We start from the raw sequence: 57,671 nt of genomic DNA, 5'->3' as shown, positions 1-57,671 counted from the left end.
GGCCTCGCCGCCGACCGCGAGCGTGCGCAGTTCGGGCAGGCGCCCGGTCACGTCGGGCAGCAGCATCGCGGCGGACGGCGGCAGGAACACGTACGTGATGCGCGAGTCCCGCAGCCGGGCGAACAGCGCGTCGCCGAGCCGTTCGTCGTCCCCCGCGACGTGCAGCTCGGCGCCCGCGACCCAGGGGAAGAACAGGTCGGAGACGGCGACGTCGAAGCCGAACGACACGAACTGCAGCACGCGGTCGTCGGCGGTGACGGGGAACGCGGGACGCACGGCCATGGTCAGGTTGGCCAGCGCGCGGTGCTCGACGGCGACGCCCTTGGGCACACCGGTGGAGCCCGAGGTGAACAGGACGTACGCGAGGTCCTCGGGGGACGGCGCGGGGGCCGGGCCCGGCTCGGCGGCCGGGTGCTCCCCCGGCTCCTCCGGGCCGCCCGCCGGCTCGTCCGCGCGCAGGCACGGCAGGTCCAGCGCCGCCCCCTGCGCCGCGGTCTCCGCAGCCGTCAGGAGCAGCCGCGTACCGGAGGCCTCGACCATGTGCGCGAGGCGGGCGTGCGGGTGGGCCTGGTCCAGGGGGACGTACGCGCCGCCCGCGCGGAGCACCGCGAGGGCCGCGACGCCCATCTCGGCCGAGCGGGGCAGCAGCAGGCCGACCCGGACGCCGGGACGCACTCCGCGGGCCCGCAGCCGGGCCGCCAACCGGTCGGCGGCGGCGAGGAGTTCGCGGTAGGTGTAGCGCACGTCGCCGCAGACGAGGGCGGTGGCGTCGGGCCGTGCGGCGGCGACGTCCGCGATGATGTCGGGCACCAGACGGTCCGTGGGCGCGGCCTCCGCGGTGCGGTCGGCGGCCGCGACGGCGCGGGCGCGGTCGGCGGCCGGGACGGCGTCCAGGGTCGAGAGCGGGGCGTCGGGGCGGGCGAGTGCCGCGTCGAGGAACGTCTCGAAGGAGCGCACCCAGGCGCGGACGGTGGCCGCCTCGAAGAGGTCGCTGCGGTAGATGAACTGCGCGGCGAGGTCTCCGCCGTCGCCGAGGCCGCCGTCGGCCGGGCCGCCTTCGCCCAAGTGGCCCGCGCCCGCCCGGCTTTCGCCCGACCGGCCCGCGCCCGAGCCGCCTTCACCCGAGCCGCCCGCGCCCGGGCCGCCTTCGCGGACCCCTTCGGTCGGCCCCCAGCGCTCGACGTGCAGATGGAAGTCGAACTTGGCGGTGTCCAGGGCGAGTTCGACGCGCTCGACGCGGGCGTCCGCGAGCCCGAGCGTCAGCTCCGTGTCGTCGTCGTACGCGAAGATCACCTGGACCACCGGGTCGTGGCTGGTCTCCCGGGACGGGGCCAGCGCGTCCACGACGGCCTCGAACGGGGCGTCCTGGTACGGCTGTCCGGCGAGCAGGGCGGAGCGGATCCGGCCGATCAGCTCGCCGTAGGAGGGGTCGCCGGAGAGGTCGACGCGCAGCGCCAGGGTGTTGGTCAGCATGCCGACCATCTCCTGGAGCTCGGGCCTGTCGCGCCCGGACACCGGGTAGCCGACGACCAGGTCGTCGCGGCCGCTGAGGCGTCCGAGGAACGCGGCGTACGCGGCGAACAGCGCCATGAACGGTGTCCCGGCCCGCGCGCGGGCGGCCTCGGCCAGGCGTGCGCGGACGCCGCCGCGCAGCAGGAACCGCTCGCTGCCGCCCGCGGCCGTGCGCACCGCGGGGCGCGGCCGGTCCAGGGGCGGCGAGAGGACCTCGGGCGCCCCGCGCAGCTGTCCGACCCAGTGCGCGACGTGTTCGGCATAGCCGCCCTCGGCCTGGCGCTCGCGCTGCCAGACCGCGAAGTCGGGGTACTGGAGCGGGAGTTCCGGGGCTTCGTGGGCCACTCCCCTGGACTCGGCGGCGTACGCGGCGGACAGGTCGCGCAGGATGATGCCGAGGGACCAGCCGTCGCAGATCAGGTGGTGGGCGACGAGCAGCACACGGTGACTGCCGTCGTCCACGGCGTACACCGCGCACCGCAGCAGCGGTCCCGACGCCGGGTCGAAGGGGACGGCGGCGTCGGCGCGCAGCCGCGCCTCCGCCTCCCGCGCCGGTACGTCCTTCTCCACGACGAGGTGCGCGCGGCCGGACGCGGCGACGATCTGCGTCTGCGTGCCGTCGGGCGCGGTGCGGAAGACGGTGCGCAGCGACTCGTGGCGGGCCACGAGGGCGTCGAGCGCGCGCGTGAACGCGCCGAGGTCGAAGGGGCCGTGCACGGCGAAGGCGGCGGGCACGTTGTACTGGGCGGTGCCGGGGTTCAACCGGTCGAGGACCAGGAGCCGGCTCTGGGCGTCGGAGACGGGGAACTCGTACTCCTCGACGGCCGCCTGGGCCGCCGGGTCCAGCGTGTCGTCCACTGGTTCACTCTCCCTGGAGGATCTGTTCGAGAACCGCGCCGATGCGGGCCGCCGGTTCCGGGTCGAGCACCTCGACGTGCGCACAGGGCAGTTCGTGCGCGTCGACGGCTTCGGCGGCGCGCCGCCAGGCCTCCGCCTTGGTCTCGGTGGGGATGGCTTCCGGGTCGCGGGTGGCGGCGAAGAGGGTCACGGTGCCGTCGTAGCGGCGGGAGGGGATCCACTTCCGGCCGAGGACCACGTGGTGGGCGACGGCCCGGGTCAGGGCGGCGATGCGGTGTTCGCCGACGCCGTCCAGGACGCCGCCCTCCTCGCGGAGGATCTGCCGGGCCACGTCGCCGGCGACGGCGGGGTCCAGCGGGGTGCGGGCGGTCTCGGGCGGCTTGGGCATGGCGTCCACCACGGCGAGCAGCGCGACCTCCTCGCCCGCCGCGCGCAGCAGGACCGCCATCTCGTGGGCGACGAGGCCTCCGAAGGACCTGCCGAGCAGGAGGTAGGGGCCGTGCGGCCGGACGGCACGGACGCGCTCGACGTACTCCGCCGCCATCTCCCGCAATCCGGCGTGGAGTCGGGGGTCCTCCTCGGTCAGGGCCGGTGTCTGCAGGGCGTGGACCGGGCGTCCCGGGGCGAGGTGGGGCAGCAGCGCGGCGAAGGCCCAGCCGACGCCGAGCCCCGGGTGCACGCAGAACAGCGGCGTGGCGTCGCCCTCCGCGCGCAGGGTGATCAGCGGGGCGAGGCCGTCGGCGGTGTCCGGCAGCGGCGCGTCGATGCGGGCGATGAGGGCGGCGGGCGTGGGCGCGGCGAAGACCGATGCCACGGGGACCTTCTCGCCCCAGGCCTTCTCGATCGCCCCGACGAGGCGCAGCGCGGTCAGCGAGTGCCCGCCGGCGGCGAAGAAGTCGGTGTCGGGCCCGACGTCCGCGAGGCCGAGCACCTCGCCGAACAGCGCGCACAGCTCCTTCTCGCGCACGGTGCGCGGCGCCCGGGAGGACACCGCGCCGGCGGAGGGTTCGGGCAGGGCGGCCGTGTCGACCTTGCCGTGCGGGGTGAGCGGCACGGCGTCGATACGGGCCCAGGCGGTGGGGAGGAGGTGCGCGGGCAGGATGCGGGCGGCGGCCTCGCGGACGGGGGCCAGGGGGTCGGGCTCCCGCGGAGCCGCGTCACGCTCCGGCGGCGCGGAGTGGCCCTCCCCCGCCACCACCCACGCCACCAGCCGCCTGCCCCCGTCCGGGGCGGGCCGCGCGGCGACCACCGCTCGGGCCACCCCGGGGCAGGTCGCGAGGGCCGCCTCGACCTCGGACGGTTCGACGCGGAAGCCGCGGATCTTCAGCTGGGCGTCGGCGCGGCCCGCGAACTCCAGGGCGCCGTCGGCGGTCCGGCGGGCCAGGTCGCCCGTGCGGTACATGCGGGAGCCCGGCGCGCCGTACGGGTCGGCGACGAAGCGTTCCGCGGTGGCGCCGGGGCGGCCCAGGTAGCCGTGGGCGAGCCCCGCCCCCGCGACGTACACCTCGCCCACGCCGCCGTCGGGGACGGGCCGCAGCCGGGCGTCGAGGACCTGGACGCGGGTGCCGTCGAGGGGCGTGCCGATCGGCACCGGCGCACCGGTCGGCACCGGCCCCGCGGCGAGGGGCTCCGTGACGCGGTGGGCCGTGGCGAACACCGTCGTCTCGGTCGGCCCGTAGCCGTTCACGACGGTCGTGCCCGCGCAGTGCTCGCGCACGCGGCGCACCGCCTCGGGGTCCACGACGTCGCCGCCGGTCCACACCTCGTCGGGACCGCGCAGCGCGCCGGGCGCCAACTCCGCGACCGTACGGAACAGTTCGGCGGTGAGCCACAGCGCGGTGACGCGCCGCTCCGGCAGGACCCGCGCCAGCAGGGCGGGCGTGACGCGCTCGTCGGGGCAGACCACGACCGTGCCGCCGGTCAGGAGCGGTGCCCACACCTCGTAGGTGGCGGCGTCGAAGGTGTGCGGGCTGTGCAGCAGCACGCGGCGGTGCGCCGCGCCCTCGAAGCGGTGGTCGGCGGCGAGTTCGACGACGGCCCGCTGCGGGACGACGACGCCCTTCGGCTCGCCGCTCGATCCGGAGGTGTAAAGCACGCAGGCGGCGGACTCGGGGTGCGAGGGGTCACCGAAGGGCGCCTCCGGCGACACGCCTCGTACGTCCAAAGAGCGTGTACCGGACGGCAGTTGCACGAGGGGTTCGCCGTCCGTCAGGACCAGATCCGCCGACGCCCCGCCGATCAGTCGGGCCAGTCGCTCCGGCGGCTGGGACGCGTCCAGCGGCAGCCAGCACGCCCCGGCCTTGACCACCGCGAGCTGGGCGACGACCAGGGAGGCCGAGCGGCGCAGCAGCAGGCCCACCGTGGCGCCGGGGACCGCTCCCGCCCCGGCGAGGCGGCGGGCCAGGCGGTCGGACTCCGCGTCGAGGCGCGCGTACGTGAGGGTCTGGCCGTCGGCCTCGACGGCGGGGGCGTCCGGTGTGCGGGCCGCCTGCGCGGCGAACCGGCCGGTCATGGTGGCCGGTTCGGCCGCGCGGCCCGGCGACGCGCCGGCGGACCGCGCGAGCAGGGCGCGGTGCTCCGCTTCGGGAAGCACGTCGATCTCACCGACCGGCGTCTCGAGGTCGCCCGTCAGCCGCTCGAGGGCCCGCACCATGCGGGCGGCGACCGCGTCGGCACGGATGCCGTGGCGGCAGCCCACGGCGAGGAGCATCCGCTCGCCCGCGACGACGGCGAGCGTCACGGGGTAGTGGGTCGCGTCCCGCACGTCGAGGACGCGCACCGTGTCCGGCCCGTCCCGGTCCTCGTCGGCGCCGCGCGGGAAGTTCTCGAACGCGAGGAGGGAGTCGAAGAGTTCACCCGTCCCGGCCCCCGCGGCCCGCTGCACCTCGGCGAGGCGCGCGTGGTGGTACGCGCCGAGGCGGGACTGCTCGTCCTGGATGCGGGCGAGCAGCTCCGCGACGCTCTCCTCGTCGCGCAGCGTGACCCGCACGGGCAGCGAGTTGATGAACATGCCGACCATCTCGCCGACCCCGGGCAGGTCGTGCGGGCGGCCCGCCACGACCCCGCCGTACACCACGTCGCGCGCGCCGGTCATCCGGGAGAGCACCAGGGCCCACGCGGCCTGGGTCAGGGTGTTGAGGGTGACACCGGCCTCCGCGGCGCGGCGCACCAGGGCGGCGGTCAGCCCGGCGGTCAGGTGCAGCCGGAGCGTGTCGGGCTCCGCCGTGCCGTCCGCGGCGCGGGCGGGCACGAGCGGCGCGGGGCGTTCGAGCCCCGCGAGGGCTTCGCGCCAGGCCTCCCGCGCGAGGCCCTGGTCCTGGCGGCTCAGCCACAGCGCGTACTGCCGGTAGGGCACGGCGGGCGGCAGGGGCGCACCGATCACGAGCGCCGCCAGGTCGCGCTCCAGGATCGGCACCGACCAGCCGTCGATCAGGATGTGGTGGCAGGACAGGACGAGTTCCTGCCCGGTGTCGTGCCGCAGGAGCGCGGCGCGGACCAGCGGCGGGCGCGCCGTGTCGAAGCGACGCCCGCGGTCCCCGGCGAGGAACTCCGCGGCTCCCGCGCGCACGTGGTCCGGAGCGCGCCCCGTCAGGTCGACCTCCGTCCACGGCACCTGGACCGCGGTCGGGATCACCTGCACGGGGCGGTCCAGCCGCTCGTACCGGAAGCAGGCGCGCAGGTTGGGGTGGCGCTCCATGAGGGCGGCGAGCGCCCCGCGCACCGTGTCCGCGGTGACCGCGGGGCCGATGGCGAGGCGGATCTGGACCAGATAGGGGTCGGGTCCCTCGGTGTCGCGCACGGCGTGGAAGAGCATGCCTTCCTGGCCGGGGGTGAGCGGCAGGACGTCCGCGATGCGCGCGCTCACCGGCCGTCCCCCGCGCCGGGGCCGGCGTCGAGGAAGTCCATGTCGCCCTCCAGCATGGCCAGTTGGTCGGGGGACAGGTCCACCAGCGGGAAGTCGGACGGGGTCGCGCCGACCGGTCCGCCCTTCGCCGTCTCGTCCGCGAGGGCGGCGAGCGCCTCGCGCCACAGCCGGGCGAGCTCGCGCACCTCGTCCTTGGCGACGACCCCTTGCGCGTACGAGAAGGTCGCCTCCAGGACCAGTCCGTCGGCGCCCTCCCTGGCGAGGGCGTCGATCTCGACGGCGTGGCCGAGCGGCACGGCGCCGGGGCCCGCGTCGAGCAGTTCGCCGCCCGCGGCGTCGTCGGAGGTGAGCCGGCCCAGGTAGTTGAACCGGACGTCCGGCACGGGCAGTTCGGCGAGTTCCCGGGCCGTGTGCGGGTTGAGGTGGCGCAGGAGGCCCCAGCCGATGCCGCCGCCCGGCACCGTGCGCAGCCGCTCCTTGACGGCCTTGAGCGCCTCGCCCGCACCGCCGTCGCCCGCACCGCCGTCCGTCGCCCCGCCGTGGTCCTGCCGCCCGATGTCGAGCAGCACGGGGTACTGCGTCGTGAACCAGCCGACGGTGCGGGACACGTCCGCGGGGCGGGACAGCGCCTCCCTGCCGTGGCCCTCCAGGTGGACGAGGAGGCCGGTGCCGGAGCCCCTCTGGCGTACGGCCGCGACGGTCAGCGCGCTGAGCAGGACCGCGTCGGGACCGCAGTTGAAGGCCGCGGGCAGCGTGCCGAGCGCGGCCTTGGTGAGGTCGGCGGGCAGGTCGACGGTGAGGGTCGCGCGGCGGGCACCCGCGCCCTTCCCCGCGGCGACACGGGCGTTGGCCGCGTCCTTGAGCTGGCTCCGCCACCAGGGCAGTTCGGACTCGACCAGCTCGGCCCTGCCGGCTTCCTCGGCGAGCAGCACGGCCCACCGGCGGAAGGAGGCTCCCGGGCGCGGCGGCGTGCCGGTGTCCCCCGCGAGGGCGGCCGCGAGCTCCGGCCCGATCACCCGCCACGAGACGCCGTCGACCGCCAGGTGGTGCAGGGTCAGGAGCAGCAGGCCCCGCCGCCCCGGACCGGCGTCGAGCCAGACGGCACGCAGCATCTCGCCGTCCTCCGGGGCAAGGCGCGTGGAGGCCGCCAACCGCCGGGCGCGCGCCAGGGCTTCGGGCTCACCGTCGACGCCGACGCGCACCACCGCGGCCCCTGCCGGAACCTCCTCGGCGACCTCGGCCGACAGCTCCTCCCGCAGCAGCCGCATCCGCAGCGCTCCGTGCCGCTCGGCGAGTCCGCGTACGGCGGCCTCGACGCGCCGCCCGTCCGTGCCGGGCGGCACGGGGAACACCATCGACTGGGTGAACGCCCAGGGGTCGCCGCCCTGGTCGAGCCACCACCGCATCACCGGGGTGAGCGGGAAGCGGCCCGCCTCGGGCACCTCCGCCCCGTCCACGTCATCGGCCGACGACCGTGCGTGCAGCGCCAGTTGGGCGGGCGTGCGGAGGGTGAACAGGTCGCGCGGGGCGAGGACGATCCCGGCCGCCGAGGCCTGGCCCGCCAGCTGGATGGCCATGATGCTGTCGCCGCCGAGCCGGAAGAAGTCGTCGTCGGCACCGGCCTCGTCGACGCCGAGGATCCGCGCGAAGAGGTCGCACAGCTCCTTCTCGCGGGCGGAGGCGGGCGCCCGCGTCGCGGTGGCGGCGCGGGGCGCGGGCAGGGCGGCGCGGTCGAGCTTTCCGCTGCGGGTCAGGGGCAGTTCGGGCAGCTCCACGACGTCCGCGGGCACCATGTGCGCGGGCAGCCGGGTGGCGGCGTACGCGAGGAGGGCGTTCGGGTCGACGGCGCGGCCGGGGGCGGGCACCGCGTAGCCGATGAGCTGCGGCCTGCCCGCGGTGTCGTCGCGGACGACAGCGGCGGCCCGGGCCACCTCGGGGTGGTCGGCCAGGACGGCCGCGACCTCGCCGGGCTCGATGCGCAGGCCGCGCAGCTTGACCTGTTCGTCGGTGCGGCCCAGGTAGTGGAGGGTGCCGTCGTCGTCGCGGTACGCCAGGTCGCCCGTGCGGTACATGCGGGAGCCCGGCGCGCCGTACGGGTCGGCGACGAAGCGTTCGGCGGTCGCGGCGGGGCGGCCCAGGTAGCCGCGAGCCAGGCCCGCCGACGACAGGTACAGCTCGCCCGCGACTCCGGTGGGCACCGGGCGCAGCCGGGCGTCCAGGACGTGGACGGCGGTGCCCGCGACCGGGGTGCCGATGGGCGGGGCCGTGCCGTCGCCGGTCAGCGGGCCGGAGAGGGTGGCGGCGACGGTGGCCTCGGTGGGGCCGTACGCGTTGTGGAAGCGGCGGCCGCCGACGGCCCAGCGCGCGACCAGGGCGGGCGGGCAGGCCTCCGCGCCGACCGCGAGGGCCCGCAGGTGCGGGTAGGGCGCTTCGGGCACCGTCGCGAGGACCGAGGGCGGCACCATCGCGCAGGTGATGCGCCGCTCGGCGATGACGGCGCCGAGCGCGTCGCCCGCGAGCGGCCCCCGCGGCGGTACGACGAGGGTGCCGCCGGGCCCGAAGGCCATGCACATCTCGGCGACGGAGATGTCGAACGCCGGTGAACCGAGCTGCAGCACACGGGAGTTCGCGTCCAGCGCGAAGCGGTCCACGAGGCTGCGGGTGAGCGCGGCGACGCCGGCGTGGGTGACCACGACGCCCTTGGGTGTGCCGGTGGAACCCGAGGTGTGGATGACGTAGGCGGGCCGTGCGGGTTCCAGGGCGGTGGCGGGCAGGGCCTCGCCGTCGTACACGTGCTCGTCCAGGAGGAGCACCGGCAGCTCCGTCTCGGGCAGCACGCCCGCTTCGGCGGTGCGCGCGTCGGTGACGAGCAGCACCGGCGCGGCGTCGTCGAGGGTGCGGCGGATGCGCTCCGCCGGGTAGTCGGGGTCGATGGGCAGATAGGCGGCGCCCGCCCGCTGCACGGCGAGCGCGGCCACCGGCAGGTCCGCGCCACGGCCGAGGGCGAGCGCGACGGTCCGCTCGGGCCCCGCGCCGTGCCGCGCGAGGAGCCCCGCCAACCGGTCGACGCGGTCGGCCAGTTGGGCGTACGTCAAGGTGGTGCCGTCCCCCTCGACGGCGAGCGCTTCGGGGGTACGGGCGGCGTGCCGGGCCACGGTGTCCGGCAGCGTCCCGGGCTCCGGCGCCGCGGGCCCCGCCGCCAGGGCGAGGACGCGGCGGCGCTCGTCGGCGGGCAGTACGTCGAGGTCCCGCAGGAGCGCGGTCGGGGCGGCGGTGACCCGCTTCAGGAGTGTGAGATAGCTGTCCGCCCAGCGGGTCACGGCCTCGGGGGTGAACAGCTCGGTGCGGATCTCGAAGCTGCCGTCCATGCCGTCGCCGCTGTCCCGCACGACGCCGACGAGGTCGTGCTCGCCGCCGGTGTGGATGCGCTCGGGCTCGGCGAACTCCCGTACGGCGGAGACGCTCGGCTGCTCCGTCAGATGCATGAACACCCACTGGAACAGCGGGGAGCGGCCCGCGCTGCGCTCCGGCGCGACGGCCGAGACGATGCGGCCCACCGGCAGGTCGGCGGCCGCCATCAGCGCGGGGAAGTCCGTGCCGAAGCGGGCCAGGACGTCCGCGAAGGAGTCCTCGTCGGCGATGCGCCAGCGGGTCGGCACGGCGTTCATCACGTACCCGATGACCTGGTCGAGGCCCTTGGTCGAGCGGTTGGCGACGGGCGTGCCGAGCACCAGGTCGTCGGCGCCGGACACACGGTGCGCGAGGATCGCGAAGGCCGTCATGAGGACGACGTACACGGAGGCGCCGCGCTCGCGGGCCAGCGTGCGGACGGCCCGCGCGGTGGGCGCGTCCACGCGGAAGCGGATCTGGACGATGCCGTCCTCGCCGGCGTCCGGGCTGCCGTGGCCGGGGACCGTCAGCGGGCCCGGCGGCTCGGCCAGGTAGCGGCGCCAGAAGTCCAGGCGCCGGCCGAAGACCCCGGAATCCGCCAACTCGGCCTGCCAGGAGGCGAAGTCGGCGTACTGGATCGCGGGCCGGGTCAGCTTCGGCTCGGTGCCCTCGCGCACGGCGCGGTACGCCTCGGCGAACTCGCTCTGCAGGACGTCGAAGGACCACCAGTCGGCGATGATGTGATGGACGCTCAGCATCAGCGTCGTACGGGTGTCGTCGACGCGTACGAAGCGGCCGCGGATCAGCCGCTCGCCGCCCTCGCCGCTCCCGCCCGCGAGGTCGAACGGGCGGCGGCGGAAGGCGCGGAAGGCCTCCTCGATGGTCGTGCCGGTACCGCGCAGGTCCTCGCGCTCCAGGACGAAGGGGCCCTCGTCGGGGAAGTCGACGCGCGGGTCGTCCGCGGTGCCGGAGATTCGGGTGCGCAGGATGTCGTGGTGGCGCTGGACGAGGGTGAGCGCGGCCTCCAGATGGGCCGGATCGACGGGCCCGTCCTGCCCGTCGAAGTGGTAGGCGCAGCAGAGGTTGAGGTCCGGGGTGCCGGGATACAGCGACTCGTACACCCACAGGTCACGCTGGGCGGGGCTGAGCGGGACCGGGCCCTCGGCGTCGCGGGGCGGCACGACCGCGGGGATCTCGTGGGCGCGGCCCGCCTCGACGAGGCGGCGCATCAGCCGGATCCGCTGCTCACCGCTGAGCGCGCTGAACCGGTCGGCCATGGAAGGGGTGTTCGTGCTCACTGCGCGGCCTCTCTCAGTTCGGCGAGGCGGTGCAGCCCCGCGAGGACCTCGTCCCGGCCGATGCCGAAGTCGATGAAGCAGGCCACCTCGTCGCAGCCCAGGTCGCGCAGGTCGGCGAGCATCTTGGCGCAGGTGCCCGGCGAGCCGAGCAGGCTGCCCCAGTTCAGGTAGCGCTGGAAGGCGAACTCGGTGAGCATGGCCGTCTGTTCGTCGCTCAGCGGCTCGCCCTCGCGGCCCTGTGCCGCACGGTTGGCCGCGGTCTGGCGCAGATACGAGGCGAGGTACGTCTTCAGGGGCGCGGCGGCCAGGCGGCGCACCTGCGCGTCGTCCTCGCCGACGTAGGTGTGCGCCATGAGTGTCACGCGGCCGTGCGCGTCGGTGCCGCCCTGCTCGGGGGCGGCGGCGCAGGCCGCGCGGTAGCGGGCGATCTTCTCGGCGAGCTCGTCCCTGCTCTGCCCGACGGTCGCGCCGAGCACTCCGGCGCGCAGGCTACCTGCCGCCTCCCAGGTCTCCGGGTTGCCGGAGGTGGTGATCCACAGCGGCAACTCGGCCTGGACGGGCCGTGGTTGGGGCACGACGGCGACGGGCTGCCCGGTGCCGTCGGGGTACTCCACCGCCTCGCCCGCCCACAGCCTGCGCAGTTCGGGGACGGTCTGCAGGGTCCGCTCCCTGCGGCCCTCGTAGTTGGCGGGGGCCAGGGTGAAGTCGGCGGAGTGCCAGCCGGTGGCGACGGAGAGGCCGACGCGGCCGTGCGAGAGGTTGTCGACGACCGCCCAGTCCTCCGCGACCTTCAGCGGGTGGTGCAGGGGCAGCACGACGCTGCCCGCGCGGATGCCGATGCGCTCGGTGGCGACGGCGAGCGCGGCGCTGAGCACGGGCGGGCTGGGGAAGACCTGGCCCACCTGCTGGAAGTGGCGCTCGGGCGTCCACACGGCGTGGAAGCCGAGGCGGTCGGCGGTGCGGGCGACGGTCAGGATGTCGTCGTACGTGTCCGAGTGCCGGGCACCTGTTCCCGGCGCGGCGGTGCTGCCGTCCGCGCCGAAGAACATCACGCTGAGGTCCACGGCCTCTCCTTCTGTGTCGTGCCGCTCGGTTCTGTGCCGCTCGGTTCTTCGCTGCTCGGCTTCTTCGTGCCGATGCGGCTCTGCTGGTCCTGCTGGCGGGGCACGCGTGGCCGCCGTCTGATGGGGGCCAGGGCGGGCCCGGCCGGGGCGGGTGTCCGCTCCATCGCGGAGGCGAGGGCGGCGACGGTGGGCGTCTCGAAGAGCTGGGCCGCCGTCACGGGCCGCGCGTCGGTGGTGAGGCGGGCGGCGACCCGCACCGCGCGCAGCGAGTTCCCGCCGAGGGCGAAGAAGTCGTCGTCACGGCCGACTTCGGGGACGGCCTCGGGCCCGCCGAGCACGTCGCGCCAGACGGCCGCGACCTCGCGCTCCAGCGGAGTGACCGGGAGCGGCCCGGCGGCCCGGGAGGCCGGGACGGCCGAGGCCGGAAGCGCGACCCTGTCACTCTCGTCCGCGCGGCGCGGCGGCGCCGTGCCGACGAGCCGCGTCAGCGGGGTGTCCGGCGCGGCGGCCGCGGCCTCCAGCGCCTGGGGCAGCGCGTCCGCGAGCCACGCCACGAAGCGCTCCTCCAGGGAGTCGGCGCGGTACTCGAAGGTGAGGGTCAGCCCCTCCGGCTCGCCGCCGGGCCCCGTCGTGTCGGTGACGTCGACGAGCAGTTCGAAGCGGGCCGCGCCGGTGCGCACGACCTCGACTCCCCCGTCGGCGCCGGGCAGTTCGACCTCGGCGCGGGCGTTGTTCTGCAGGGCGAGGACGACGTCGGTGAACGGCTGCCTGCCGCGCGCACGCGCGGGGGCCAGCTCGCCCACGACGTGCTCGAACGGCACGTCCTGGTGGGCGAAGGCGCCGAGGTCGGTGTCGCGGACCCGGGCCAGGAGCTGCCGCGCGCTCGGGTCGCCGGAGACGTCGGTGCGCAGCACGAGCATGTTCACGAAGAACCCGACGACGTCCTCGACGCCGCCGTCGGCCGCGCGCCCGGCGACCGGCGCGCCGATCGCGAGGTCCTCGCCCGCGCCCGCCCGCACGAGGGTCGCGGCGAGCGCGGCGTGCAGGGCCATGAAGAGGGTGGCGCCCTGGGCGCGGGCGGCGTCGACGACGCGGCGGTGCGACGCGGCGTCGAGACGGCGTACGAGGGTGGCGGCCGCCTGCCCCGGCACGGCGGGCCGCTCCCTGCGCCTGGGCAGCGGGGGCCCTGCGGCGTCGAGGCCCGCCAACGCCTCGCGCCAGTAGGCGACTTGGCGGGACATGAGCGACCCGGGGTCGGCGGGCGAGCCGAGCCGTGCGGCCTGGCGGCGGGCGTGTTCGGCGTACGAGATGTCCAGGGGCGGCAGCACGAGGCCGTCCGCCGCGGCGCCCGCCACGCCACCCGCCACGCCACCCCGCGCGACTCTGGCGGCGTAGGCGCGTGACAGGTCGCGGAAGAGCGGCGCGAGCGACCAGCCGTCTCCGGCGATGTGGTGGACCAGGACGAGCAGCGCGTGCTCCCCGGGGCGCTCCCGCACGCTGAACAGCGCGCCGCGCACGGGGAGTTCGTTCCTCAGGTCGAAGCCGTGCCGGGCGGCCTCGTCGATCGCGGCGGGCACCTCGCCCTCGGGGAGAGTGAGGTGGCGGAACGGGGGCCGTGCGTCGATCCCGTGCAGCACACGCCGCACCGGGGCGCCGTCGGCCTCGTCGAAGACGGTGCGGAGCACCTCGTGCCGGGCGACGACGTCCCCGAGGGCGTCGGCGAGCGCGTCCGGGTCGACCGCGCCCCGCAGCCGCACCAGCATGGGCAGGTTGTACGCGGCGCCGGAGCCGAGCCGGTCGAGGAACCACAGCCGGTGCTGGGCGTGCGAGACGGGGAGCGGCGCCGGGGCGTCGCCGTTCGGCGGGTCGGCGGCGGGCGCGGGGGACTTGGCGGCACCGTCGACGTGCGGCGCGAGCCGGGCCGGCGTGGCCGCCTCGAAGAACGTCCGCAGATCGACCTCGGCGCCGAGCCTCGCGTGCACGCGCCCGAGCACACGCGCGGCCAGCAGGGAGTGCCCGCCGAGCGCGAAGAAGTCGTCGTGGGCGCCGACACCGGGCACCCCGAGAACCTGGGCGAACAGCTCACACAGCACACGCACGGTCTCGCTCCGCGGATCGCCTTCGGCGGCACCGCCCGCGCCCCGAAGGGGCACGGGGAACGGCGCGACCGGCCACGACGGCGCGGCAGCCGACCGATGCCCTGTCGCGGCAGTGATCCCGGCCAGTACCGGAGCCGCAGGCAGCGCCCGCCTGTCCAGCTTGCCGCTCGCCGTCAGGGGCAGCGCGTCCAGCGGCACGAAGGCCGCCGGGACCAGGAAGTCGGGGAGGAGGCTTTCGGCGTGGGAGCGCAGCTCGCCCTCCGACGGCGGCTGTTCGCCGCCCGCGCCCGGTACGACGTACGCGATGAGCTGCCGCTCGCCGTCCGGGCCCTCGGGAGTGACCAGGACGGCGGCGCGGTCGACTCCGGGGTGGCGGGTCAGGACGTTCTCGACCTCGCCCGGCTCCACCCGGAAGCCGCGGATCTTCACCTGGTCGTCGGCGCGGCCCCGGTACTCGAAGGTGCCGTCGGGGCGCCGCAGCGCCAGGTCGCCGGTGCGGTACATGCGGGAGCCCGGCGCGCCGTACGGATCGGCGACGAACCGTTCCGCCGTGAGCGGCGCCGCGCAGTAGCCGCGCGCCACGCCCGCCCCCGCGGCGTACAGTTCGCCCGTCTCGCCGTCGGCGACCCGGGCGAGCTGCTCGTCGAGGACGTACAGCCGCTTGCCCGCGAGCGGACGGCCGACCGGGACGGGACGCCCCTCGCGCACGTCGTCCGGCGTGATCGGGTGGACGGTGAGGAAGACCATGCACTCGACGGGTCCGTAGCCGTTGCCGAGCCGCAGCTCGGGCCGGCGCTCCAGGGCGCGCGCCACGTGCGGGGGCGACAACGCCTCGCCGCCGACGATCAGTTCGCGCAGGCCATCGATGGCGCGCGGGTACTCGTCGACGATCACGTTGAAGAGGGAGCCGGACAGGTACAGGGACGTGACGCCGTGCGCGGCGACGAGCCGCGCGATCACCACGGGGTCGGGCCGCCGCCCGGGGTGCAGCACGCAGGTCCCGCCGTTCACCAGCGGCCCCCACAGCTCCATCGCGAACGCGTCCCAGGACACGGGCGCGCACTGCAGCCACACCGCGCCGGGCCCGAAGGAGGCGAAGTCCTGGCCGGTCAGCGTGGCGGTGACGGCGTGGTGCGGGGCGACGATGCCCTTGGGGCGCCCGGTCGATCCGGACGTGAACATCACGCACGCGACGTCACCGGGCTCCGCCCGCACCGCTCCGCGCGCGAACGGCCGTGCGTGGACGGCGTCTTCGACGTACAGCGAGGAGCCCAGCGGCTCCGGCTCGGCGCCCCTGCGGGAGAGCACCGCCGCGATCCCCGCGTCGGCCGCCATCCCGCGCAGCCGCCCGGCGGGGAAGCCGGGGTCGAGCATCGCGTACCCGGCGCCCGCCTTGAGCGTGCCGAGGAGCGCCACGGCCATCTCGACGGAGCGCTCCAGGTACACCCCGACGATGTCGCCGCGCACCACTCCGCGCGCGGCGAGCAGGCCCGCCAACCGGTCGGCGCGGGCGTCGAGTTCGGCGTAGGTCAGCCGTTCGTCCTCGTACACGAGGGCCGTCGCGTCGGGCGTCCGCGCCGCCTGCGCCTCGAACAGCTCATGCACGCACCGCGTCATCCTTCTCACCGCCCTTGCGCTCGGACTCGCCGTCGGCGTCGATGTCCGGGAGGAGTACGTCGATCTGCCTGATGGAGCGGCTCGCCAGGCCCCAGAGCGCGACCGCGAGGCCCGCGACACCGGCGAGGAAGAGCATTCCGGCCATGCCGCTGCCCGGTTCGTCGCCGAAGACCGGGCCGAGCAGCGCGAAGGCGCCGGCCCCGTCGGCGGCCTGCGGCTCGAAGACGCCGTCGGCGAGCGGACCCGACACGGCCGTGGCGAGCGGCACGGAGATCTGCGAGAGGAACATCACCGCGCCGAAGACCCGGCCCTGCCACTCCTGGGGCACCTTGGTCTGCACGATGCCCTGCATCGAGGCGTTGACGACGGTCATGAGCAGCGAGCCGACCAGCATGGCCGCGCACCAGCCGACGACGCCGCCGACCAGGGCCATGCCGATCTGGGCGGACAGGCACATGCCGACGATGCCGAGCATCATGCCCCGGCCGCGGTTCCGCGGCCCGCCCCAGGCGGCCATCAGCAGACCGCCGACGACTCCGCCGACGCCGATCGCGCTGTTCACCGCGGCGAGCGCGCCGTTGCCGGACTTGAGCAGGACCATGGGCTGGATGACGGCGAAGCCGAACACCATGACGAGGTTGACCGTGCAGAAGTTCACGGTCATGTCGCGCAGGCTCGCGTACGTGAAGAGATAGCGCAGCCCCTCGACGGCCTCCGCGACGATCTTCGTACGCGGCGCGCCGCCGCCCTCGGGGACCTTGTCGCCCTTCATCCGTACGACGCGGATGCCGATGAGCGCGAAGGCGTAGCTCAGCAGATCGATCACGAGGACGGCGCCGATGCCCGACAGGGCGACCATGATGCCGCCGAGCGCGGGGCCGCAGATCCCCGCGGCGCTGCGGGCGCCCGCCAACAGGCCGTTGGCGCGGCCCAGTTGGTCCTTGCGCACCAGGAGGGGCACGGCGGCGGTGAGCGCGGGCAGCTGGAAGGCGGCACAGATGCCGAGCAGGACGGTCGCCGGGTAGACCTGCCACGGCTCCAGGCCGCCGCCGAAGAAGTGCACGAGGGTGAGCAGGCCGACGGTGACGAATCCGCCCACGTCCGCGATCTGCAGCGCGGACCGTTTGCGGATGCGGTCGATTATCGCGCCCGCGAAGGGGCTGAACAGGGCCTGCGGAAGCAGGGCGCAGAGTGACAGAGCCGTGACGGCGGTCGCCTGCTCACCGGTGGACCAGACCTCGATGATGAAAGCGAATCTGAGAACGGCGCTTCCGACCAGTGAGACGGCCTGTCCCGACCAGACGAGCAGCAAGGGACCGGCGCCCGCAAAGCGCCCCGGCCGCCCGCTTTCACCGCTCCCGGCCCCGGCCACGCCTCGCGATTCCGCTTTTCCTTCTCTTCTTTCGCGGCCGTTCACGTCAGGAGCCTGATATCAGGCTCGCGGGACGCATATCCGTCCAGTTCCCTTCGACATGGGCCAGGCAATCCGCCCGTGAACTCGCCTCTTGCACGACGGTCCAGCCAGGGGGCACATCAAGCCCCGCGGGCCAGATCGAGTGCTGATTCTCTGCGTTCACGAGGACAACATATTGCGCACCATCATCTTCAAAGGGATTGCTGGCCATTTACCTTAAACCCTCCAGAAATCCTAAAGAATCCCATTGCGTCCGCAGGGATCATTGCCCGGAGGGTCTAATTCCATCAAGCAATTGTGACATGGATCACAAGACGTAAAAGGCCAAGACAGTGCGATATGACCGAATTCTGTCGGGGCCGAATCAAGCCACTTGTGAGAGGCGCTCTTGACCGCACTCCACGCCACCGGCACCGCGCTTTGCAATTTGCCGACAGGCGTCAAGCGGTTTTCCCGCGTCTACGCCGAAGCGCGCCGCTTGGCCGTGGTCTTCTTCGCGGCTGCGGTCTTCTTCGTGGTGGCGGTCTTCTTCCGCGTCGCCGCCTTCTTGGCGGTCGACTTGGCGGTCGGCTTCGCGGTCGACTTCGCGGTCGACTTCTTGGCGGAGGCGCTCTCCTTCTTCGCCGAGGCCGAGGCCGACGTCGACTTCTTGCCACCCACCTGCTTGGGCGCCGCGGGCGCCGACGTCTTCCTGGTGCGCCCGCCACGGCCCTTGAGGGGGGTCACTTCGGCCACGTCGCCGCCCGCGCCGCCCGCATCGCCCTCCGCGTTCTCGCCGCGCGCCGTGCGGGCCGCGCGGACGCTGTTCTCCAGGGCGGCCATCAGGTCGATGACCTTGCCGCCGCCCGACTCGGCCGCAGGGGACTTCTCCTCGGGGGCCGTGCCCTCGGCCTTGGCGGCGACGAGCTCCTCGACCGCCTCGCGGTAGTCGTCGTGGAGCGTGGAGATGTCGACCTCACCGAGGGTGTCCATCAGGGCGTCCGCCAGGTCGAGTTCGGCGTCGCGCACGGTGACGTGGGAGTCCGGGGCCACACCCTCGGGCTCGCGGATCTCGTCCGGCCACAGCAGCCCGTGCATGGCGATCACGTCGTCGACCACCCGCAGCATGCCGAGCCGCTCCTTGCCCCGGAGCGCGAACTTGGCGATGGCCACCTTCTTGCTCCGCTTGAGCGCCTCGCGCAGCAGGGTGTAGGGCTTGGCGGCGGGGACGCCGTTCGCCGAGAGGTAGTACGCGGTGTCCATCTGCAGCGGGTCGATGCGGTCCGCGGGCACGAAGGAGACGATCTCGATCGTCCTCGCGGTCGGGATCGGCAGCGCGGCCAGGTCCTCGTCCGTGATCGGGATGATCGAGCCGTCCGCGTCCTCGTACCCCTTGCCGATCTCCGCCGACGTCACCTCGCGGTCCTCCAGCTCGCACACCTTGCGGTAGCGGATGCGGCCGCCGTCCTCCGTGTGGATCTGGCGGAAGGAGATCGAGTGGTTCTCGGTGGCGTTCACGAGCTTGATCGGGATGCTGACCAGGCCGAAGGAGATCGCACCGTTCCATATGGATCGCACGTCCGGCACCTCTCGCTGGGATGGGGGCGGGAATGGGGGCGGTCGGTTTGTACCGTTTTATGGGACTCTCATCGTATGACGCCGATCACAGAGGTGGAGGGGCGGCGGCTCGCGCTCAGCAATCTGGAGAAGGTCCTGTATCCCGCGAGCGGCTTCACCAAGGGCGAGCTGCTGCACTACTACGCGAGCACGGCCGACGCGCTGCTCCCACACCTCCGCGACCGGCCCGTCTCCTTCCTGCGCTACCCCGACGGCCCCGACGGCCAGCGGTTCTTCACCAAGAACGTGCCGCCGGGAACCCCCGACTGGGTGCGGACCGCCGAGGTGCCGCGCTCCGACAAGATCGCGCGCCAGGTCCTCGTACAGGACCTGCCCAGCCTGATGTGGGCGGCCAATCTGGTCACCGAGTTCCATACGCCGCAGTGGCGGGCGGACGCCCCGAGGCAGGCCGACCGGCTGGTGCTCGACCTGGACCCCGGCCCCCCGGCCACCGTCGTGGAGTGCTGCCGGGCGGCGCTCCACCTGCGGGAACGGATGGCGGCCGACGGGCTCCACGTGTACGCCAAGACATCGGGGAGCAAGGGGCTGCACCTGCTCGTCCCGCTGGAGCCGACGCCCTCCGAACGGGTCACCGCGTACGCCAGGGAGCTGGCCGTCGAGGCCGAGCGGGAGCTGCCCGCCCTCGTCGTACACCGCATGACGCGCAGCCTGCGCCCCGGCAAGGTCTTCGTCGACTTCAGCCAGAACGCGGCCGCGAAGACCACCGCGACGCCCTACACGCTGCGGGCCCGCCCCGAGCCGACCGTCTCCACCCCGGTGACGTGGGAGGAGGTCGAGGGCTGCGCCGACCCCGGGCAGCTGGTGTTCACCGCCGGCGACATCGCGCCCCGGCTGCGGCGCCACGGCGATCTGCTCTCCCCCCTCTTCGACGCCGGCCTGGCACGGCCGCTGCCCTCCGGAGCCGCGCGGTGAGCCCGCCCCGGCCGGTGCGGGTCGCCCTCGCCGAGGCCGTGAGCGCGCTGCCGGAGGGGGACGGCTGGGCCTACGAGCCCAAGTTCGACGGGCACCGGCTGGTCGTCCACCGGGCGGCGGACGGCCGGGTGACGCTGCAGGCGCGGTCCGGGCGCCTGGTCACGACCGCGTTCCCCGACCTCGCCGACGCGGCGGCCCTGCTGCCCGCGGGCACGACCCTGGACGGCGAGGTCGTGGTGTGGACGGGCGGGCGCGTCGACTTCGCGGCCGTGCAGCGGCGGGCCGCGGCCACCCGCGCGCGGGCCGCCGCCCTCGCGCGGACCCTGCCCGCTTCGTACGCCGCCTTCGACCTGCTCGCCGAGGCCGGCGACGACATCCGCGGCTTGCCCTACGAGGAGCGGCGGGCCCGCCTCGTACGACTCCTCGGACCGCTCGGGCCTCCCCTCCAGGCGGTCCCGTCGACGACCGACCGCGACACCGCCCTGACCTGGTACGAGACGCTGCCGGCGACCGGCGTCGAGGGCCTGGTGATCAAGCGGCTCGACGGGGCGTACCGGGGCGGCACGCGCGCGTGGCTGAAGCTGCGGCACAGCGACACCCGGGACGCGGTGGTGGTCGGCTGCACGGGGAACCCGGCGCGGCCCCAGGCCCTGGTCCTCGTGCTGCCCGGGGACGGCACCCCGGTGGTGTCGTCACCGCTGTCCCCCGCGATGCGGTCGGCCGCGGCGGGGGCGCTGCCGCCGCCTGCGGGCGAGGGCGTCGCGACGGCGATCGGCATCGGCGAGGTCACCTACGCGGCGCTGCCCGCGGAGCCGGTGGTCCTCGTCGAGGTGCGGCAGAACACGACGCGGCACGCGACGGCGGTCGTGGTGCGTTTCCGGTAGGAACCCGCCGGCCGTACGCGCTGTGACCGGCATCACCATTAATCAAGTTTGACTAGCCGAGTTTTTCGGCATACCTTCCCTGTCAGTAGTCAAACTTGATGAATCACCGAAGCCCCCGAACGACGAGGAGAGCGCGTTGACCTTCCTTCCCGAGACCGGATACGTCCCGACCGCCGAGGACCGCGCGAGCCTGGACGCCTGGTTCGCCGAGTACGACGCGCACAGCGCGAAGCGCGACGTCGAGCGCATGGCCGACCTGGCCGTCTTCCCGCTCAACCTGGTCAGCGACGACTCCACGGGCGACGGGCGGGCGGCGCAGTGGGACCGCGAGCAGTTCGTGGCGACGATGACGCACGTGATGGGCGACGGGAGCGCGGACATCACCTTCGAGTCCACACGCACGCCCGTCTTCCTCTCCCCCGCGATGGCCGTCGTCTTCACCGACTCGGTGATGACGGCGAACGGCGAGACGCAGCAGCTGCGCTACGCCGACATCCTGATCAGGCGCGGCGGGTCCTGGGCCTTCCAGACCATGATCCAAGGCGGCTGGGGCGACAACCTGTAGCCGGACCCCCGCTCAGACCCGCCGCCAGGTGTGGCGGTCCCTGGCCAGTGCGTGCAGGGCCTCCACATCGGCCGGTTTCAGTACCCCGCCGAGGCGGGCCAGAGCCGGCAGGTCGCCCTCGCGCAGCACTCTCACGTCGCGCGGGGGCGCCGCCACGTCCAGGTCCGCGACCCCCGTCCCGGCCAGCGCGAGGACGGGGCGGACCTCCGCCGTGAGCGCGAAGGAGGCACGGCCCGCGTCCGAGCGGATCGTGCGCAGCAGGGGCACGGGCTCGCCGCGGCCGACCGTGACCATCGGGTCGGCGATGCGCACCCGCTGCTTGCGGACGGCGAGGGTGCCCACGCAGAACAGGCCACCGGGGCCGATCAGCAGATGGTGGATGCGGGCGCCGCCGGGCAGCGGCAGGGAGTGCAGCACGCGCCAGCCCGCGCCCTCGAGCCCGTCCAGGGCGTCACCGACCGTCTCCTCGGCGGCGAGCGCCCGGTGCCGGGGGTCGGCGCGCAGCCTGCGGGCGGGGACGGGGTCGCGTTCGAGGGCGATCCTGAGGGCCTCGCCGGGGCGGTTCGGGGCGAGGTCGTCGTCCGGGTGGAGCGCCATGCGGGCCAGTTCGACGGGGGTGGGGACCGGCGGCGGGCCCACCGTGACCTGGCCGGTGAGGAAGGGCGCGAGGGCGTCGAGGACGTCCGCCTCGCGCTCCTCGCTGAGCAGATTGACGCGGGACGCGTCGCGGTCGTACCACGCCACGTTCCTGCCGTCCGTGAGGCACACGTACAACCGCTCCTGCCCGTGCCGCCAGGTCGGTACGACGCGCAGTCCACTCATGCCGCATCACCCCCCGACCATGGGAACAGCCCTCGCGCTCCCGGGGCAAGAACCCGGTCGCGGCGGAAGGAAGTTGGGGCGTCTTTGCGCCGGTTCCACCGGTCCAGGAGTGAAGTCCCTCCGATCCCGTAACGGCACTGCCTGCACAGCTATGGCGCGCTGTTACATAGCCGCCGAATCGCCGCAATAGCGGACATCTAACTTCGTAGCTGTCCCCCCGATCGCACCGGAGCGACCAGCCGCCCGACCGTAAGGAACCTCCCGTGAGCACCAACAGCCGCCACACCGTCCTCCGTACCGCCGCCGTCTCCGCCCTCGTCGGCGGGGCGCTGCTCGTCCCGGCCGCGGGCGCCTTCGCGTCGGACTCGCCCGCGCCCGAGCCCACGGCGTCGCAGAGCCAGAGCCCGGCCACGGGCCAGAAGCCCACGGAGAAGCCGACGCAGAAGCCCGGGGCGGAGGTCTACGAGGTCACCCTCGGCAACGGCGCGAAGGCGAAGATCCAGAACCGCGGCGGCTCGTACGTCGCGACGATCACCGTGAACGGCAAGCAGATCGCCACCCTCTCCTCCACCCACTCGACGGTCACCTCGGGCGGCGTGCGCTACGAGCTGTACCCCTCCAACGGGCACATCGGCATCACGTACCTGAAGGGCAAGGACGGCAAGGACCAGAAGGTCACCCCGCAGCCGAAGAACGACCAGAAGCAGCAGCACCGCACCGGCGACAAGACCGTCACCCCCAAGGGCGGCGTCAAGGCGGGCGCCGAGGGCGTGCGCACCGCGGGCGACCCGGCGTTCCTGGTGGCCGGCGGCGGCATGGCTGCGGCCGGTGCCGCGGGTCTCGGCTTCGCGATGCTGCGCCGCGGCCGCACGGACGCCTGATGTTCCTGGGGCTCCGCCCCAGACCCCGCTCCTCAAACGCCGGAGGGGCTGATGTTCGGCCCCCCTCTCCCCTCAGGAGTCCCTGTGCGCACCCCCACCGACTTCGAGCCCGCCCCCGCCGAGACCCCCGCCGGGCAGCGTCGCCACACCACGCGCCTCGCGGCCTCCGCGGCCCTGGTCGCGACTCTCGGCATCGGCCTGATCGCCTGCGGCCAGGGCGGCAGGAGCGGCGACCCCGCGCCCGACGTGAAGGTGCACAACGCCGCCACCACGCAGGCCAAGCAGGCCGTCGCCCCGCTCAAGGCGTCCAAGCCGACCGGCCTGCGGATCCCCTCGGCGGACGTGAACGCCACGTCGATGCTCGACCTGAGCGTGGGCGCGGACCACGAGCTCCAGGTGCCGCCGGTCGACAAGGCGGACGAGCCCGGCTGGTGGACCGGCGGGGTCACACCCGGCGAGAAGGGCCCCGCCGTGATCGTCGCGCACTACGACACCGCGAACGGTCCCGCGCTGATGAGGAACGTCGCGAAGGTCAAGGTCGGCGACGCCGTCGAGGTCCCGCGCGCGGACGGCAGCACGGCGACGTTCAGGGTCCGGGAGATCCAGCAGGTCGACAAGAAGGACTTCCCCACCAATAAGGTGTACGGGGCGACCGACCGACCCGAACTGCGCCTGCTGACCTGCGGCGGGCCGATCGTGGGCGGTCACCGCTCGGACAACATCATTCTCTACGCCGACCTGGTGTCGTGACAACAGGCCTGGTGACACGACAGGCCGCACCCCGCGGCAGGCAGGAGTGCAGTGAACCGCAGCCGGCTCGCGCTCGCCGCCGCCTTCACCGTGACCGCCGCGCTCCTGGCGGGCGGCTGCGGCGATCCCGGCGGGCTGCGGAGCGCCGGTGCGACACCGACCGCCGAGGGGCCGACCCGCCTCTGGCCCGACCTGCCGCCGCCGTCCGCGCCCGCCGAGGACTACGGCGCCATAGAGAGCGTGAAGGTCACGGGCGTGCGGGTGCCCGGCGGTGATCTGCACAAGGTGAACCCGGTCGACGTGGTCCGCGCGGACTTCGACGAGAACCCGGGGACGTACGAACCCTCCGACTCCGCCTACCAGGAGACCCTGGCACGGCTGGAGAACTGCGCCGCCGAGGACTCCGGCACGAAGGAGAAGTGCCCGGTCCTCGAGGCGTACTACCGCGATCTGACCGGCGACGGCAAGGACGACCTGATCGTCGGCGTCTCCACCCCGGACGACAACCTCGACATCCGCGTCTACGCCGAGGAGGGGCGGCAGCTGACGCAGATCATGGAGATGAGCGACGCCGTCCTCGGCGTCGAGCTCGCAGGCCGTGACCTGATCATCCGCGCCGTCTCCAGCCTGCCGGGGTACGAGTACCACACGGTGTGGTCCTGGGACGCGCACCAGAAGGCGATGCTGCCCACCAGCGACGAGATCGTCCGCTCCAAGAACGCGCCCCGCCCCAAGTCGCCGCGGCCCTCCCCCGCGAGGCCCTCGGAGAGCGCGACGGGCGGTGCCCGATGAGCCACCGGCAGCCGCGCAGGCCGCGGCTTCCCGCCTGGACGGCGACGCTCACCTGGAAGGCCGCCGTCTTCATCACCGTCATGTGCTGCGCGCTCGCCGCGCTGCTCGGCGCGCTCGTGCACGTCTCGGTGACCAACCAGACCGTGGGCCAGGCCCGCGAGCGCGCCCTCTCCCACCTCGAGGAGGTCACCGAGCGGTACGAGGCGGGCGACCGGCTCGGCCCCGGCGCGGGCGTCGACCCGCCGGGCCTGCCCGACAGCCTGCGCGACCTCGCGGTGAGCGGGCAGCGCGCCACGATGGTCGCCGCGCACGAGTCCCGGCCGACGATGTGGGCCGCCGGGCCCGCCGACGGGGGCCGGGCCATCGCCGTCCAGGTCGACTACGCCCAGGGCGCCCGCACCATCGACGGGCTCGACCGCGCGATCCTCGGCTCGTCGGTGCTCGCGATCGGCGCGACGCTGCTCGTCGGCGCGTTCGCGGTGACGCGCGTGACCCGGCGCCTCCACCAGACGGCGCAGGTCGCGCGGCGGATCAGCGCGGGCGACCTGGACGCGCGCGTCAACGACCCGCACTCCGGGCCGCAGGCCGAGGGACCGGTCCGGCACCAGGACGAGGTCGCGGCGGTCGCGGGCGCCCTGGACACGATGGCGTCCTCGCTGCAGGGCAAGCTCCTGAGCGAGCAGCGGTTCACCGCGGACGTGGCGCACGAGCTGCGCACCCCGCTGACCGGTCTGCACGCGGCGGCCGAGCTGCTGCCGCCGGGGCGGCCGACCGAGCTGGTGCGGGACCGCGTCGCCGCGCTGCGCACGCTCACCGAGGACCTCCTGGAGATCTCCCGGCTCGACGCGAAGAGCGAGCGGGTGGACCTGGACGCCCATCACCTCGCTCCACTGGCGGAGCGGGTCGTACGTTCTTCCGGGGAGGGCACGGAGCTGGTCGTCGTGCGTGACGTCTGCGTGGAGACCGACCGGCGGCGACTGGAGCGGGTGCTCGGGAATCTCGTGGCCAATGCCCAGAAGCACGGGCGGGCGCCGGTGCTCGTGACCGTCGACGGGCCCGTGGTCACCGTGCGGGATCACGGTGACGGGTATCCGGAGTATCTGGTGGAGCACGGTCCTCAGCGGTTCCGTACCGAGGGGACGACCAAGGGGCATGGCCTTGGGCTGACGATCGCGCTCGGGCAGGCGGCGGTTCTCGGGGCGCGGCTCAGCTTTGCCAACGCGGAGGACGGTGGGGCGGTGGCCACGTTGCGGCTGCCGTACGAGGAACCGCCAGAGGGTGAAGCCCCGTAAGGGGCGCGGGGAGCCGCGCGACCAGCCACGACTGACCCGCAGACTCCAGTCCGGACCGCTGAGAACGGAACGTGTGCCTTTGCGTGCGCACCGTGCCCCTTTTAGGGTGAATCGCGGCTTTCCTACCGCCGCACCCCTTCCCCGAGGAGGCCCCATGTCCCTGCGGACCGCCACCACCCGGCTCGGCATAGTCGCCGCCGGCGGCGCCCTCACCGCTCTCGCCGCCGCCGGTCCCGCCCTCGCCCTGGACGACGCCAACAACCACCCGCCCGTCTACAAGGGCCGCGTCACCGCCAAGACCGGACTCCTGCTCCGCGACGCCCCCACCCGCGGCAGCAAGGTGATCCGCAGCGAGCCCCACGGCAAGGTCGTCACCATCTTCTGCAAGACGACCGGCGACCACGTGGGCCGCAACAACCTCTGGTACCTGCTCACCGACGGCACCTGGGCCTGGGGCGCCGCGCACTACATCGCCAACATCGGGCAGGCGCCGCGCTGGTGCTGACGACCTCATCGCCCCGCATGGCCGACATAGTCGACATAAGCGGACTTTAGGGCCGGTTGCTTGCTACGTTCCCGGCATGACCGGAACAAGCACGGGCTCCGCACCTCCCGCGGTCCCCGCCGTCCGCGTCCCCAAGCGCCGTGGCACCGAGCTCGCCCTGCTCGTCGTCGCCGTCCTCCTCTCCGTGTACGGCTACTGCGACGTCGGCCTCGCCAGGAACGGCACCGTCCCGCCCGGCGCCGCCGGTTACGGCGCCGGGCTCGGTGTGCTCGCCCTCGTCGCGCACCTCGTCGTCCGCTTCCGCGCCCCGTACGCCGATCCGCTGCTGCTGCCCATCGCGGTACTCCTCAACGGCCTCGGGCTCGTGCTCATCTACCGGCTCGACCTGGAGACCCCGCACGACGAGGCCGCGCCCACCCAGCTGATCTGGTCGACCATCGGCGTGGCCCTGTTCATCGCCGTCGTCCTCTTCCTGCGCGACCACCGCGTGCTCCAGCGCTACGCCTACCTCTCCGTCGTCACCGCGCTGATCCTGATGATCGTGCCGATCTTCTTCCCCGCGGTGAACGGCGCCCGCATCTGGATCAGGATCGGCGGATTCTCCATCCAGCCCGGCGAGTTCGCCAAGATCCTGCTCGCGGTCTTCTTCGCCAGCTATCTCGCGGCCAACCGCAACGCCCTCGCCTTCACCGGCCGCACCCTGTGGAGGTTCAGGCGGCTGCAGCTGCCCACCGGGCGCGTGCTCGGGCCCATCGTCGCCATCTGGCTGCTGAGCGTGGGGGTGCTCGTCCTGGAGCGCGATCTCGGCACCTCGCTGCTCTTCTTCGGGCTCTTCGTGATCCTGCTGTACGTCGCCACGGGCCGCATCGGATGGATCGCGGTCGGCCTGCTGCTCGCCGGGCTCGGCGCGTTCGCGGTCGGCTCCCTCGAACCGCACGTGCACAGCCGGGTCGAGGACTGGCTGCATCCGTTCGCGTCCATCGACGCGGGGCAGGGACCCAACCAACTCGCCCAGTCCCTCTTCGCGTTCGCGGCCGGCGGGATGCTCGGCACCGGGCTCGGGCTCGGGCACTCCGTCCTCATCGGCTTCGCCGCGAAGTCCGACTTCATCCTGGCGACGGCGGGCGAGGAGCTGGGCCTCACCGGGCTCTGCGCGATCTTCCTGCTCTACGCCCTGCTCGTGGAGCGCGGCTACCGCGCGGGGCTCGCCCTGCGCGACCCCTTCGGGCGGCTGCTCGCGGTCGGGCTCGCCTCGATCGTCGCCCTGCAGGTCTTCGTGATCGCCGGTGGCGTCATGGGTCTCATCCCGCTCACCGGCATGGCGATGCCGTTCCTCGCGCAGGGCGGCTCGTCCGTCGTCACCAACTGGATCATCGTGGCGCTGCTGATCCGGGTCAGCGACTCGGCGCGCAGCCAGCCCGTCGGTGAGGAGGCCACGTGACCAGGTACATCCGGCACGCCGCCGCGTTCTGCGCGCTGCTGCTCATCGCCCTGCTCGTCAACGCCACCCGCGTCCAGGTCGTCGAGTCCGAGTCCCTCGACGACAACCCCGCCAACCGGCGCAACGCCATCGTCCGCTTCGGCCAGCCGCGCGGCGACATCATGGTCGACGGCCGCGCGGTCACCGGGTCCAAGGACACCGGCGAGCAGCTCCGCTACGAACGGACGTACACGAACGGGCCGTTGTACGCGCCGGTGACCGGCTTCGCCTCGCAGGTGTACGGCACGACCTTCCTGGAGAACGCCGAGGACGACATCCTCTCCGGCACCGACCCGATGCTCGCCCCGCTCCCCTTGTGGAACGACATCACACGCGCCCAGAACCCCGGCGGCAAGGTCGAGACCACCATCAAGGCGGCGGTGCAGCAGGCCGCGTACACGGGACTCGGCGGCAAGAAGGGCGCGGTCGCCGCCGTCGAGCCGTCGACGGGCAAGATCCTCGCGCTGGTCAGCACGCCCTCGTACGACCCCGAGCGGCTCTCCGGCACCGGCCGGTCCGTCGCGGACGCCTGGGCGGAGCTCAACGACAGCGCCGACAAGCCGATGCTGAACCGCGCGATCCGCCAGACGTATCCGCCCGGGTCGACGTTCAAGGTGGTCACGGCCGCCGCGGCGCTCGACAAAGGCGTGGTGACGGACATCGACGCGGCGACCAGATCCCCCAATCCGTACACGCTCCCCGGCACCACCACGCAGCTGACCAACGAGGTGGACGGCTGCACCGACGCGACCCTGCGCTACGCCTTCGAGTGGTCCTGCAACACGGTCTTCGCCAAGCTCGGCGTCGACACGGGGCTCGGCTCGATGGCGGGCACGGCGAAGAACTTCGGCTTCAACGACGACGGCCTGAGGATCCCCTCGTCCGTCTCCGCCAGCAACTTCGACACGTCCATGGACGACGCGCAGCTCGCGCTCTCCTCCATCGGGCAGTACGACACCCGGACGACCCCGCTGCAGATGGCGATGGTCTCGGCGGCCGTCGCGAACGGCGGCTCGGTCAAGTCGCCCTACCTGGTGGACAGGACGACCACGGACGACGGCGACGTGGTCGACACCACCGGATCCAAGTCCCTGCACCAGGCGATGAATCCGGGCACGGCGGTGCAGCTGCGCGAGATGATGACGGACGTCGTCGAGGAGGGCACGGGGACGAACGCGGCGATCCCCGGCGTGACGGTGGGCGGCAAGACGGGCACCGCCCAGCACGGCATCGACAACTCCGGTACGCCGTACGCCTGGTTCATCTCCTGGGCGCAGGCCGACGGCGACCCGGAGCCCTCGGTGGCGGTCGCGGTGGTGGTCGAGGACGCCTCGGCCGACCGGGGCGACATCAGCGGCGGCGGCAGCGCGGCACCGATCGCGAAGTCCGTGATGGAGGCGGCCATCAGCGCCGGTCGGACCACGCGGCCCTGACCCCGCTCAGCCCGCCCCGCCGGACGCGATGGCGTCCCGCACCTCCGCGACGCGCTCGCGCTCCTCGGCCGCGAAGCGCTCGGCGTCCAGCTTCTCGGCGATCTCCTCGTCCTGCGCCATGAGCTGGTCGAGACTGGCGTCGCCCATCGCGAAGACGCCCATGTCGACGTAGGCCTGCTGCAGGCGCTTGCCCCACAGGCCGATGTCCTTGACGCACGGGACGATGCGGGAGAACAGCAACCGCCTGAAGAGCGCGAGGAACTCGGACTGCTCGCTGTACTCCTCCGCCTGCGCCTTGGGGATGCCGAAGTTCTCCAGGACCTCGACGCCGCGCAGCCGGTCGCGCATCAAGTAGCAGCCCTCGATGACGAATTCCTCGCGCTCGCGCAGCTCCGCGTCCGTGAGCTGCTTGTAGTGGTCGCGCAGGGCCATCCGACCGAAGGCCACGTGCCGGGCCTCGTCCTGCATGACGTACGCCAGGATCTGTTGGGGCAGCGGCTTGTCCGTGGTGTCGCGGATCATGCCGAAGGCCGCGAGCGCGAGGCCCTCGATCAGGACCTGCATGCCGAGGTAGGGCATGTCCCAGCGGGAGTCGCGCAGCGTGTCGCCCAGCAGGGACTGGAGGTTGTCGTTGATCGGGTAGAGCATCCCGATCTTCTCGTGCAGAAAGCGGCCGTAGATCTCCGCGTGCCGCGCCTCGTCCATCGTCTGGGTCGCGGAGTAGAACTTCGCGTCCAGGTCGGGGGCGGACTCGACGATGCGCGCCGCGCACACCATCGCGCCCTGCTCGCCGTGCAGGAACTGGCTGAACTGCCAGGAGGCGTAGTGCTTGCGCAGCTCGCCCTTGTCCTTCTCGGTCATCTTCGCCCAGTGGGGCGTGCCGTGGAGCGACAGCGACTCGTCGGGGGTGCCGAGGGGGTCGAGCGGGTCGACCTCCAGGTCCCAGTCGATGCGCTTGGCGCCGTCCCACTGCTTGTCCTTGCCCTTCTGGTACAGGGCGAGGAGACGGTCGCGCCCTTCGTCGTACTCCCAGCCGAGGCGGGCCGAACCGGCCGACGGAACTTGCCAGTTGGGCTCACCAGGGGGCCTGGTGTAAAGCTCATACGTCGACATGACGGCAGGCTCACACGTTACTGGACAGGCGGTCAACAAGTCGTGCGCAAGGGATTGACGGCCTTGCTGACAGGCAGTCTCATAAGAAGTGACCGCCGGTAACCCGCGACAAGGCAGGGACAGTCATGACGACCGTGACGGAAGACCTCTCGACCGAAGGCCTGCGGGACGCGCTCGGACTGCTCAAGGACCGGGAGCAGGTCGCCCTGCGGCTTCTGGAGTCCTCCGCCAAGCACTCCTTCGACCCCGACAAGGAGCTCGACTGGGACGCCCCGGTCGAGGAGGGCAAGTGGTTCTGGCCGCCGGAGCTCGTCTCCCTCTACGACACCCCGATGTGGAAGCGGATGTCGCAGGAGCACAGGCTCGACCTCGCCCGGCACGAAGCGGCCTCCCTCGCCTCGCTCGGCATCTGGTTCGAGATCATCCTGATGCAGCTCCTCGTGCGCCACATCTACGACAAGTCCGTGACCAGCGCCCATGTGCGGTACGCACTCACCGAGATCGCCGACGAGTGCCGGCACTCGATGATGTTCGGGCGGATGATCCAGAAGGGCGGGGCCCCCACGTACCCCGTCACGCGCCTCAACCACAACCTCGCGCGCGTCCTGAAGACGGTCTCCACGACCCCCGGCTCCTTCGCCTGCACGCTGCTCGGCGAGGAGATCCTCGACTGGATGCAGCGGCTGACGTTCCCGGACGAGCGCGTCCAGACGCTGGTGCGGGGCGTGACCCGCATCCATGTCGTCGAGGAGGCACGCCATGTCCGGTACGCCCGCGAGGAGTTGCGGCGCCAGATGGTCACCGCGCCTGCCTGGGAACGCCAGTTGACCCGCCTCAGCTGCGGTGAGGCGGCCCGCGTCTTCTCCATCGCCTTCGTGAACCCCGAGGTCTACACGAACGTCGGGCTCGACCGTCGGGAGGCGGTCGCGCAGGTGAAGGCGAGCGGGCACCGCAGGGAGGTCATGCAGACGGGGGCGAAGCGGTTGACGGACTTCCTGGACGACATCGGTGTGATGCGGGGGGTCGGGCGACGGCTTTGGCGGTCTTCGGGGTTGTTGGCCTGAGTTCTTCGGCCGCGGGTTGTGTGTGGTTGATCGCGCCCACGCGGCGGAGCCGCATATGTCACAGCCTCGCGCCCCTGACGGGGCACACCCCGCGTTACGCTGCGAGGCATGACCTCGCCTGCCACCACCCGCGCCTACCGCCGCCTCAGCGTCGAGGCGCGGCGACGGCAGTTGCTCGACTCCGCGCTGACCCTCTTCGCGCACCGCGCGCCCGAGGAAGTGAACCTCGACGACGTGGCGGAGGCCGCCGGGGTCTCGCGGCCCCTCGTGTACCGCTACTTCCCCGGCGGGAAGCAGCAGCTGTACGAGGCCGCCCTGCGCTCCGCCGCCGACGAGCTGGAGCAGTGCTTCGCCGAGCCTCCCGAGGGGCCGCTGACCCGGCGGCTCTCGCGGGCGCTCGACCGGTACCTGGCCTTCGTCGACGAGCACGACACCGGGTTCAGCGCGCTGCTCCAGGGCGGCAGCGTGGTGGAGACCTCGCGGACGACCGCCATCGTGGACGAGGTGCGGCGGGCCGCCGCCGAGCACATCCTCAGCCATCTGGACGCCGCCGTGCCGGGGCCCCGGCTGCGGATGACCGTGCGGATGTGGATCACGGCCGTCGAGGCGGCCTCGCTGATCTGGCTCGACGAGGACAAGCAGCCGCCGCTGGACGAGCTGCGGGACATGCTCGTGGAGCAGTTCATGGCCGTGCTCACGGCGACGGCGGGCCGCGATCCGCAGACGGCGCGGGTCGTACGGAGCGCGCTGGCGCTGGAGGCGCCGGACGGGCCCGTGGGCGACCTGGCGCGGCGGGTGCTGCCCGTGGTGAGCGACGCCGCGCACCTGCTGTGACACTGGGGGCGTGAAGAGCGAAGACACCCCCTTTGTCGGCGGCCCCCTGGACGGCCGGGTCCTCCCGGTCCTGCTCGGGCCGACCGGGCACCCGCCGAAGGTGTACCGCGTGCCCGTGCCCGACGACGCGGGCGGCCCGCCGACCGTCCTGGTCTACCGCCGGGTGGCCGCGGAGACCGGCAGGCGGGTCGCGCTGAGCGCGAAGTGGCGGTACGAGTTCGACGCGGAGGGGGACAACGGCGGCGGCTTGAAGTGGCCGTGGTCGAAGTCCGCCCCATAAGGGGCGCGGGGCTGTGTGAATCTGCGGCTCCGCCGCGTGGGCGCGATCAGCCACACATCACCCGCACCGCACCACACACCCCAACAAGGCAGACGCAACACCCCTCGCCGCGACGCCCCAGGACGAGTGACCTCATTGCGCCAACCGCCCACCGCCCGGAGGCGAACCCCGCGCACCGGCCGGATGCTCGCGGTGCGCGGCGGAGGGTCCGCCCCGCACCGGAGGTGATGACGAGGTGTCAGGAAGGCTGCTGCGGTGGGTGTGCACGGGGGCCGCACTCGGTTCACTGCTCGGCACCGCTCCCCCGGCGGGAGCCGTCCCCGGCCCCGGTGAGCGCCCCGTCTCCGAACTCCTCACCGACCTCCAACGCCTCTACCAGTCGGCGGAGGAGGCCACGGAGACCTACAACGCGACCGAGGAGAAACTGAAGAAGCAGCGCGCGAAGGCGGCGGAGCTCGGCAGGAGACTGGCGAAGGCCCGCGCCTCGGTACGGGACAGCCGCGGCGAGGCGGGCCGGTTCGCCCGGCAGCAGTACCAGGGCGCCTCCGGGCTCTCCCCCTACGTACGCCTGCTGCTCGCGCGCGACCCGCAGCACGCCGCCGACCAGGGCCATGTGATCCGGCGGGTGGCCGCGGGGCGCGCCGCCACCGTGCGGCGGCTCGTCGGCGGCGAGAAGAAGGCCGACGATCTCGCCGGGGCGGCGAAGAAGGCGCTGGATGCCCAAGTCGCCCTCGCCGCGCGGCAGAAGAAGCAGCGGGACGAGGTGGACGGGCAGCTCAAGGAGGTCGAGGAGCTGCTCTCGTCGCTGAGCGCGGACCAGCTGGCCGCGCTGCGGCAGGCGGAGGAGGCGGGCACGGCCGAGGCCCAGCGGCAGTTCATGGCGTCCGGCGCGCTCAGCGGCGGCCCGGCCTCGCGGGCGCCGTCACGGCAGGGCGGCACGGCGCTCGACTTCGCGGTGCGGCAGATCGGGCGTCCGTACGTGTGGGGTGCCGAGGGCCCGGACGCGTACGACTGCTCGGGTCTCACCTCCGAGGCCTGGGCGCGCGCGGGGCGCGAGATCCCCCGCACCAGCCAGGAGCAGTGGGCCGGGCTGCCCCGCATCCCGCTCTCCGAGCTGCGCCCCGGCGACCTCGTCGTCTACTTCCCCAAGGCCACGCACGTGGCGATGTACCTGGGCGACGGCATGGTCGTCCAGGCGCCGCGGCCCGGGTCCCGCGTCAAGGTCTCCCCCATCGCGGCGAACCCGGTGCTCGGCGCGGTGCGGCCCGACCCCGGGGGCCGGGCCGTGCCGGGGTACGTGCCGCCGAAGCTGCCCGAGGGCGCCACCGACGGCAGCGACCTCGGGTTCAGCGGCGATCAGGCGCCGGGCGCGACCGACTCCAGGTAGGCGGCGGCCTTCTGCGGGTCGTAGAAGTAGTTCTCGAAGTCGGCGGGGTCGTTGAAGCCGTTGGCGAAACGGTCCGCCACCGGCTGCAGCTGCCCCGCCGCGCCGAGGATGTTCAGGACGTGCTCCGGCGGGGCGCCCAGCATCGCGTTCGTCCACTTGGTGACCCACTGCGCGGTGTCCCAGTAGCGGTCGAAGGCCGACTGCATCCACGCCTCGTCGAACGGCTTGTCGCCGTGCTCGACGATCGAGGAGATGTACGAAGCGGCGCACTTGGAGGCGGAGTTGGAGCCCTGTCCGGTGATCGGGTCGTTCGCGACGACCACGTCGGCGACGCCGAGGACCAGGCCGCCGCCGGGCAGCCGGCCGACGGGCTTGCGCACGGTGGGGGCGTAGCGCCCGGCCAACGTGCCGCCCGCGTCGGTCAGTTCGACCTTCGTGGCGCGCGCGTACTCCCAGGGGAGGAACTTCTCCAGGAGTTCGAGGGTCAGCGCCAGGTGCTCGCTCGGGTCCTTGATGCCCTGGAAGACGTCGAGGGGGCCGCCGGGGACGCCCTCCCAGAAGAGGATGTCCGCGCGGCCCGAGGTGGTGAGCGTCGGCATGACGAAGAGCTCGCCCACGCCGGGCACCAGGTTGCAGCGCACCGCGTCGAATTCGGGGTGCTCGGGGCGCGGGCCGAGACCGTGCACGTACGCGACGGAGAGCGCGCGCTGCGGCTCGGCGTACGGCGAGCGGGACGCGTCGCGCTCGAACATCGAGACCAGCTCGCCCTTGCCCGCCGAGACGAGCACCAGGTCGTAGGTGCGGGAGAAGTAGTCGAGGTCGCCGACCGCGGCGCCGTGGATGACCAGCTGGCCGCCGCGCTGCGCGAAGGTCTCCATCCAGCCGGCCATCTTCACGCGCTGGTCGACGGACTGGGCGTACCCGTCGAGCCTGCCGACCCAGTCGATGACGCGAGAACCGTCGGGGCCCGCGACCGAGACGCCGACGCCCTCGATCCTCGGGGCCTGCGACTCCCAGAAGTTGGCCTGGATGTCGCGCTCGTTCTGCAGCGCCGTGTGGAACATGCACTGCGTCGACATGACCCGTCCCGACCGGATCTCGTCCGCGGTGCGGTTGGACATCAGGGTGACCTCGTACCCCTGCGCCTGGAGTCCGAGGGCGATCTGGAGCCCGGACTGACCGGCTCCGACGACAAGTATCTTCCGCATGGGGGTCCTTCTTCTTCCTCGGAACTCTTACTCGGGGGTGACGTCCAGCGCGTGGCCGACCAGGGCGAGCAGCGACTCGATCGCCGAGATCCGCTGCCGCGCGTCCATGATCAGGACGGGTATGTGCGGCGGCACCGTCAGGGCCTCGCGCACGTCGGCGACCTCGAACTCCTCGCTGCCGTCGAAGTGGTTGACGGCCACGATGTACGGCAGGCCGCAGCTCTCGAAGTAGTCGAGCGCGGGGAAGCAGTCGGAGAGCCGACGGGTGTCGGCGAGCACGACGGCGCCGATCGCGCCGCGCACGAGGTCGTCCCACATGAACCAGAAGCGCTGCTGGCCCGGCGTACCGAAGAGGTAGAGCACCAGGTCGTCGTCGAGCGTGATGCGGCCGAAGTCCATGGCGACCGTCGTGGTCGTCTTGTCCGGGGTCCCGCTCAGGTCGTCGGTGTCGGCGCTCGCCTGCGTCATCAGCGCCTCCGTCTGGAGGGGCGTGATCTCGGAGACGGCGGTCACCAGCGTCGTCTTGCCGACGCCGAAGCCGCCCGCCACCACGATCTTCGTGGCGATCGGGGCGCGCGACCTGTCCGTCTGCCAGGCCTGCAACTGACCCTCGTCCTCGAGGAGTTCAGAGACGGCGGAGTCCACTCAGCACCCTTTCCAGCAGTGCGCGGTCGGGCTGTCCCGGGCCGTGGCCCGTTCCGTACACGCGGATCTTTCCCTGGTCGGCGAGGTCGCTGAGGAGTACGCGGACCACGCCGAGCGGCATCTTGAGGAGCGCGGCGATCTCGGCGACCGTACGCATGCGGCGACAGATCTCGACGATCGCCCGCATCTCGGGCATGACCTTCGCGAGGGAGCCCTTGGGCAGTTCGCGCCGCTCCTCGGGCGCCTCCAGCGCGGCGTTGCTCGCCACGAACGTCTCGACGAGCAGGACGTGACCGAACCTGGTCCGGCCGCCGGTCAGCGAGTAGGGGCGCACGCGGGCCGGTTTTCGGTCCCCGCCCCGCTGCGGCAGCTTCGGCGTCGTACGGGTGCTGCTGCTCATCGGGCGCTCTCCATCGACTTGCGCAGCTCGCTGCGGAGTTCGGGGGTGAGGACGTGTCCCGCGCGGCCCACGAAGAGCGCCATGTGGTACGCGACGACGGTCATGTCGCAGTCCGGGGTGGCGTGCACGCCGAGGAGCGAGCCGTCGCTGATCGACATGACGAAGAGGCTGCCCTCCTCCATCGCGACCACGGTCTGCTTGACGCCTCCGCCGTCCATCAGCTTGGCGGCGCCGATGGTCAGGGAGCCGAGCCCGGACACGATGGTGGCCAGGTCGGCGCTGGAGCCCTTGGGGCCCGTGGGGTTCGCCGCGGGGCGCTCGGCGTTCCTGCCGGGGTCGGAGGAGAGCAGGAGGAGTCCGTCGGAGGAGACCACCGCGACGGAGAGGAGGCCGGGCACCTCCTCCACGAGGTTCGTCAACAGCCAGTGCAGGTTGCGGGCTTCGCTGCTCAGGCCGTACGTGAGGGGTGCGGCGTCTTGGGCGGGTGCGGCGGAAGAACTGGGCGTGCGCATGGGCGCAGTCAACTGCTTGCCTCCTCGACTGAGTCCCCCATTACGTCTGCGACTTTTGCGTTCTTTTCGTTACCTTGCGTGGGTTCCGCCGGGTCTGTCGGACCCTGCGGGTCGGCCTCGGAGGCCAGCTCGGCCTCCACGTCCCGTCGGCCGCTCTGTGCGCCCTGGTGGAAGCCGCCGAGGCGGCGCCGGAGCGCCTCGGCGTCCACGGAACCGGTGCGCGGCTTCGGCGCGGTGGCCGCGGGCGCGGTGATCTTCGGCGTCCGCTTGGGCAGCCCCTTGTCCGTGACGCGCTCCCACTTGGGGGGCGCGGGGTCGGACTGGGGGGCGGCCTCGGGCTCCTCGGCGGAACCGTGCTCGGGCTCGGGTTCGGGGTCCCGCTCCGGCTCCGGCTCCGGCCTCGGCTCCGGGGACTGCGGTTCCTGCGTCGGCGCCGCAAGTTCCATGGTCCGCTCGGCCGCGGCGATCAGAGGATCCGGGTCCTCTCCGGGCCCGCTGGTCAGACGCGCCGGGAGAACGTTCGAGTTGGCCTCGGCCTCGGAGCCGGGCAGATGGACCACCGGCTCCGCGCCCCGCGGCGGCGTGACGACCGCGGCCGGCGCGGGCGCCTGCGCGAGGATCGCGGTCGGCAGCACCACGACCGCCGCGACCCCGCCCTGCTTCTGCTCCCGCAGCCGCACCCGCGCCCCGTGCCGGGCCGCGAGCCGCGCGACGACATAGAGGCCGAGCCCGAGCCCGTCCCCGCTCTCCTGGTCGTACGCGTCGTCGGGATCGAAGTCCGCGAGACGGGAGTTGAGCTCCCGCATCCGGTCCTGCGTGACGCCGATGCCCTCGTCCTGGACGGAGAGCATCACCTCGCCGTTCTCCAGGAGCCATCCGGAGACCTCGACGGAGGCGTCCGGCGGCGAGAAGGAGGTGGCGTTCTCCAGGAGCTCGGCGGTGAGGTGGCTGATGTCGTCCGCGGCGAAACCCGCCACGTGCGCGTGCGGCGGCAGGGTGGCGATGCGGACGCGCTCGTACCGCTCGATCTCGGAGACGGCGGCCCGCACGACGTCGACGAGCGGGACCGCGCCGGGGTGCTGGTGGCCGTGCTCGGCCCCGGCGAGGACCAGGAGGTTCTCGCTGTGGCGGCGCATGACCGTGGCGAGGTGGTCGAGCTTGAAGAGCGTGGCGAGCCGGTCGGGGTCCTGCTCCCGGTCCTCCAGGTTCTCGATGACCGCGAGCTGGCGCTCCACCAGACCGAGGGTGCGCAGGGCCAGGTTGACGAAGGTGCCGTGGATGGACTGGCGTACCCGCTCCAGGTGCGCGGAGGCCTCGGCGAGCTCCTCGCGCAGCGCGGCGCGCTCGTCGGCCATGGACTGCCGCTGCCCGATGAGGTGCTTGCGGTCCGACTCCAGGGTGCCGAGGCGATCGGCGAGGGCCACCGCGTGGCCGTGCAGGGCGTTGACGGAGCGGACGACCTGGGCGAACTCGTCGTCGCGGCCCGTGAAGCGGATGGGGTCCTGGGGCGCGGGCTCGGTGGCCAGGCGTGCCGAGCCGAGGCGCAGGACGGCGAGCGGGCGGGTCAGGGAGCGGGCCGCGCCCATGGCGACGCCGACCGCGACGAGCAGGCAGACGCCGACGAGGGCGATGCGGATCTCCAGGGCCGTGACGTCGTCGTCGCGCAGCTGGGCGAGCCGCTTGGTGCGCTCGACGCCGAGCGCGGACTCGGCGCCGCGCATGGTCTCGATGCGGGCGGAGAGCGCGGAGTCGACCTTCTTGCGGTCGTAGCGCAGCTCGGCGGCGGAGAACGTGGGGTCGTCGGTGAGCCGGGCGAGGTACTTGTCCGCGGTGGTGACCTCGGAGCCGGTGACGGTCGACTCGTACGTGGCGCGGGCGGGGTCGCTCGCCGCGTCCCGGAAGTCGGCGAGGGCGGCGAGTTCGCGGATGTGGGCCTGCTGGGCGGCGGCGCTGAGTTCGTCGCGGCGCTTGGCGTCGGCCGGGGACGCGTCGGTGACGGTGGTCGGCAGGCCGGTGACCGGGTCGACGGCGGTGCGCGTGGAGGTGGACGCCGAGCCCTGGACGGCGAGGGCGGCGAGGAGGAGGCCGCGGGTGGCGGCGGCCTGCTCGACGGCGTGGTCGAGGTCGGCGAGGGCGAGGGCGCCCTTGTTGGCCTCGGGCGGCAGCTTTCCGGCCAGGTCGCGGGTGAGGCCGTGGAGTTCGGCGATGACCTTCGAGTACGCCTCATGAGCTTCGAGAGCGGTGCTCTTGCCGGTGAGCGCCGCTCTGCGGACGGCGGCGATGTCGGCGAGGTCGTCGCGCAGTCCGCTGGGCGCGTCGGCGCCGCGGAGTTCGTCGATCTGCCGGTCCACGCGGGCGCTGCGGCTCTCGGAGAGCCCCTTGCCCTGGGGGCGGCCGGAGGCGATGAAGGACGTGACCTCGTCGCGCTCGTCGGCGAGGGAGTGGCCGAGCGAGACCGCCTGCTGGGTCTGTCCGGCGAGGGTCACCAGGCTCTGGGCGTCGCTCAGCTCGTCCGAAGCGGCGATGACGGCGGGCGCGCCCGCTCCGGCGACGGCGGCGGCCACGACCGCGACCGCGAGGATCAGGCGGCTGCGCACCCGCTTGGTGGGCTTCTTGTTGACGACGGCGGCGGACGGCGAAGCGCCGCCGGGCGGGGGCACCGCGGGCTGCGTGGCGGCGGGTTCGGCGGCGGCCGCGCCTTCACCGGCGAGGGGGCGCGCCGGGTCCGCGGTCTCCGCGCCGCCGGAGGAACTCGCCCTGGCGGAGGCACTCGGCACGGCGGGAGAACCCGCCCCGGCGGAGGCACTCGGGACGGCGGAGGCACTCGGCACGGCCGGAGAACCCGCCCCGGCGGGAGAACCCGGCACGCCGGAAGCAGTCGGCATACCGGAAGCACTCGGCATGCCGGAAACGCTCGGCACGCCGGAAGCGCTTCGTGTGGCGGATCCAGCCATTCCGCCGGCCTCCGCGGCTCCGTCCGCCCCGCCCTCGCCCGGCCCTCCGGGGAAGGCGCCGCTCGGGGTGGGTCCGCCCGGTGCGGTCCCCTGCGGAGCCGACCGCTTGCCTTTGCGCCGAGGCGGCATGTTCTGCACCGGTGCTCGCATTCTTGTTTTCGTCTGCCCTTGGGCCCGGGTGACGATCTGTCAACGCGAGCGCTCCCCCGGTACGGCTCCTGACCCTTCCAGTGCCGGTGAGTGGCGGTCGCGCATCGCCTGCCCGGCCACCCGAAGGAGTGAACATCGGCGGGGAGTTGGCGGGCAAGTCCCGGCGCGAAAGGGGCGTGGCATATGCGGTGCGCCGGTTGGACGTCGCCCACCGGCTTTGGCAGGATGCGCCGCCACACCCCGCCGGAGGTGATCATTCCGGTCCAATTCCGGCGCCCGGACGACAGGTACGCGCCAACCCTCCGCCCCTTTGCGGCTTCTGGCCGATCTTGTGAAGGGCTCGTGCAGACTGGCCGGATGCGTATCGAACTCGCCACCGAACCCGGAGACCCCGCACGCCCCAACGAGGACTACGCGTCGGTCGCGCTTCCCGCGTCCGGACAGGGCGGATCGCTCGTCCTCCTGGACGGCGTGACCCCGCCCGAGGGGGCGGTCGGCTGTCTGCATTCCGTCCCTTGGTTCACCGCGCGGCTCGGCGGCGCACTGGGAGAACTGTCCGTTTCACGACGGGATATGACGCTCCCTGAGGTCCTGGCGGCCGCCATCTCGCGTACCGCCGACGCCCATCGTTCAACCTGTGACCTTTCTCACCCCCGTACGCCTCAGGCGACGGTGGTGCTCGTGCGGTGGGACGCCGAGCGCGTCGAGCATCTGGTCCTGTCCGATTCCGCACTCCTCATGGCGGGCCCCGGCCGCGAGGTGACCGCCGTCCTCGACCGGCGCCTGGCCGAACTGCCGCCCGCCGTGCGGGCCCTGCGCGACCAGGTGCGCGCCCTGCCCCGCGGCTCGGCCGAACGGGACGTGGCGGGACGGGCGTACGCAGCCGCGGTCGAGGCCCTGCGCAACGCGGAGGACGGCTTCTTCACGGCGGCCGCCGACCCCTCGGCGGCGGACCGCGCGGTCACCGGCGAGAGCTCGCGCGCGGACGTCACGGCGGTCGCGGCGCTCACCGACGGCGCGGGCCGGTGGGTCGAGACCTTCCGCGAGGGCGACTGGGCCGACTGCCTGGCGCTGCTGCGCAAGCAGGGGCCGCAGCATCTGGTGGACCGGGTACGGGAGTTGGAGCGCGCGGACCCGGACCGCCTGGCCTTCCCGCGCGGCAAGCGGCACGACGACGCGGCGGTCGTGTACGCGGAGCTGTGAGCGGAGCTGTGCGCGCGGAGCCGTGAGCGCACCGCCGTCACGGCGCGTTTCGCCGCCACCATTCCAGGACAAGGAACAACGCGAACCCATTCACACACCCTCCCTCAATAATCTCCGGAACATTTCAACTGAAGCAGAGATAAGGAATTCGGAGTTGAAATTCCGTTCCCGGAAAGGGAAGGATCGAATGCGAGGAGAACGCACGGCCATGCCCGGCCGTGCATCCACGCACAAGAGGAGAACGGGATGTCGCGCAGAGCGGCCATCATCGGCGCCGCGCTCGCGGCCGCGCTGGTCATCAGCGGCTGCGGTGCCGGCGATGAGGACGACAACGGCGGTGGTGGAGAAGCCGGTTCACAGTCCTCGGCCGTCGACGCGGCATTACTCGGCCAGGTGCCCACGCCGAAGGTGAGCGAGATGGCGGGCGCGATGGGGATGTGGACCACGGAAAAGAACTTCGTGAAGGCCGAGTTGAAGAAGATATCCGGCTATCCCCTCGCCGGCGGAAAAGCAGAGTGGCAGATACCGCTCGGCGGCGAGGTCTGCTGGTCGTCCCCGCAGGCCACGAAGGACGGCTTGGTCGCCGTCCTCTTCCAGAACGACAAGGACGACCCCGCGGTCTGCACCGAGGTCGGCCTCGTCGATCTGAACAAGGGCAAGCTGCTGTGGCGGAAGCAGGGCCTCGACGGGTACGGCAACCGTCAGATGTTCGACGAGGTGACCATCGGCGGCGGCACGGTCGCGGCGGCCGGCACCAGCGCGAGCGCGGGCTGGACGACGGGCGGCAGGCCCCTGTGGTCGCCCGCCACCACCGAGGACGAGAAGTGCCCCGCGAAGGGCTTCGCGGGCGAGGGCGAGAAGCTGGTCGCCGTGCGCGACTGCGGCGACACCGACCACCCGGAGCTCACGGTGCAGACCGTCGACCCCGCCACGCGCACGGCGAAGTCCTCGTACGCGTTCGAGCAGGGCGTCGAGTACGCGCACGTCGTCTCCGTCGACCCGCTGCTCGTCGCCGTGGACGACGGCGACTCCCCCGGTGGCTCCGGCATCACCGACTTCCTGTCGATCGACGACTCCGGCGCGCGGGGCGAGCTGCTCGCCACGATCGGCACGAAGGGCGGCAAGTACGGCAAGTACGACGCCGAGTGCGCGAGCACGAACGTCACGGACTGCACACAGCTCGCGGTCGACAAGAAGTCCGGCACGCTCTTCCTCGGCACCCGGGAGGCCGGCGCGGGCTCCGAGGGCGACAACGACGTCGTGGCCTTCGACCTGAGGACCGGAAAGAGGAAGGGCACGACCCGGGGCACCGACGAGGGTCCGCTGATCCCGGTCGGCATGGACGAGGGCGGCAAGGTCGTCGCGTACCAGGAGGCGAACATCGTCGGCGAGGCCGGCGGCGCGGTCTGGCGGATCGACCCGGCCACGTACAAGAAGACGAAGGTCATGCAGAACCCGGGCAGGAGCTACGAGATGGAGGCGCGCTTCGAGACGGACCGGCGCGTGCTCTTCGCCGGTGAGCGGCTCTATCTGGGCGCCGACCACGTCAGCGAGCCCTCCGAGGTCTACAAGGAGAAGCAGCCGCTGGCGGTCGTCTTCGGCGCGAAGTAGGGCGCGCGGGGGCGTACGAGACGGGGGGGACGCGCGGGCGCCCGGGTCCTGGGGAGGGGCTCAGGTGTCCGCGCTGTCGTTCAGGCGCCCGAGCAGCCGGGCGAGTTCGGCGACCTCCGTCCGGTCCCAGGCCGCGAGGCGGCGCACGTACTGGGCGCGCCGCGCGGCGCGCACCGTGCGGAAGCGGGTGCTGCCCTCGGGCGTGAGCGTGATGAGCCACGCGCGCCCGTCGGCCGGGTCGGGTTCGCGGGCGACCAGGCCGAGTTGCTCCATGGCCCGCAGCTGGCGGCTCATCGTCGCCTTGCCGACGCCGATGAACGCGGCGAGGTCGGTGGCCCGCTGGGGCCCCGAGTCGTCCAGGCGGACGAGCAGGCCGTACGCGGCGGGCTCCAGGTCGGGGTGGACCTGGCGCGCCATCTCGCCGGACGAGGCCCGCGCGCGGCGCATCAGGAGCGACAACTCCCTTTCGAGGGCGAGGAACTCACGGTCCTTCCCCTGCTCCACGTCGCCCTGCGCGGCGCGCTTCCCGCCCTCTTCTGCAGCACCCATGTCCCGCTTTCCCGATTCTGAAAGTTATCGCCGGATGGCCCTCGTGCCGCGGCCGTCGTGACAGCGGCCTGACCAGTATTTCGCAAGGTGGGGGCGGTGCCCCTCGTACGGCACCGCCACAGGAGTGGACCAACGGCAGAACTCTGGCCCTCTTCCCCAGTGCGGGTCTACGTGCGTAGCTTTTCAAGTGACATGTTCACACCATGACATGTCGACAGGTCCCCACCGAGCACCACCGAGGCCTTCGGAGGCACGCACATGCCCGTGCACAGACCCGGACCGGCCCGCCGCTCGCGCTTGTCGCCGGCGGGGGTTCTCCTCGCAGTACTGTCCGCCCTCTCCCTCCTCCTGACGCTCCCCACGGCGGCCCGGGCGGACGACGTCCCGCAGCGCGGCTCCGCCCGCCTCGGCCAGGGCGTCATCGAACACGACGGCCAGGGCGGGAAGCCCGCCGGTGGCGAAGCCACCCAGACCGAGGGCGTCGACGTCAGCAGCCACCAGGGCAACGTCGCCTGGTCGACGCTGTGGAACAGCGGCGTGAAGTGGGCCTACGTCAAGGCCACCGAGGGCACGTACTACAAGAACCCCTACTTCGCCCAGCAGTACAACGGCTCGTACAACGTGGGCATGATCCGCGGCGCGTACCACTTCGCGACGCCGGACACCACGAGCGGCGCCGCGCAGGCGAACTACTTCGTGGACAACGGCGGCGGCTGGTCGCGCGACGGCAAGACGCTGCCGGGCGCGCTGGACATCGAGTGGAACCCGTACGGGGCGGCCTGCTTCGGCAAGTCCCCGTCCGCGATGGTCAGCTGGATCCGTGACTTCCTGAACACCTACAAGGCCCGCACCGGGCGCGACGCGGTCATCTACACCGCCACCAGCTGGTGGAAGCAGTGCACCGGCAATTACAGCGGCTTCGGCGCCAGCAACCCGCTGTGGATCGCCCGGTACAACACCTCCCCGGGCGAACTCCCGGCCGGCTGGGGCTTCCACACGATGTGGCAGTACACCTCCTCGGGGCCGACGGTCGGTGACCACAACAAGTTCAACGGCGCCCTCGACAGGGTGCAGGCGCTCGCCAACGGCTGAGCCGGCGCCTGAGCACACGAACGGCGGCCGCCCCCGTGCCGGGGCGGCCGCCGTTCCCATGAGGGCCGCTACGCGGCGGCCATGACCTTCACCTCGGCCTCCGTGAGGGCCAGTTCGAGCACCTGGCGCACGTCCGTGACCGGGTGCACCTGGAGCTTCTGCAGGATCTCGGCCGGGACGTCGTCGAGGTCCGCCTCGTTCCGCTTCGGGATGATCACCGTGGTGATCCCCGCGCGGTGCGCGGCGAGCAGCTTCTGCTTGACGCCGCCGATCGGCAGGACGCGGCCGGTCAGCGAGATCTCACCGGTCATCGCCACGTCCGTGCGGACCAGACGCCCGCTGAGCAGCGACGCGAGGGCGGTCGTCAGCGTGACGCCCGCGCTCGGCCCGTCCTTGGGCACCGCGCCCGCCGGGAAGTGGATGTGCACGCCCCGGTCCTTCAGGTCGCCGACCGGCAGCTCCAGTTCGGCGCCGTGCGAGCGCAGGAAGCTCAGCGCGATCTGCGCCGACTCCTTCATCACGTCACCGAGCTGACCGGTGAGCGTGAGCCCCGAGGCCCCCGTCTCCGGGTCGGCGAGCGACGCCTCCACGAACAGGACGTCACCGCCCGCCCCGGTGACCGCGAGCCCGGTGGCCACGCCCGGCACCGCGGTGCGCCGCTCGGCCGGGTCCTGGGCGGACTCGGGCACGTGGTGCGGCCGCCCGATGAGCCCGCGCAGGTCCTCGTCCGTCACGGTGAACGGCAGCTCCCGCTCGCCCAGTTCGTGCTGGGCCGCGACCTTGCGGAGCAGTCGCGCCACGGAGCGCTCCAGGTTGCGTACGCCCGCTTCGCGCGTGTACTCGCCGGCGAGCTTGCGCAGCGCGCTCTCGTCGAGGACCACCTCGTCCTTGTCCAGGCCCGCCCGCTCCAGCTGGCGCGGGAGCAGGTGGTCGCGGGCGATGACGACCTTCTCGTCCTCGGTGTAGCCGTCGAGGCGGACGAGCTCCATGCGGTCGAGCAGGGCCTCGGGGATGGCCTCCAGGACGTTCGCCGTGGCGAGGAACACCACGTCGCTCAGGTCGAGTTCGACTTCCAGGTAGTGGTCGCGGAAGGTGTGGTTCTGCGCCGGGTCGAGGACTTCGAGGAGGGCGGCGGCCGGGTCGCCCCGGAAGTCGGAGCCCACCTTGTCGATCTCGTCCAGGAGCACGACCGGGTTCATCGACCCGGCCTCCTTGACGGCCCGCACGATCCGTCCGGGCAGCGCCCCCACGTACGTACGGCGGTGTCCGCGGATCTCCGCCTCGTCGCGTACGCCGCCGAGCGCGACGCGGACGAACTTGCGGCCCATGGCGTGCGCGACGGACTCGCCGAGCGAGGTCTTGCCGACGCCGGGAGGGCCCACCAGGGCGAGGACCGCGCCGCCGCGGCGGCCGCCGACGACGCCGAGACCGCGGTCGGAGCGGCGCTTGCGCACCGCGAGGTACTCGGTGATGCGCTCCTTGACGTCCTGCAGCCCGGAGTGCTCGGCGTCGAGGATCTCCTGGGCGCCCTTGATGTCGTACTCGTCCTCGGTGCGCTCGTTCCAGGGCAGTTCGAGGACGGTGTCCAGCCAGGTCCTGATCCAGGACCCCTCGGGCGACTGGTCGCTCGACCGCTCCAGCTTGTCGACCTCCTTGAGGGCGGCCTCGCGGACCTTCTCGGGCAGGTCGGCGGCCTCGACGCGGGCGCGGTAGTCGTCGGACTCCTCGGCTGCGTCCTTGCCGTCGCCGTTGAGCTCGCGCAGCTCCTTGCGTACGGCGTCCAGCTGGCGCCGCAGCAGGAACTCGCGCTGCTGCTTGTCGACGCCCTCCTGGACGTCCTTGGCGATGGTCTCGGCGACGTCCTGCTCGGCGAGGTGCTCGCGCAGCTGGGCGGTGGCGAGCTTGAGCCGGGCGACCGCGTCCTCGGTCTCCAGGAGCTCGATCTTCTGCTGGGTGGTGAGGAACGGCGAGTAACCGGAGTTGTCGGCGAGCGCGGAGACGTCGTCGATCTGCGTGACACGGTCGACGACCTGCCAGGCGCCGCGCTTCTTCAGCCAGCTGGTGGCGAGCGCCTTGTACTCCTTGACGAGCTCGGTGACGGCGCCCGGCAGCGGGTCCGGCACGGAGTCGTCGATCCTCAGGCCCTCGACCCAGAGGGCCGCGCCGGGCCCGGTGGTGCCGGCGCCGATGCGCACCCGGCCCCGGCCGCGGATGAGGGCGCCCGGGTCGCCGTCGGAGAGGCGTCCGACCTGCTCGACGGTGCCGAGGACGCCGGTCGCGGCGTACGTCCCGTCGATGCGCGGAACAAGCAGCACCTTCGGCTTGCTGTCGCCACTGGACCGCGCGGCGGCCTGTGCGGCCTCCACCGCCGCTCGTACGTCGGCGTCGGACAGGTCGAACGGCACCACCATGCCGGGCAGGACGACCTCGTCGTCGAGCGGCAGCACGGGCAGCGTGAGCGCGGTGTGCGAGGTGGACTCAGCAGCCATGATCTCCCCTTCGGCATTCAAGTTGAGCTGTACCGACTCAATGCTTATGAGTGCCGCAATGTTCCCCACAGCGTGTTCGCTGTGAGCGATCACGGAAAATCGCTGTCCGGCCGGCGGGCGGGACCCCTAGGGTTCCTGGCGGCAATCACGAAGACATCGCAGGTGGGGAGCATGATGACCGAGCAGCGCGACGGGGCGGCCGGCGGCGCGGGCGGCAGGGTCTGGTTCATCACCGGGACCAGCTCCGGCCTGGGGCGGGCGCTGGCGCGCGCCGCGGTCGCGCACGGGGACCGGGTGGTGGCCACCGCCCGGGACGCGAAGGCCGTCGAGGACCTGGTGGCGCTCGCGCCCGACCGGGTCAGGGGCCTGCGCCTGGACGTGACCGACGCGGAGTCGGTGCGGGCCGCGGTCGACGCGGCCGAGCAGGACTTCGGGCGCGTCGACGTCCTCGTGAACAACGCCGCGTACGGGCTCCTCGGCGCCTTCGAGGAGCTGAGCGAGGAGCAGCTGCGCGACAACTTCGAGACCAACGTCTTCGGCGTCATGACGGTCACCCGTGCCGTGCTGCCGCTGATGCGGCGGCGGCGCTCGGGTCACATCGTCCAGATGTCCTCGGTGAACGGTGTGGTGCCGGGCCCCGGAGGCACCGCGTACGTCGGCACGAAGTACGCCCTGGAGGGGATCTCCGCGGCCCTGGCCGCCGAGGTCGGCCACCTCGGCATCCACGTCACGATCGTGGAACCCGGCCCGTTCCGCACGGACTTCGGCGGGCGTTCGCTGCGCTGGGGCACGCCCATGGAGGACTACGCCGAGATCATCGCCCCCGCGCGCCGGGCCATGGAGGCCACGCACGGCCGGCAGCCCGGCGACCCGGACCGCGCCGCCGAGGCGATCGTCGCCGTGGCCGGTCTCGACAAGCCGCCGCTTCGACTGCCGCTGGGGGCCGAGGCGTTCGGCTGGATCCGGTCCCACTTCCAGTCGCGCATCGAGGAGTTGGACGCGGTGGAGGAGCTCGGCTCGGACACGGCCTTCCGCTGACCCCGGCCCGCCGACGACCCGTTCCCCGGCGGGCGTTCCCTTGGGACGGTGGAGGCTCCGCGTTCCACGGAGCTTCCACGGAGGGGATTCCATGGTGGACACACCCGAGTACGGCGGCGCGGGCGGCCAGGACGTGACGGGCCCGCTCATCGAGCTCGCGCTGGGGCACCTCCTCTCGGCGGCGCTGCGCACGGCCGCGCGCTGCCGGATGGCCGACCATCTGGCGTCGGGCCCGCGCACCGCCGAGGAGTTGGCCGACCTCACCGACACGGACGCCGGGCATCTGCGCCGCGTCCTGCGCTACCTCGCCACGCGCGGCGTCTTCCGCGAGGACGGTGCGGGCGCGTTCCGGCTCACGCCGCTCGGGGACGCGCTGCGCACGGACGTGCCGCACTCGCAGCACGCGGCGGTCCTGATGCTGACCGACCCCACGTTCCTGCGGACCTCGCAGGCCCTGGAGGAGACGGTGCGCAAGGCGGGGCCGTCCTTCGAGCGGCTCTTCGGCCGTCCCTTCTTCGCGCACCTGGCCGACGACCCGGAGCTGCGGGAGCTGTTCGACAGCGGGATGACGTCGCTGTCGGGGCCGGTCGACGCGGTGGTCGCGGGCACGTACCCCTTCCCGGAGAAGGGCACCGTGGTGGACGTCGGCGGCGGCCGGGGCGGGCTGCTGCGCGCGGTGCTGCGGGGGCGTCCCGGCCTGACGGGCCTGCTCTTCGACCAGACTCCCGCGGTCAGTACGCACGTCCTGGCCGGGGACGACGAGGTGCGGGGCAGGTGGCGGGCGGAGTCCGGCGACTTCTTCGAGGAGGTCCCGGAGGGCGGCGACGTGTACATCCTCAAACACGTCCTGCACGACTGGCCCGACCCTGCGTGCGTACGGATTCTGCGCAACGTCCGCGCGGTGATGCGGCCGGAGGCGCGGCTCCTGATCGTGGAGTCCGTCCTCCCCGCGGGCAACGACCCGCACCCCGGCAAGACCCTGGCGGTGGCGATGGCGGCGGTGATCGACGGCCGCGAGCGGACCGAGCGGGAGTTCAGGTCCCTGCTCGCGGAGTCCGGCCTGACCCTGGCCCGAACCCTCCCGACGGCTTCGTTCCCCTCAATCATGGAGGCGACGGCGACGACGGCGACGGCGAAGACCTGGTCGGCCTGATCCGCCGGTCGACTGTGGCCGATCGCGCCGTTCCCCGCCCCCCCCTCCGGGGCCCCGAGGCACGTCCCGTGGGGCAAGTCCCGTAAGGGGCTCGGGGAGCCGCGCGATCAGCCACGACGAACCCGCAGCGGCCCCCACCCCCGCCGGAGCCGGACCCCCGCGCCCCCACACGCCCCCCACCTGCGCCTTCCAGCCCCACGGAACCAACCCAGAGCATGCAACCGATAGCGGAGCGTCACCGCGGCCGGGAGGCCGTGGACCGCGAACCAAGCAATCGGGGCACCATGACGTCAACTCCGGCCCATGAGGCGGGACATCCGGCCGGCGCGGCAGGCCGATCCTCGTACGACGCACGGCTCATCCAGGCCCTCGGCGCGGGCGACACCCACGCGCTGCGGGAGCTGATGGCGCGCAACAGCCCCTGGCTCCAGGCCCGGCTGCTCAACCGGCGCGTCGCCCTGCACATCGTCGACGACGTGCTGCAGGAGACCTTCATCGCCGTGCACCACGGCGCGCACACCTTCCGGGACGCCAACGCCCGCGGCTGGCTGTGGACGATCGCGCAGCGCAAGCTCGTCGACCAACTCCGGTGCAGGGGGCGGCAGGACGCCCTCACGGAGCGCGAGAAGGCGCGGGCCGGGCAGGAGCGGCCGCTCGTCGTGCCGTCCGCCGAGGACACCGCGCTCGCCTCCACGCTCGTCGGCACGTCCGTCGGCGACGCCCTCGCGATGCTGTCGGACGAGGCCCGCCAGGTCCTGACGCTGCGGTACATCGACGGCTTCAGCGTGCGCGAGACGGCCACGCGGCTCGGCGTGTCCGAAGGCACCGTCAAGAGCAGGGCGAGCCGCGGCCGCGAGGAACTCCGCGTCAGGCTCGGCGTATCGGACGCCGCACGCGCTTGTGGGGGTGACGATGCGGAACCGATCCGCGGCCTCGGCCGATAGCCCTGACACGGAACCGAAGGAACCGGGAACCGCGATGACCTCACCCCCCGCCGCCCCGCCACCGCCACAGGCCCCCTGCCTGCCGCGCAGCTGGCTGTCCCGCTACGCGCTCGGCACCCTCCCCGACGCGGCCCTGTACGCCGCCGAGGAACACCTGGACGACTGCGACCGCTGCACCGGCCTCGTCGTGCACGACGTACGCCAGGGCCCGAACGGGGCGCGGCTGGACGGGGTGCACGCGCGCGTGCTCGCGACGGTCGCCGACGAGCGGGCGAGACCCTCCCTCGACGGCCGCTTCCCCGGCAGCCGCTCTCTCGGCAGCCCGTTCCCCGGCGGCCGCGCCCTCGCCGCCCTGCGGGCCGCCCCCGCGCTGCGCTGGTCGTGGGCGGGCGCGCTGCTCGCCGTCTGTGCGGCGGGCGTCACCCTCGCCCAGCTGGCGGAGTCCCGCGAGCTCGGCACCGACGGCCTGCTCCCGCTGCTCCTGATGTGCGCCCCGCTCCTGCCGCTCCTCGGCGTCGCGATGAGCTACGGCCCGCAGGCCGACCCCTTCCACGAAGTGGCGGCGGTGACGCCGTCGGGCGGTCTGAAGCTGCTCCTGTGGCGGTCGGGCCAGGTCCTCGCGGTCTGCCTGCCGCTGCTGACGCTCACCGGCCTCCTGCTGCCCAGCGGCGACGGCGCGCTGAACGCCGCGGCCTGGCTGCTGCCCGCCCTCGGGATGTCTCTGGCGACGCTGGCCCTGGGCTCCTGGATGGGCTGCGGGCCCGCGGCACTGGCGACGGGCGGCGCCTGGCTGCTCGCGGTGGGCGTACCGCTGACCGGCCGCCTGGCCGTGCGCGAGGAACTGCGCCCTCCCTTCGGAGAGGCGGCCCAGGACGCCCTGCGCCCCCTCATGGACACGCTGGCGCAGGGCGGTTGGGCCGCGGGGGCCCTGGCGTGCTGCGGGGTCCTCTACGCGCGACGGCGGTCGTTCGACGGGGCGGGGGCACGGCGGTGAGCGCGGCCTCGCCCCGTCGCCCCCTGCGGGCCGCCCCCGCGCCGGACTGGTCATCGGCGGGCACGCTGCTCGCCGTCTGCACGGCGGACATCACCCTCGCCCAGCCGACGGAGTCCCGCGAGCAAGGGGCGCGGCGGTGAGGGCGGCCTCGCGCCACGCCCGCACGGTCGGCGCGAAGGCCGCGGGGCTCCGCCGCCGCGCACGGGTCAGTCCTCTGGTGACGGAGCTGCGGCGCGGCCCCGCCGCGAAGCTGTTCTGCGTCGCCGTCCTGTGGTCCTGCGCCGTCCACGCGCTCGGCGCCGAGCACGGCGAGGTGTCCGCGTCCGCCGTGGCGCCCGCCCTGTCGGTGTTCGCCCTGTGCGCCGGATGGCACGGGTCCCGGGAACGGCGGTGCCGCACCGCGTGGTTGCGGCACACCTCGGTCCGCTCATCCGTCCACCGCGTCCTGCTCGGCGCCCTGCCCGCCGTGTTCTGGCCCTGCGCGGCCGCGCTGCCCCTGCTCCGGAACGACTACGGCCCCGGCCTGATCCCCACCCTCTCGCGGGACGAGACCGTCGACGCCCTGTTCACCACGGCAAGCTTCGCGAACCTCGCGGCACTGGCGGGCCTGGCCGCCTTCGTCCTGGGCCGCTGGTTCCCCTTCCGCCTGGTCGCCCCCGCGCTGGCCGTGGGCGGCTTCCTCCTCGCGGCGCTCCTGCCGGTCTTCATGCTGTCCGGCGAAGCGGCCCCGCCACCCCCGCGACCGGCCCGGCCGGCCGCCGTCCCCCCGGCCGTCGAGCCCGGGGACCCGTCCCCCTCCCCCAAGGAGCCCACCCCGTGATCACCGCCCGCGGCCTGACCGTCCGGCACCGGCGCCGTACCGCCGTCGACGGCATCGATCTGCGGCTGCCCACCGGCGTGCACGGCCTGCTCGGTCCGAACGGCGCGGGCAAGACGTCCCTGATCCGGGTCCTCGCCACCGCCGCGGAGCCCTCCGCGGGCCGGCTCACCCTGCTCGGCGAGGACCCCTCGCACTACGCGGGCCTGCTCGCCGTACGCCGCCGCCTCGGCTATCTGCCCCAGGAGTTCGGCGTGTACCGGCACTTCACGACCCGTGAGTTCCTCGGCTACACGGCCTGGCTCAAGGACGTCCCCGCCCGCGACGTCCCCGCCGCCGTCGAGCACGCCGCGCACCGCGTGGGCCTCACCGACCGCCTCGACACGAAGCTGCGCGCGCTCAGCGGCGGCATGAAGCAGCGCGTCGGCATCGCGCAGGCCATCGTGAACGAACCCGACCTGCTCCTCCTCGACGAGCCGACGACGGGCCTCGACCCGGCCCAGCGCGAGCGCCTGCACGCGCTCCTGCGCGCCATCGGCGAGTCCGCGACCGTCGTCGTCTCCACCCACCTCATGGAGGACATCACCGGCGCCTGCGACGACGTACTCGTCCTCGCGGACGGCAGGCTCCGCTTCCACGGCACGGCAAACGCCCTGGCGGCACTCGGCGGGTACGCCGCCGTACTGCCGTGAGGAGCCCCGCTAGGAGACGGACGCGGACCGCGGGCCGCGCCAACGCCGCAGCAGGGGCCAGGTGGAGACGCCGACCAGCAGCGCCAGGAGATGGCCCCAGTTCGTCATCGGGTCGGTGAACGCGATCAGGTCGTCGACCAGCATCCAGCCGAAGCCGCCGAGGACGGCCCAGCGCAGCCACGGCGTCAGGAGCCCCGCGAGCGCGCCGACGCTGGCGGCGACGCCGAAGCTGATCCCGTAGTCGAGACGGTGCAGGGAGCTGTCCGGCAGATGGCCCACGAGCACGGAGAAGCCGACCGGGACCTCCGTCGCGAGCGTGGCGACGACGTGGCCGAGCAGGAAGACACCGGCGGTGCGCAGGCCGCCGATGCGGCGCTCCAGCGCGGTGAGCACCAGCAGGAAGACGATCGCGTACGGAGAGGTGATGCCGCCCGCGATCCACAGGGCACTGGCGATCAGGACGAGGACGGGGCTGTGCGCGAGGTGCGCCACGTCGGTGCTCGACCCCTCCAGCAGGGTGGAGACGAGGCCCGGGTCGGCGTACTCGGTGAGGACGGAGGTGGCGGCGAGCACGAGCGCGTACCCGAAGGTGAAGGGAGTCCCCTTGGGCGAGGGCACCAGATGCCGGGGCCGGAACCGGGAGCGCCGGCGCGTGCCGCTTGCGCTCGCGGGCGCGGCGCCCTCTCGCCCGCGGCTCCCCTCCGGCGAGGGCTGACGCGGTATTCCGTTCAGGGTGCCCGGCGTCATGGCGTCGGGCACGGCCCCGGCGGGCCGCACGCTCTGGTTCACGGGTGAGGCGCTCCTTCCGTCCCCGCCCACCCTTTGCCCTTTTTTCCGGCGTTGTCTATGACCGGCGCCACGTGAGGTCCGATTCACAGCAACCCTTGAGGCGATTCCTGCGTCGCCGTGCCCCTCGCCGCCGACGCCCGGCCCCGCCCGCGCCCTCTCCTACCCTGGTCGCCATGCACACCCACACCACCGCCCCCGTCGTCATCGACCGGCGTGAGGGGCCGTACGGAGAGGTCGTACTGCGGCGCCACGGTGAGCTGCTGCAGATCATCGCCAACGGCTGCTTCCTGATGGACACCTCCGACGGCCGCTCCGAGCGGCTGCTCGTCGACGCGGCGCGCGACGCCCTCGACGAACGCCCCGAGCCCACCGTCCTGATCGGCGGCCTCGGCGTCGGCTTCTCCCTCGCGCACGCCGCGGCGGACCCCCGCTGGGGACGCGTCACCATCGTCGAGCGCGAGCAGGCGATCATCGACTGGCACCGCGAGGGCCCCCTCGCCGAACTGTCCGGCGCCGCACTCGCCGATCCACGTGCGCAAATTCTTCACACGGACCTCGTCGCACATCTCTTCGGCACCGCACAGACCTACGACGCGCTCTGCCTGGACATCGACAACGGCCCCGACTGGACGGTGACGGAGGACAACAACTCCCTTTACTCGCCTGCCGGTCTGGCCGCCTGCAAAGACCGCCTGAACCCCGGCGGTGTGCTCGCCGTGTGGTCGGCCCAGCCCTCGTCCGCTTTCGACGACGCTCTACGGAATGCCGGATTCCAGGGGGTACGAACCGAAGAGATCCCCGTTGCCCGAGGCGTCCCGGACGTGGTCCACCTCGGCGTCAGGGCTGCGTAGCCGAGGTGCCTTCGCGACCCGTACTCTGCTGACCGAACACAAGCGATCAGTGTCAGGGGCGGGCGATGGAGCAGACACACACCTCCCACAACGGCGCGACGGCGGCGATGCCGGGCGCGCAGCGCCGGGTGCTGGTGGTCGAGGACGACCCGACGATCGTCGACGCCATCGCCGCCCGGCTGCGTGCCGAGGGTTTTGTCGTGCAAACGGCGGGAGACGGCCCCTCGGCGGTCGACACCGCGCAGGCCTGGCAGCCCGACCTGCTGATCCTCGACATCATGCTGCCGGGCTTCGACGGCCTGGAGGTCTGCCGTCGGGTTCAGGCGCAGCGTCCGGTGCCCGTCCTCATGCTCACCGCGCGCGACGACGAGACGGACATGCTGGTCGGGCTCGGGGTCGGCGCGGACGACTACATGACCAAGCCGTTCTCCATGCGGGAGCTCGCGGCCCGGGTGCACGTCCTGCTGCGCCGCGTCGAACGCGCCGCGCTCGCCGCGACCACGCCCCGCAGCGGCATCCTGCGCCTGGGCGAGCTGGAGATCGACCACGCGCAGCGGCGTGTGCGAGTGCGCAGCGAGGACGTCCATCTGACGCCCACGGAGTTCGACCTCCTGGTCTGTCTGGCCAACACCCCGCGCGCCGTGCTCTCCCGCGAGCAGCTGCTGGCGGAGGTGTGGGACTGGGCCGACGCGTCCGGCACCCGCACCGTCGACAGCCACATCAAGGCGCTGCGCCGGAAGATCGGTGCCGAGCGGATCCGCACGGTGCACGGCGTGGGGTACGCGCTGGAGACCCCCGCGCCGTGAGGCGGGTCGCGTGATGAGCGGACCCTTCGGAGGACTGCGGCCGTTCTCCATCAAGACCAAGCTGGGCGCCCTCGTGGTCGTCTCGGTGTTCATCACCACGGGCCTGCTCCTGGTGGCGATGAAGACCGAGACCGAGCTGCGCTTCATCACCGTCTTCTCGGTGATCGCCACGCTCCTCATCACCCAGTTCGTGGCGCACAGCCTCACCGCGCCGCTCGACGAGATGAACGCGGTGGCCCGCGCCGTCTCCCACGGCGACTACACACGGCGGGCGCGCGGCGCCGACCGGCGCGACGAGCTGGGCGACGTGGCCTCCACGATCAACGCGATGGCGGACGACCTGGAGGCCCAGGACACCCAGCGCAAGGAGCTCGTCGCCAACGTCTCGCACGAGCTGCGCACCCCCATCGCCGCCCTGCGCGCCGTCCTGGAGAACGTCGTCGACGGCGTATCGGCCGCCGACCCCGAGACGATGCGCACGGCCCTGAAGCAGACCGAGCGCCTGGGCCGCCTCGTCGAGACGCTCCTCGACCTCTCCCGCCTCGACAACGGTGTCGTCCCGCTCAAGGCCCGCCGCTTCGAGGTCTGGCCCTATCTCTCGGGCGTCCTGAAGGAGGCCAACATGGTGGCCTCCGCGCGCGCGGGCATCGCGTCGGGCTCCGGCAGCCACACGCGTACGGACGTCCATCTGCACCTCGACGTCTCGCCGCCGGAGCTGACGGCACACGCGGACGCGGAGCGCCTGCACCAGGTGGTGGCGAACCTCATCGACAACGCGGTCAAGCACAGCCCGCCGCACGGGCGCGTGACGGTGCGGGCCCGGCGCGGCCTCTACCCCGAGTCCCTGGACCTGGAGGTGCTCGACGAGGGCCCCGGCATCCCGGAGTCGGAGCGGCACCGCGTCTTCGAGCGCTTCAACCGCGGCAGCCACGCGGGCGCCCCCGCGCACGGCCCGGGCAACGACGGCGGCACGGGTCTCGGCCTCGCCATCGCGCGCTGGGCGGTCGATCTGCACGGCGGTCACATCGGGGTGGCCGAATCCCCTCGCGGCTGCCGGATCCAGGTCACCCTTCCGGGCCTGCCCGAATCCTGAGGTTGACGTAGGGTTCGAAGCGGAAGCGATGCACGGGCGCCTCCCCAGCGCGCCCGGGGCCCGCCGCCGCGTGGAGACGCCTCATCGGGGTACCCGCGCGGCCATCTGGCGTTGCGGAACCTCGCTTGTTTCCCGCCATTTACAGCGCCGAAACCCCGTATCCAGTGTGACTTACGCGACGGATGCCGGGCCCGGTCTGCACCTCGCGCCTGAGGAGGCGTAGCCTTTATTTCCGCTGTCCATCACCTTGTGAAGCGGAAGAGGGCGGTTACCGCCGTGTCGCCACAGTCCCCCAGTAACTCGAGCATCTCGACCGACCAAGACGGGCAGGGCAAGGACCCTGCTGCTGCCTTCGGTCCCAATGAGTGGCTCGTCGACGAGATCTATCAGCAGTACCTCCAGGACCCGAATTCGGTCGACCGAGCCTGGTGGGACTTCTTCGCCGACTACAAGCCGGGGGTGGGCGCTTCCGTAGCCGCCGCCCCGGCGAAGCCGGCGGGTGACGCGGCCGCGGGGGCCGCGTCCACCAGTGCTCCCGCCGCGCCTGCCGCGCCCGCCGCCAAGGCTCCCGCGCCCGCCGCCCCGGCAGCTCCGGCCGCCGCCAAGCCCGCCGCGAAGCCCGCGGCCGCCGCTCCGGCCCCCGCCGCGAAGCCCGCCGCCGCCAAGCCCGCCGCCAAGGCGGAGCCGGCGGCCCCGGCTGAGGCAGCCCCGGCCGGTCCCGAGTACGTGACGCTGCGCGGCCCCGCCGCCGCGGTCGCGAAGAACATGAACGCCTCGATCGAGGTCCCGACGGCCACGTCGGTCCGCGCGGTCCCGGTGAAGCTGCTCTTCGACAACCGCATCGTCATCAACAACCACCTCAAGCGCGCCCGCGGCGGGAAGATCTCCTTCACGCACCTCATCGGGTACGCGATGGTGCAGGCCATCAAGGCCATGCCGTCGATGAACTACTCCTTCCAGGAGAAGGACGGCAAGCCCACCCTGGTCAAGCCGGAGCACATCAACTTCGGCCTCGCCATCGACCTGGTGAAGCCCAACGGCGACCGCCAGCTGGTCGTCGCGGGCATCAAGAAGGCCGAGACCCTGAACTTCTTCGAGTTCTGGCAGGCCTACGAGGACATCGTCCGCCGCGCCCGCGACGGCAAGCTGGGCATGGACGACTTCACCGGCGTGACGGTCTCCCTGACCAACCCCGGCGGCCTCGGCACCGTCCACTCGGTCCCGCGCCTGATGCCCGGCCAGTCGGTCATCATGGGCGTCGGCTCCATGGACTACCCCGCGGAGTTCCAGGGCACCTCCCAGGACACCCTGAACAAGCTCGGCATCTCGAAGGTCATGACGCTCACGTCGACCTACGACCACCGGGTCATCCAGGGCGCCGCCTCCGGCGAGTTCCTGCGGATCGTCGCGAACCTCCTCCTCGGCGAGAACGAGTTCTACGACGAGATCTTCAAGGCGCTCCGGATCCCCTACGAGCCGGTCCGCTGGCTCAAGGACATCGACGCCTCGCACGACGACGACGTCACGAAGGCCGCCCGCGTCTTCGAGCTGATCCACTCCTACCGCGTCCGCGGCCACGTCATGGCCGACACGGACCCGCTGGAGTACAAGCAGCGCAAGCACCCCGACCTGGACATCACCGAGCACGGCCTCACCCTGTGGGACCTGGAGCGGGAGTTCGCGGTCGGCGGCTTCGCCGGCAAGTCGATGATGAAGCTGCGCGACGTCCTCGGCGTGCTGCGCGACTCGTACTGCCGCACCACCGGCGTCGAGTTCATGCACATCCAGGACCCGAAGCAGCGCAAGTGGCTGCAGGACCGCATCGAGCGGACCCACGCCACCAAGCCCGAGCGCGAGGAGCAGCTGCGCATCCTGCGCCGGCTGAACTCCGCGGAGGCCTTCGAGACCTTCCTCCAGACGAAGTACGTCGGCCAGAAGCGCTTCTCCCTGGAG

46 protein-coding genes (2 of these 46 cut by a window edge) are annotated in these 57,671 nt (G+C 73.1%); 28 read left to right on the top strand and 18 right to left on the bottom strand.

What is annotated here, in order from left to right:
- From ACZ4D5_RS20885 to ku, 8 genes are all read right to left on the bottom strand, one after another.
- On the bottom strand, positions 1-2,370 hold the 5' portion of the coding sequence (locus tag ACZ4D5_RS20885) for a non-ribosomal peptide synthetase (RefSeq protein ID WP_467773859.1). The gene continues 1,053 nt to the left of window position 1, outside the view; 2,370 of the gene's 3,423 nt are visible here — the first part of the coding sequence; the start codon lies at positions 2,368-2,370; the stop codon falls past the left edge of the window.
- A gap of 4 nt (positions 2,371-2,374) precedes the next feature.
- Entirely contained in the window at positions 2,375-6,235 is a 3,861-nt protein-coding gene (locus ACZ4D5_RS20880) for a non-ribosomal peptide synthetase (RefSeq protein WP_467773858.1), read from the bottom strand.
- Positions 6,232-10,923 (bottom strand): amino acid adenylation domain-containing protein, encoded by a 4,692-nt coding sequence (locus tag ACZ4D5_RS20875; protein ID WP_467773857.1) that lies wholly within the window; start codon positions 10,921-10,923, stop codon positions 6,232-6,234. Before ACZ4D5_RS20875 ends, ACZ4D5_RS20880 begins: the two co-directional genes overlap by 4 nt.
- A complete protein-coding gene (locus ACZ4D5_RS20870; RefSeq protein WP_467773856.1) occupies positions 10,920-11,987 on the bottom strand; it encodes a MupA/Atu3671 family FMN-dependent luciferase-like monooxygenase in 1,068 nt (355 codons plus the stop codon). Before ACZ4D5_RS20870 ends, ACZ4D5_RS20875 begins: the two co-directional genes overlap by 4 nt.
- Complete coding sequence (locus tag ACZ4D5_RS20865; RefSeq protein ID WP_467773855.1) at positions 11,972-15,691, bottom strand: amino acid adenylation domain-containing protein; 3,720 nt, start codon at positions 15,689-15,691, stop codon at positions 11,972-11,974. Before ACZ4D5_RS20865 ends, ACZ4D5_RS20870 begins: the two co-directional genes overlap by 16 nt.
- Positions 15,684-17,015, bottom strand: a complete 1,332-nt coding sequence (locus ACZ4D5_RS20860; RefSeq protein WP_467773854.1) for an MFS transporter — start codon at positions 17,013-17,015, stop codon at positions 15,684-15,686. Before ACZ4D5_RS20860 ends, ACZ4D5_RS20865 begins: the two co-directional genes overlap by 8 nt.
- Before the next feature lie 106 nt (positions 17,016-17,121).
- Positions 17,122-17,328, bottom strand: coding sequence for an MbtH family protein (locus tag ACZ4D5_RS20855; RefSeq protein ID WP_467773853.1), 207 nt, complete (start codon positions 17,326-17,328; stop codon positions 17,122-17,124).
- A gap of 248 nt (positions 17,329-17,576) precedes the next feature.
- Positions 17,577-18,674 carry a non-homologous end joining protein Ku gene (gene ku, locus ACZ4D5_RS20850; protein WP_467773852.1) on the bottom strand — a complete coding sequence of 366 codons (1,098 nt, stop codon included), beginning with the start codon at positions 18,672-18,674 and terminating at the stop codon, positions 17,577-17,579.
- A gap of 75 nt (positions 18,675-18,749) precedes the next feature.
- On the opposite strand from ku, the gene ligD reads away from it, so the two are divergent.
- The 3 genes from ligD to ACZ4D5_RS20835 all read left to right on the top strand — a co-directional run bounded on the left by ligD (position 18,750) and on the right by ACZ4D5_RS20835 (position 21,095).
- A complete protein-coding gene (gene ligD, locus ACZ4D5_RS20845; RefSeq protein ID WP_467773851.1) occupies positions 18,750-19,646 on the top strand; it encodes a non-homologous end-joining DNA ligase in 897 nt (298 codons plus the stop codon).
- The gene (locus ACZ4D5_RS20840; RefSeq protein ID WP_467773850.1) at positions 19,643-20,530 is read left to right on the top strand and encodes an ATP-dependent DNA ligase; all 888 of its coding nucleotides are present in this window, start codon (positions 19,643-19,645) and stop codon (positions 20,528-20,530) included. The genes ligD and ACZ4D5_RS20840 overlap by 4 nt, the downstream gene beginning before the upstream one ends.
- Positions 20,531-20,666: 136 nt before the next feature.
- The gene (locus ACZ4D5_RS20835) at positions 20,667-21,095 is read left to right on the top strand and encodes a nuclear transport factor 2 family protein (protein ID WP_467773849.1); all 429 of its coding nucleotides are present in this window, start codon (positions 20,667-20,669) and stop codon (positions 21,093-21,095) included.
- A gap of 12 nt (positions 21,096-21,107) precedes the next feature.
- Here ACZ4D5_RS20835 and ACZ4D5_RS20830 read toward each other — a convergent pair whose 3' ends face one another.
- Positions 21,108-21,917, bottom strand: coding sequence for a nuclease-related domain-containing protein (locus ACZ4D5_RS20830; protein ID WP_467773848.1), 810 nt, complete (start codon positions 21,915-21,917; stop codon positions 21,108-21,110).
- Positions 21,918-22,180: 263 nt separating this feature from the next.
- Here ACZ4D5_RS20830 and ACZ4D5_RS20825 point away from each other — a divergent pair, with 263 nt between their 5' ends.
- From ACZ4D5_RS20825 to ACZ4D5_RS20795, 7 genes are all read left to right on the top strand, one after another.
- Entirely contained in the window at positions 22,181-22,798 is a 618-nt protein-coding gene (locus ACZ4D5_RS20825) for a hypothetical protein (RefSeq protein WP_467773847.1), read from the top strand.
- An 84-nt stretch (positions 22,799-22,882) separates the two neighbouring features.
- Positions 22,883-23,548, top strand: a complete 666-nt coding sequence (locus ACZ4D5_RS20820; protein ID WP_467773846.1) for a class F sortase — start codon at positions 22,883-22,885, stop codon at positions 23,546-23,548.
- Positions 23,549-23,599: 51 nt separating this feature from the next.
- Positions 23,600-24,340 carry a hypothetical protein gene (locus tag ACZ4D5_RS20815; protein ID WP_467773845.1) on the top strand — a complete coding sequence of 247 codons (741 nt, stop codon included), beginning with the start codon at positions 23,600-23,602 and terminating at the stop codon, positions 24,338-24,340.
- Positions 24,337-25,632: an ATP-binding protein gene (locus ACZ4D5_RS20810; RefSeq protein WP_467773844.1), complete on the top strand. Its 1,296-nt coding sequence runs from the start codon at positions 24,337-24,339 to the stop codon at positions 25,630-25,632. The genes ACZ4D5_RS20815 and ACZ4D5_RS20810 overlap by 4 nt, the downstream gene beginning before the upstream one ends.
- A gap of 154 nt (positions 25,633-25,786) precedes the next feature.
- A complete protein-coding gene (locus tag ACZ4D5_RS20805; protein ID WP_467773843.1) occupies positions 25,787-26,137 on the top strand; it encodes an SH3 domain-containing protein in 351 nt (116 codons plus the stop codon).
- Positions 26,138-26,213: 76 nt separating this feature from the next.
- Positions 26,214-27,578 (top strand): FtsW/RodA/SpoVE family cell cycle protein, encoded by a 1,365-nt coding sequence (locus tag ACZ4D5_RS20800; RefSeq protein WP_467773842.1) that lies wholly within the window; start codon positions 26,214-26,216, stop codon positions 27,576-27,578.
- Positions 27,575-29,050 carry a peptidoglycan D,D-transpeptidase FtsI family protein gene (locus tag ACZ4D5_RS20795; RefSeq protein WP_467773841.1) on the top strand — a complete coding sequence of 492 codons (1,476 nt, stop codon included), beginning with the start codon at positions 27,575-27,577 and terminating at the stop codon, positions 29,048-29,050. The genes ACZ4D5_RS20800 and ACZ4D5_RS20795 overlap by 4 nt, the downstream gene beginning before the upstream one ends.
- 6 nt (positions 29,051-29,056) lie before the next feature.
- Here ACZ4D5_RS20795 and ACZ4D5_RS20790 read toward each other — a convergent pair whose 3' ends face one another.
- Positions 29,057-30,163: a ferritin-like domain-containing protein gene (locus ACZ4D5_RS20790; RefSeq protein ID WP_467773840.1), complete on the bottom strand. Its 1,107-nt coding sequence runs from the start codon at positions 30,161-30,163 to the stop codon at positions 29,057-29,059.
- A gap of 125 nt (positions 30,164-30,288) precedes the next feature.
- Between ACZ4D5_RS20790 and ACZ4D5_RS20785 the strand changes: the two genes are divergently transcribed.
- The 4 genes from ACZ4D5_RS20785 to ACZ4D5_RS20770 all read left to right on the top strand — a co-directional run bounded on the left by ACZ4D5_RS20785 (position 30,289) and on the right by ACZ4D5_RS20770 (position 33,728).
- Complete coding sequence (locus ACZ4D5_RS20785) at positions 30,289-31,227, top strand: AurF N-oxygenase family protein (protein ID WP_467773839.1); 939 nt, start codon at positions 30,289-30,291, stop codon at positions 31,225-31,227.
- A 108-nt stretch (positions 31,228-31,335) separates the two neighbouring features.
- Entirely contained in the window at positions 31,336-32,061 is a 726-nt protein-coding gene (locus ACZ4D5_RS20780) for a TetR/AcrR family transcriptional regulator (RefSeq protein WP_467773838.1), read from the top strand.
- A 10-nt stretch (positions 32,062-32,071) separates the two neighbouring features.
- Complete coding sequence (locus ACZ4D5_RS20775) at positions 32,072-32,341, top strand: hypothetical protein (protein WP_467773837.1); 270 nt, start codon at positions 32,072-32,074, stop codon at positions 32,339-32,341.
- A gap of 235 nt (positions 32,342-32,576) precedes the next feature.
- Positions 32,577-33,728, top strand: a complete 1,152-nt coding sequence (locus ACZ4D5_RS20770; protein WP_467773836.1) for a C40 family peptidase — start codon at positions 32,577-32,579, stop codon at positions 33,726-33,728.
- On the opposite strand, the gene ACZ4D5_RS20765 is transcribed toward ACZ4D5_RS20770, so the two are convergent.
- Genes ACZ4D5_RS20765 through ACZ4D5_RS20745 form a run of 5 tightly spaced genes read right to left on the bottom strand, consistent with a single transcriptional unit; the run spans position 33,698 to position 39,378 of the window.
- Positions 33,698-34,936 carry a styrene monooxygenase/indole monooxygenase family protein gene (locus ACZ4D5_RS20765; RefSeq protein WP_467773835.1) on the bottom strand — a complete coding sequence of 413 codons (1,239 nt, stop codon included), beginning with the start codon at positions 34,934-34,936 and terminating at the stop codon, positions 33,698-33,700. The genes ACZ4D5_RS20770 and ACZ4D5_RS20765 overlap by 31 nt on opposite strands.
- 27 nt (positions 34,937-34,963) lie before the next feature.
- Positions 34,964-35,581, bottom strand: a complete 618-nt coding sequence (locus ACZ4D5_RS20760; protein WP_362328726.1) for a GTP-binding protein — start codon at positions 35,579-35,581, stop codon at positions 34,964-34,966.
- On the bottom strand, positions 35,562-35,981 hold the full coding sequence (locus ACZ4D5_RS20755) for a DUF742 domain-containing protein (protein WP_467773834.1): 420 nt from the start codon (positions 35,979-35,981) through the stop codon (positions 35,562-35,564). Before ACZ4D5_RS20755 ends, ACZ4D5_RS20760 begins: the two co-directional genes overlap by 20 nt.
- Positions 35,978-36,493 (bottom strand): roadblock/LC7 domain-containing protein, encoded by a 516-nt coding sequence (locus ACZ4D5_RS20750; protein ID WP_467773833.1) that lies wholly within the window; start codon positions 36,491-36,493, stop codon positions 35,978-35,980. The genes ACZ4D5_RS20755 and ACZ4D5_RS20750 overlap by 4 nt, the downstream gene beginning before the upstream one ends.
- 8 nt (positions 36,494-36,501) lie before the next feature.
- Positions 36,502-39,378, bottom strand: coding sequence for a sensor histidine kinase (locus tag ACZ4D5_RS20745; protein WP_467773832.1), 2,877 nt, complete (start codon positions 39,376-39,378; stop codon positions 36,502-36,504).
- Positions 39,379-39,954: 576 nt separating this feature from the next.
- Here ACZ4D5_RS20745 and ACZ4D5_RS20740 point away from each other — a divergent pair.
- Positions 39,955-40,800: a hypothetical protein gene (locus ACZ4D5_RS20740; RefSeq protein WP_467773831.1), complete on the top strand. Its 846-nt coding sequence runs from the start codon at positions 39,955-39,957 to the stop codon at positions 40,798-40,800.
- Positions 40,801-41,046: 246 nt separating this feature from the next.
- On the top strand, positions 41,047-42,411 hold the full coding sequence (locus ACZ4D5_RS20735) for a hypothetical protein (RefSeq protein WP_467773830.1): 1,365 nt from the start codon (positions 41,047-41,049) through the stop codon (positions 42,409-42,411).
- Positions 42,412-42,471: 60 nt separating this feature from the next.
- Here the strand turns inward: ACZ4D5_RS20735 and ACZ4D5_RS20730 are convergent, their stop codons facing one another.
- Positions 42,472-42,960 carry a MarR family winged helix-turn-helix transcriptional regulator gene (locus ACZ4D5_RS20730; RefSeq protein WP_467773829.1) on the bottom strand — a complete coding sequence of 163 codons (489 nt, stop codon included), beginning with the start codon at positions 42,958-42,960 and terminating at the stop codon, positions 42,472-42,474.
- Positions 42,961-43,218: 258 nt separating this feature from the next.
- On the opposite strand from ACZ4D5_RS20730, the gene ACZ4D5_RS20725 reads away from it, so the two are divergent.
- Positions 43,219-44,052: a lysozyme gene (locus tag ACZ4D5_RS20725; protein ID WP_467773828.1), complete on the top strand. Its 834-nt coding sequence runs from the start codon at positions 43,219-43,221 to the stop codon at positions 44,050-44,052.
- Positions 44,053-44,120: 68 nt separating this feature from the next.
- Here ACZ4D5_RS20725 and lon read toward each other — a convergent pair whose 3' ends face one another.
- Positions 44,121-46,541, bottom strand: coding sequence for an endopeptidase La (lon, locus tag ACZ4D5_RS20720; RefSeq protein WP_467773827.1), 2,421 nt, complete (start codon positions 46,539-46,541; stop codon positions 44,121-44,123).
- Between the two features lie 171 nt (positions 46,542-46,712).
- Here lon and ACZ4D5_RS20715 point away from each other — a divergent pair, with 171 nt between their 5' ends.
- The 7 genes from ACZ4D5_RS20715 to ACZ4D5_RS20685 all read left to right on the top strand — a co-directional run bounded on the left by ACZ4D5_RS20715 (position 46,713) and on the right by ACZ4D5_RS20685 (position 52,179).
- Complete coding sequence (locus ACZ4D5_RS20715; RefSeq protein WP_467773826.1) at positions 46,713-47,579, top strand: oxidoreductase; 867 nt, start codon at positions 46,713-46,715, stop codon at positions 47,577-47,579.
- 91 nt (positions 47,580-47,670) lie between these two features.
- Positions 47,671-48,732: a methyltransferase gene (locus tag ACZ4D5_RS20710; RefSeq protein WP_467773825.1), complete on the top strand. Its 1,062-nt coding sequence runs from the start codon at positions 47,671-47,673 to the stop codon at positions 48,730-48,732.
- 284 nt (positions 48,733-49,016) lie between these two features.
- On the top strand, positions 49,017-49,676 hold the full coding sequence (locus ACZ4D5_RS20705) for an RNA polymerase sigma factor (protein ID WP_467773824.1): 660 nt from the start codon (positions 49,017-49,019) through the stop codon (positions 49,674-49,676).
- 34 nt (positions 49,677-49,710) lie between these two features.
- The gene (locus tag ACZ4D5_RS20700; protein ID WP_467773823.1) at positions 49,711-50,670 is read left to right on the top strand and encodes a zf-HC2 domain-containing protein; all 960 of its coding nucleotides are present in this window, start codon (positions 49,711-49,713) and stop codon (positions 50,668-50,670) included.
- Complete coding sequence (locus ACZ4D5_RS20695) at positions 50,667-50,810, top strand: hypothetical protein (protein WP_467773822.1); 144 nt, start codon at positions 50,667-50,669, stop codon at positions 50,808-50,810. The genes ACZ4D5_RS20700 and ACZ4D5_RS20695 overlap by 4 nt, the downstream gene beginning before the upstream one ends.
- Positions 50,807-51,490, top strand: coding sequence for a hypothetical protein (locus tag ACZ4D5_RS20690; RefSeq protein ID WP_467773821.1), 684 nt, complete (start codon positions 50,807-50,809; stop codon positions 51,488-51,490). The genes ACZ4D5_RS20695 and ACZ4D5_RS20690 overlap by 4 nt, the downstream gene beginning before the upstream one ends.
- Entirely contained in the window at positions 51,487-52,179 is a 693-nt protein-coding gene (locus ACZ4D5_RS20685; RefSeq protein ID WP_467773820.1) for an ATP-binding cassette domain-containing protein, read from the top strand. The genes ACZ4D5_RS20690 and ACZ4D5_RS20685 overlap by 4 nt, the downstream gene beginning before the upstream one ends.
- Positions 52,180-52,188: 9 nt before the next feature.
- Here the strand turns inward: ACZ4D5_RS20685 and ACZ4D5_RS20680 are convergent, their stop codons facing one another.
- The gene (locus ACZ4D5_RS20680; protein ID WP_467773819.1) at positions 52,189-52,968 is read right to left on the bottom strand and encodes a rhomboid-like protein; all 780 of its coding nucleotides are present in this window, start codon (positions 52,966-52,968) and stop codon (positions 52,189-52,191) included.
- A 173-nt stretch (positions 52,969-53,141) separates the two neighbouring features.
- Here ACZ4D5_RS20680 and ACZ4D5_RS20675 point away from each other — a divergent pair, with 173 nt between their 5' ends.
- The 4 genes from ACZ4D5_RS20675 to ACZ4D5_RS20660 form a co-directional block, all read left to right on the top strand.
- Positions 53,142-53,819, top strand: a complete 678-nt coding sequence (locus ACZ4D5_RS20675; RefSeq protein WP_467773818.1) for a spermine/spermidine synthase domain-containing protein — start codon at positions 53,142-53,144, stop codon at positions 53,817-53,819.
- 65 nt (positions 53,820-53,884) lie between these two features.
- The gene (locus ACZ4D5_RS20670; RefSeq protein WP_362328692.1) at positions 53,885-54,625 is read left to right on the top strand and encodes a response regulator transcription factor; all 741 of its coding nucleotides are present in this window, start codon (positions 53,885-53,887) and stop codon (positions 54,623-54,625) included.
- Positions 54,626-54,638: 13 nt separating this feature from the next.
- Positions 54,639-55,718, top strand: coding sequence for a HAMP domain-containing sensor histidine kinase (locus tag ACZ4D5_RS20665; RefSeq protein WP_467773817.1), 1,080 nt, complete (start codon positions 54,639-54,641; stop codon positions 55,716-55,718).
- Between the two features lie 276 nt (positions 55,719-55,994).
- Positions 55,995-57,671, top strand: partial view of a multifunctional oxoglutarate decarboxylase/oxoglutarate dehydrogenase thiamine pyrophosphate-binding subunit/dihydrolipoyllysine-residue succinyltransferase subunit gene (locus ACZ4D5_RS20660; protein WP_467773816.1) — the beginning only. It continues 2,130 nt past the right edge of the window; only the first 1,677 of its 3,807 coding nucleotides appear in the window; it begins with the start codon at positions 55,995-55,997; its stop codon lies off the right edge, out of view.

It is taken from the genome of Streptomyces sp. NPDC025651, from assembly GCF_055558735.1.
Note: the sequence above shows the minus strand (reverse complement) of the source record. Positions and strands in the feature narration are given on the sequence as shown.

What these genes read in the sequence shown, in the direction of transcription:
- ACZ4D5_RS20855 (WP_467773853.1), bottom strand. Translation starts at nt 17,328, where the DNA reads ATGGCCAGCAATCCCTTTGAAGATGATGGTGCGCAATATGTTGTCCTC.
- ligD (WP_467773851.1), top strand. Translation starts at nt 18,750, where the DNA reads ATGACGCCGATCACAGAGGTGGAGGGGCGGCGGCTCGCGCTCAGCAAT.
- ACZ4D5_RS20830 (WP_467773848.1), bottom strand. Translation starts at nt 21,917, where the DNA reads ATGAGTGGACTGCGCGTCGTACCGACCTGGCGGCACGGGCAGGAGCGG.
- ACZ4D5_RS20810 (WP_467773844.1), top strand. Translation starts at nt 24,337, where the DNA reads ATGAGCCACCGGCAGCCGCGCAGGCCGCGGCTTCCCGCCTGGACGGCG.
- ACZ4D5_RS20805 (WP_467773843.1), top strand. Translation starts at nt 25,787, where the DNA reads ATGTCCCTGCGGACCGCCACCACCCGGCTCGGCATAGTCGCCGCCGGC.
- ACZ4D5_RS20800 (WP_467773842.1), top strand. Translation starts at nt 26,214, where the DNA reads ATGACCGGAACAAGCACGGGCTCCGCACCTCCCGCGGTCCCCGCCGTC.
- ACZ4D5_RS20790 (WP_467773840.1), bottom strand. Translation starts at nt 30,163, where the DNA reads ATGTCGACGTATGAGCTTTACACCAGGCCCCCTGGTGAGCCCAACTGG.
- ACZ4D5_RS20785 (WP_467773839.1), top strand. Translation starts at nt 30,289, where the DNA reads ATGACGACCGTGACGGAAGACCTCTCGACCGAAGGCCTGCGGGACGCG.
- ACZ4D5_RS20780 (WP_467773838.1), top strand. Translation starts at nt 31,336, where the DNA reads ATGACCTCGCCTGCCACCACCCGCGCCTACCGCCGCCTCAGCGTCGAG.
- ACZ4D5_RS20765 (WP_467773835.1), bottom strand. Translation starts at nt 34,936, where the DNA reads ATGCGGAAGATACTTGTCGTCGGAGCCGGTCAGTCCGGGCTCCAGATC.
- ACZ4D5_RS20755 (WP_467773834.1), bottom strand. Translation starts at nt 35,981, where the DNA reads ATGAGCAGCAGCACCCGTACGACGCCGAAGCTGCCGCAGCGGGGCGGG.
- ACZ4D5_RS20750 (WP_467773833.1), bottom strand. Translation starts at nt 36,493, where the DNA reads ATGCGCACGCCCAGTTCTTCCGCCGCACCCGCCCAAGACGCCGCACCC.
- ACZ4D5_RS20745 (WP_467773832.1), bottom strand. Translation starts at nt 39,378, where the DNA reads ATGCCGACTGCTTCCGGCGTGCCGGGTTCTCCCGCCGGGGCGGGTTCT.
- ACZ4D5_RS20740 (WP_467773831.1), top strand. Translation starts at nt 39,955, where the DNA reads ATGCGTATCGAACTCGCCACCGAACCCGGAGACCCCGCACGCCCCAAC.
- ACZ4D5_RS20735 (WP_467773830.1), top strand. Translation starts at nt 41,047, where the DNA reads ATGTCGCGCAGAGCGGCCATCATCGGCGCCGCGCTCGCGGCCGCGCTG.
- ACZ4D5_RS20730 (WP_467773829.1), bottom strand. Translation starts at nt 42,960, where the DNA reads ATGGGTGCTGCAGAAGAGGGCGGGAAGCGCGCCGCGCAGGGCGACGTG.
- ACZ4D5_RS20725 (WP_467773828.1), top strand. Translation starts at nt 43,219, where the DNA reads ATGCCCGTGCACAGACCCGGACCGGCCCGCCGCTCGCGCTTGTCGCCG.
- lon (WP_467773827.1), bottom strand. Translation starts at nt 46,541, where the DNA reads ATGGCTGCTGAGTCCACCTCGCACACCGCGCTCACGCTGCCCGTGCTG.
- ACZ4D5_RS20715 (WP_467773826.1), top strand. Translation starts at nt 46,713, where the DNA reads ATGATGACCGAGCAGCGCGACGGGGCGGCCGGCGGCGCGGGCGGCAGG.
- ACZ4D5_RS20710 (WP_467773825.1), top strand. Translation starts at nt 47,671, where the DNA reads ATGGTGGACACACCCGAGTACGGCGGCGCGGGCGGCCAGGACGTGACG.
- ACZ4D5_RS20705 (WP_467773824.1), top strand. Translation starts at nt 49,017, where the DNA reads ATGACGTCAACTCCGGCCCATGAGGCGGGACATCCGGCCGGCGCGGCA.
- ACZ4D5_RS20700 (WP_467773823.1), top strand. Translation starts at nt 49,711, where the DNA reads ATGACCTCACCCCCCGCCGCCCCGCCACCGCCACAGGCCCCCTGCCTG.
- ACZ4D5_RS20675 (WP_467773818.1), top strand. Translation starts at nt 53,142, where the DNA reads ATGCACACCCACACCACCGCCCCCGTCGTCATCGACCGGCGTGAGGGG.
- ACZ4D5_RS20670 (WP_362328692.1), top strand. Translation starts at nt 53,885, where the DNA reads ATGGAGCAGACACACACCTCCCACAACGGCGCGACGGCGGCGATGCCG.
- ACZ4D5_RS20665 (WP_467773817.1), top strand. Translation starts at nt 54,639, where the DNA reads ATGAGCGGACCCTTCGGAGGACTGCGGCCGTTCTCCATCAAGACCAAG.